Annotated in this window: 36 protein-coding genes; 7 read left to right on the forward strand and 29 right to left on the reverse strand. The window is 66.5% G+C overall.

Annotated features, from left to right (window positions below):
* The first annotated feature begins 164 nt into the window (after nucleotides 1–164).
* From H4O10_RS16055 to H4O10_RS16065, 3 genes are all read left to right on the forward strand, one after another.
* Nucleotides 165–794, forward strand: coding sequence for an OmpW family outer membrane protein (locus tag H4O10_RS16055; protein ID WP_005410839.1), 630 nt, complete (start codon nucleotides 165–167; stop codon nucleotides 792–794).
* A gap of 232 nt (nucleotides 795–1026) precedes the next feature.
* Nucleotides 1027–1845 (forward strand): S1/P1 nuclease, encoded by an 819-nt coding sequence (locus tag H4O10_RS16060; RefSeq protein WP_049453306.1) that lies wholly within the window; start codon nucleotides 1027–1029, stop codon nucleotides 1843–1845.
* A gap of 11 nt (nucleotides 1846–1856) precedes the next feature.
* Complete coding sequence (locus H4O10_RS16065) at nucleotides 1857–2657, forward strand: MBL fold metallo-hydrolase (protein WP_049453308.1); 801 nt, start codon at nucleotides 1857–1859, stop codon at nucleotides 2655–2657.
* A 55-nt stretch (nucleotides 2658–2712) separates the two neighbouring features.
* Here the strand turns inward: H4O10_RS16065 and H4O10_RS16070 are convergent, their stop codons facing one another.
* The 3 genes from H4O10_RS16070 to H4O10_RS16080 are packed head-to-tail and all read right to left on the reverse strand — an operon-like array spanning nucleotide 2713 to nucleotide 4830.
* A complete protein-coding gene (locus H4O10_RS16070; RefSeq protein WP_049453310.1) occupies nucleotides 2713–3276 on the reverse strand; it encodes a hypothetical protein in 564 nt (187 codons plus the stop codon).
* Entirely contained in the window at nucleotides 3273–4472 is a 1200-nt protein-coding gene (locus tag H4O10_RS16075; protein WP_049453312.1) for a TonB family protein, read from the reverse strand. Before H4O10_RS16075 ends, H4O10_RS16070 begins: the two co-directional genes overlap by 4 nt.
* Nucleotides 4465–4830 carry a BlaI/MecI/CopY family transcriptional regulator gene (locus H4O10_RS16080; protein WP_012481135.1) on the reverse strand — a complete coding sequence of 122 codons (366 nt, stop codon included), beginning with the start codon at nucleotides 4828–4830 and terminating at the stop codon, nucleotides 4465–4467. The genes H4O10_RS16075 and H4O10_RS16080 overlap by 8 nt, the downstream gene beginning before the upstream one ends.
* Nucleotides 4831–4948: 118 nt before the next feature.
* On the opposite strand from H4O10_RS16080, the gene H4O10_RS16085 reads away from it, so the two are divergent.
* Nucleotides 4949–5506: a flavin reductase family protein gene (locus H4O10_RS16085; RefSeq protein ID WP_033834929.1), complete on the forward strand. Its 558-nt coding sequence runs from the start codon at nucleotides 4949–4951 to the stop codon at nucleotides 5504–5506.
* Between the two features lie 34 nt (nucleotides 5507–5540).
* The gene (locus tag H4O10_RS16090) at nucleotides 5541–7493 is read left to right on the forward strand and encodes an acetyl-CoA hydrolase/transferase C-terminal domain-containing protein (protein WP_049453314.1); all 1953 of its coding nucleotides are present in this window, start codon (nucleotides 5541–5543) and stop codon (nucleotides 7491–7493) included.
* A 125-nt stretch (nucleotides 7494–7618) separates the two neighbouring features.
* Here H4O10_RS16090 and tkt read toward each other — a convergent pair whose 3' ends face one another.
* The 13 genes from tkt to H4O10_RS16155 form a co-directional block, all read right to left on the reverse strand.
* A complete protein-coding gene (gene tkt / locus H4O10_RS16095) occupies nucleotides 7619–9616 on the reverse strand; it encodes a transketolase (protein ID WP_005414341.1) in 1998 nt (665 codons plus the stop codon).
* A gap of 215 nt (nucleotides 9617–9831) precedes the next feature.
* Nucleotides 9832–11151, reverse strand: coding sequence for a dicarboxylate/amino acid:cation symporter (locus tag H4O10_RS16100; protein ID WP_005410848.1), 1320 nt, complete (start codon nucleotides 11149–11151; stop codon nucleotides 9832–9834).
* A gap of 57 nt (nucleotides 11152–11208) precedes the next feature.
* Entirely contained in the window at nucleotides 11209–12924 is a 1716-nt protein-coding gene (locus H4O10_RS16105; RefSeq protein ID WP_049453316.1) for a BatD family protein, read from the reverse strand.
* Nucleotides 12921–14765 carry a VWA domain-containing protein gene (locus H4O10_RS16110; RefSeq protein WP_049453318.1) on the reverse strand — a complete coding sequence of 615 codons (1845 nt, stop codon included), beginning with the start codon at nucleotides 14763–14765 and terminating at the stop codon, nucleotides 12921–12923. The genes H4O10_RS16105 and H4O10_RS16110 overlap by 4 nt, the downstream gene beginning before the upstream one ends.
* Nucleotides 14762–15766: a VWA domain-containing protein gene (locus tag H4O10_RS16115; RefSeq protein ID WP_049453320.1), complete on the reverse strand. Its 1005-nt coding sequence runs from the start codon at nucleotides 15764–15766 to the stop codon at nucleotides 14762–14764. Before H4O10_RS16115 ends, H4O10_RS16110 begins: the two co-directional genes overlap by 4 nt.
* Nucleotides 15763–16212, reverse strand: coding sequence for a DUF4381 family protein (locus tag H4O10_RS16120; protein WP_049453322.1), 450 nt, complete (start codon nucleotides 16210–16212; stop codon nucleotides 15763–15765). The genes H4O10_RS16115 and H4O10_RS16120 overlap by 4 nt, the downstream gene beginning before the upstream one ends.
* Entirely contained in the window at nucleotides 16209–17138 is a 930-nt protein-coding gene (locus H4O10_RS16125; RefSeq protein WP_049453324.1) for a DUF58 domain-containing protein, read from the reverse strand. The genes H4O10_RS16120 and H4O10_RS16125 overlap by 4 nt, the downstream gene beginning before the upstream one ends.
* Nucleotides 17139–17146: 8 nt before the next feature.
* A complete protein-coding gene (locus H4O10_RS16130) occupies nucleotides 17147–18172 on the reverse strand; it encodes a MoxR family ATPase (protein WP_049404036.1) in 1026 nt (341 codons plus the stop codon).
* A 198-nt stretch (nucleotides 18173–18370) separates the two neighbouring features.
* The gene (locus H4O10_RS16135) at nucleotides 18371–20338 is read right to left on the reverse strand and encodes a type IV pilus secretin PilQ (protein WP_005410855.1); all 1968 of its coding nucleotides are present in this window, start codon (nucleotides 20336–20338) and stop codon (nucleotides 18371–18373) included.
* 21 nt (nucleotides 20339–20359) lie between these two features.
* The gene (locus H4O10_RS16140; RefSeq protein WP_044571441.1) at nucleotides 20360–20863 is read right to left on the reverse strand and encodes a pilus assembly protein PilP; all 504 of its coding nucleotides are present in this window, start codon (nucleotides 20861–20863) and stop codon (nucleotides 20360–20362) included.
* A gap of 26 nt (nucleotides 20864–20889) precedes the next feature.
* Nucleotides 20890–21546, reverse strand: a complete 657-nt coding sequence (pilO, locus tag H4O10_RS16145) for a type 4a pilus biogenesis protein PilO (RefSeq protein ID WP_005410857.1) — start codon at nucleotides 21544–21546, stop codon at nucleotides 20890–20892.
* Complete coding sequence (locus H4O10_RS16150) at nucleotides 21543–22421, reverse strand: PilN domain-containing protein (RefSeq protein ID WP_049453328.1); 879 nt, start codon at nucleotides 22419–22421, stop codon at nucleotides 21543–21545. The genes pilO and H4O10_RS16150 overlap by 4 nt, the downstream gene beginning before the upstream one ends.
* Nucleotides 22421–23479: a pilus assembly protein PilM gene (locus H4O10_RS16155; protein WP_049453330.1), complete on the reverse strand. Its 1059-nt coding sequence runs from the start codon at nucleotides 23477–23479 to the stop codon at nucleotides 22421–22423. The genes H4O10_RS16150 and H4O10_RS16155 overlap by 1 nt, the downstream gene beginning before the upstream one ends.
* 219 nt (nucleotides 23480–23698) lie before the next feature.
* Between H4O10_RS16155 and H4O10_RS16160 the strand changes: the two genes are divergently transcribed.
* The gene (locus tag H4O10_RS16160; RefSeq protein WP_049453332.1) at nucleotides 23699–26122 is read left to right on the forward strand and encodes a penicillin-binding protein 1A; all 2424 of its coding nucleotides are present in this window, start codon (nucleotides 23699–23701) and stop codon (nucleotides 26120–26122) included.
* A 328-nt stretch (nucleotides 26123–26450) separates the two neighbouring features.
* On the forward strand, nucleotides 26451–27095 hold the full coding sequence (locus H4O10_RS16165; protein WP_006466035.1) for a hypothetical protein: 645 nt from the start codon (nucleotides 26451–26453) through the stop codon (nucleotides 27093–27095).
* A gap of 176 nt (nucleotides 27096–27271) precedes the next feature.
* On the opposite strand, the gene H4O10_RS16170 is transcribed toward H4O10_RS16165, so the two are convergent.
* The 13 genes from H4O10_RS16170 to H4O10_RS16230 form a co-directional block, all read right to left on the reverse strand.
* Entirely contained in the window at nucleotides 27272–28015 is a 744-nt protein-coding gene (locus tag H4O10_RS16170; protein ID WP_049453335.1) for a hypothetical protein, read from the reverse strand.
* A 69-nt stretch (nucleotides 28016–28084) separates the two neighbouring features.
* The gene (locus tag H4O10_RS16175; RefSeq protein ID WP_080353447.1) at nucleotides 28085–32812 is read right to left on the reverse strand and encodes an ESPR-type extended signal peptide-containing protein; all 4728 of its coding nucleotides are present in this window, start codon (nucleotides 32810–32812) and stop codon (nucleotides 28085–28087) included.
* Nucleotides 32813–32876: 64 nt separating this feature from the next.
* Entirely contained in the window at nucleotides 32877–33584 is a 708-nt protein-coding gene (locus tag H4O10_RS16180; RefSeq protein ID WP_049453337.1) for a pilus assembly protein, read from the reverse strand.
* A 17-nt stretch (nucleotides 33585–33601) separates the two neighbouring features.
* Entirely contained in the window at nucleotides 33602–34729 is a 1128-nt protein-coding gene (locus H4O10_RS22350) for a CfaE/CblD family pilus tip adhesin (RefSeq protein ID WP_262089240.1), read from the reverse strand.
* Nucleotides 34726–37449 carry a TcfC E-set like domain-containing protein gene (locus tag H4O10_RS16190; RefSeq protein WP_049453341.1) on the reverse strand — a complete coding sequence of 908 codons (2724 nt, stop codon included), beginning with the start codon at nucleotides 37447–37449 and terminating at the stop codon, nucleotides 34726–34728. Before H4O10_RS16190 ends, H4O10_RS22350 begins: the two co-directional genes overlap by 4 nt.
* 51 nt (nucleotides 37450–37500) lie before the next feature.
* The gene (locus H4O10_RS16195) at nucleotides 37501–38007 is read right to left on the reverse strand and encodes a CS1 type fimbrial major subunit (RefSeq protein ID WP_049432660.1); all 507 of its coding nucleotides are present in this window, start codon (nucleotides 38005–38007) and stop codon (nucleotides 37501–37503) included.
* A 340-nt stretch (nucleotides 38008–38347) separates the two neighbouring features.
* Nucleotides 38348–38713 (reverse strand): NirD/YgiW/YdeI family stress tolerance protein, encoded by a 366-nt coding sequence (locus H4O10_RS16200; protein WP_033834960.1) that lies wholly within the window; start codon nucleotides 38711–38713, stop codon nucleotides 38348–38350.
* 428 nt (nucleotides 38714–39141) lie between these two features.
* The gene (locus H4O10_RS16205; RefSeq protein ID WP_088470124.1) at nucleotides 39142–40212 is read right to left on the reverse strand and encodes a hypothetical protein; all 1071 of its coding nucleotides are present in this window, start codon (nucleotides 40210–40212) and stop codon (nucleotides 39142–39144) included.
* Between the two features lie 292 nt (nucleotides 40213–40504).
* Nucleotides 40505–41782, reverse strand: coding sequence for a citrate synthase (locus tag H4O10_RS16210; protein ID WP_049453347.1), 1278 nt, complete (start codon nucleotides 41780–41782; stop codon nucleotides 40505–40507).
* A 296-nt stretch (nucleotides 41783–42078) separates the two neighbouring features.
* Nucleotides 42079–42321: a type B 50S ribosomal protein L31 gene (locus H4O10_RS16215; protein ID WP_005410871.1), complete on the reverse strand. Its 243-nt coding sequence runs from the start codon at nucleotides 42319–42321 to the stop codon at nucleotides 42079–42081.
* An 88-nt stretch (nucleotides 42322–42409) separates the two neighbouring features.
* Entirely contained in the window at nucleotides 42410–43348 is a 939-nt protein-coding gene (locus H4O10_RS16220; protein ID WP_021203710.1) for a nucleoside hydrolase, read from the reverse strand.
* Between the two features lie 377 nt (nucleotides 43349–43725).
* Complete coding sequence (gene recG / locus H4O10_RS16225) at nucleotides 43726–45837, reverse strand: ATP-dependent DNA helicase RecG (RefSeq protein WP_033834946.1); 2112 nt, start codon at nucleotides 45835–45837, stop codon at nucleotides 43726–43728.
* 7 nt (nucleotides 45838–45844) lie between these two features.
* Nucleotides 45845–46231, reverse strand: a complete 387-nt coding sequence (locus tag H4O10_RS16230) for a RidA family protein (protein ID WP_005410875.1) — start codon at nucleotides 46229–46231, stop codon at nucleotides 45845–45847.
* Between the last annotated feature and the right edge of the window lie 194 nt (nucleotides 46232–46425).

The raw sequence follows: 46425 nt of genomic DNA on the forward strand, positions 1-46425 counted from the left end.
TGCGGCGGGATGGATAGGGCCCACAAGTCTAGCAAACCGGGGCTGGCCACCGTGGGCCAGCGCCCGGGCCAGAGGGTCGGCGGACAGGATTTGATCCGGATCAAAGCGTTAGCACGGCGTGAGGCCGAGACTGTCGCCATCCACCCAGCAACGAGATCACCCCCATGCGCAAGACCTCCCCCCTGATCCTGGCCGGCCTGGCCGCCGCCCTGTCCCTCGCCGCCGCCCCGGCCATGGCCCAGTCCAAGGGCGACTGGACCGTCTCGGCCGGCGTCCACCAGGTGGCGCCGAAGTCGAACAACGGCTGGCTGGCCGGCCACACGCTGAAGGTCGACGTCGACAACGACGTCAAGCCGACCATCACCGGCGAGTACTTCATTGCCGACAACCTGGGCATCGAAGTGCTGGCCGCGCTGCCGTTCAAGCACGACATCAACATCAATGGCCTCGGCCGCGTCGGCAGCACCAAGCAGTTGCCGCCGGTGGTGACCCTGCAGTACCACTTCAACAGCAAGGGCAAGGTCTCGCCGTTCGTCGGCGCGGGCGTGAACTACACGACCTTCTTCAGCGAAGACACCACCGGTGCGCTGGCCGGCAGCAAGCTGAAGCTGCAGGATTCGTGGGGCCTGGCCGCGCATGCGGGCATCGACTTCGCGATCGGCGAGAAGGGCGCCCTGCGTGTGGACATGCGCTGGATCGACATCGACAGCAAGGTGAAGTTGAACGGCGAGAAGATCGGCACCGTCAACATCGATCCGCTGGTCTACGGCGCTTCGTACGTCTTCAAGTTCTAAGCGGTGTGTTGGGCGCGGGGGCTTCGCCCCCGCTCCCCCGCCATACGCAAAACCCTCGCAGCATGTTGCCCCGGTGATTGCCGGGGCTTTTTTTGTGCCTGGGACTGAAGCGGTTCCGGAGCTGGGGCAAGGCGGGGAGCAGAGCCGGGACACGCCGCCCCTCCCGCTGCGCTCCCGCTTCGGAACAGGAACGCGCCGCTCTTCAATCCACCTACACCGCTAGAATGTGCGCATGAAAGCCCTGCATTCCCTGTTCCTCGCCGCCGCCCTGGCGCCGGTCCTGCTGTCCGCTTCCGCCCCCGCCCATGCCTGGGGCGCACAAGGCCACCGCCTTGTCGCCGAAGTCGCCGACGCCCGTCTCAACCCCGCTGCCCGCGCAGAAGTGGACCGCCTGCTGGCCACCGAACCGGACGCCACGCTGGCCAGCATCGCCCCGTGGGCCGACCAGCTGCGTGCCAAGGATCCGGGCCTGGGCCGTCGCTCGGCCGGCTGGCACTACGTCAACATCGCCGAAGACAATTGCCATTACGAAGCACCGAAGCACTGCAGGAACGGCAACTGCATCGTCGAGGCCCTGAAGGCACAGAGCACCATCCTCGGCGACCGCAGCCTGACCGATGGCGAGCGCCTGCAGGCGCTGAAGTTCGTCGTGCACCTGGTCGGCGACATCCATCAGCCGATGCACGCCGGTTACGCGCACGACAAGGGCGGCAACGATTTCCAGCTGCAGTTCGGCAACCGCGGTACCAACCTGCACTCGCTGTGGGACAGCGGCATGCTCAACACCCGCAAGCTGGACGACGCGGGTTACCTGCCGCTGCTGCAGAGCCAGCGCGCGCCGAAACTGGCCCGCCAGTCCAACCCGCAGCGCGACCCGCAGACGTGGGCAGAGGCCAGCTGCCGCATTTCCATGCAAGCTGGCGTTTATCCGGCCACGCGTAAAATCGGTGACGAATACACCGAGCGCTACCGGCCGCTGGCCGAAGCGCAGCTGCGACTAGCCGGTGAAAACCTGGCGCAGTTGCTGAACCGCGTGCTCGGCGCGCGCTGAGGAGGGTTCCAATGTCAGTCCAGGTGCAGTCGTTCTTCCACCGTGACAGCAATACCTTCAGCTACCTGGTCAGCGACCCGGCCAGTAGCGAGGCAGTGCTGATCGACCCGGTCCTGGACTACGACCCGGATACCGACGCCAGCAGTGAAGCGCCGCTGCATGCCGCATTGCAGGCCATCGAGCAACAAGGCCTGCAGCTGCGCTGGCTGCTGGAAACCCATGCCCACGCTGACCATGTGTCGGCCGGGCGCCGCCTGAAGCATCGTTTCCCGCAGGCCACCCTGGCCATCGGCGAAGGCATCCGCGCGGTACAGGCAACGTTTGCACCACGCTATGGCCTGCAGCTTCCTGCCGCAGATGAAATCTTCGATCACCTGTTCAGCGACGGCGAAACCTTCGCTCTGGGCGAACTGCGCTGCCAGGTGATCGCAGTGCCCGGCCATACCAGCGACAGCATCGCCTACCTGATCGATGATGCGCTGTTCACCGGCGACTCGCTGTTCATGCCCGATGGCGGCACCGCCCGCTGTGACTTCCCGGGTGGTGATGCCGCGCAGCTGTACCGCTCGATCCAGCGCCTGCTGGCCCTGCCCGATGCAACGCGCGTGTTCGTCTGCCACGACTACGGCCCGGGTGGACGCGGCTTTGCCAACGAAACCACCATCGGCGAACAGCGCGCGCACAACATCCACGTGCATGACGGCGTAGCCGAGGCGGAGTTCGTCAGCGTGCGACAGGCCCGTGATGCCATGCTGGAAGAACCGAAACTGATGCAGCCCGCAGTGAAGGCCAACATCCAGGGCGGGGCCTGATCGACGCCGCTGTACTGGCCGGGCATGGCCCGGCGCCACCCGGCATCACGCGCGATCATTTTCCCTGCGTGCGGACCGTCTGCCTGCCCTTCACGACCTCGAAGGTGAAGGCGTACTGCAGGGTGACGGCCACCGGTTCGACCCGCTCGGCACTGCGGCAGTCGCCGCGATCAGCCGGCACTTTGCCTGCCGCGAAGTGGCAGACTGCAGCGGACGAGTACTTCCACATCGCAACCGCCTCCTGCGCTGCCTGCAGCAAGGGCGCATTCTCCGGTGCCTCACCCGCACTGCATTCGCTGCGGTCGGTCAGCGGGATGCTGCGCTCAACGCTGCCCTGCGCATCCACCACCACCTGCAGGCAGACCGTAGTCGGCGGCAGCGAGGTGCGTGGATCACGCTCGCCCACTACCGGGTCCGGTGCCGTATGCAGTTGTGGCATGCGGTAGCCTTCGCTGGCGGCCAGTGCGTAGGGCCGGATCTGGCCGGTCCCTCCCCCCGCATCGGGTCGCAGGCGCTGGTGACCCACATTCTCGCTGCGGGTATCGGCGGTGGTCAGGCGATCCTGGGTTGCACATCCCGCCAGCAGCACCGCCATCATCAGCAGCGGCGCTCGCTTCACTTCGTGTCCTCGGTGTCATCCATGGCGTAGGTAATCGGGACGCGCACGGCACCGGCCACCGGCTTGCCGTTCTTCACTGCGGGCCGATAGGTCCAGCTGCGCGCCGCAGCAATCGAGACAGCATCGAACACCCCCGGATTGGTGGCGCTGAGCACCTGGACGTCGGTGGGATGGCCTTGGGCGTCCACTTCCACGCGCAGGTTCACCACGCCCACCTGGCGCTGCTCGACCGCAGATTTCGGATAGGACGGTGGCGGCATCTTGTCGACCTGGATCTCCCGGTCCATGACGGACCCTGCCGCGCCTCCCGCGCCTCCGCCCTGGCTGGCCCACGCCACCGCTCCCATTCCCAGGCACACCCCGACCACCAGTACCTGTCCCGACACCCACGGCAATGCCTTCCGCTTGGACTGCTTCAACATGGCGATGCGCTCCTTCAACACGGGTTGGCTGCGCCAATGGCAGACCGCGGGCGCAACCGGTTGGACCAGCTGCGCCTTCAGCAGCGTGCTGGCGTAGAGGCCGCGCAGCGCAGGCTGCGGGCCGATGGTGCGGGCATCGCAGGCCAGTTCCTGGTCGCGCAGGAAGCGGCGTGCGGCCCAAGGCAGCAACGGGTGGAACCAGAACACCGCGCGCACCAGCAGCAGCGCGCCGTTGGCCCAGTGGTCGCCATTGCGACGGTGGCTGCGTTCGTGCTGCAGGATCAGGTGCTGTTCCTGCGCGCTGAACTGCTGATCGAATTCCGGGCCAACCACGATGCGCGGCCGCCACAGGCCAACCAGGGCTGGCAGACCTGGGTCGCCGCTCGCCTGCCAGCTACCATCGGTGCGCGGCGTCAGTGGACCCATGCGCCGTTCGAAACGGCGCTGCGCACGCAGGTCGCGCAGCAGGCAGAGGCCCATGCCCACGGCCCAGAATGCCAGCAACAACCCGGCCCATGGCAAGGACTGGCCGGCCGCGCCATCAATGGCACCGGGCAGCACTTTCAGCGGCAGCGTGGGTACCTGCTGCAACAACGCAACCTGCGGCAACGGCAGCATCAGTGCCACCAGCAGCATCGGCAGCAGCCACCAGCTGCGGTATGCCAGACCAGCGCCCCCCAATCGCACCAGCAGCGGCCGCATCACCGCCAGCAGGACCGCGCCCACCGCCAACCACAGGCTGGCCTGCCACACTCCGTTGAGCAGCTCAGTCATGGTCCAGCTCCTGGATCAGTTTCTTCAGTTCGGCGATGTCCTGCGCACTCAACTGGCCGCGTTCGCTGAAGTGCGCGACCAACGGCGCAACGCGCCCTTCAAAGACACGGCCGATGAAGTCCTGGCTCTGCGCCTCCACCCACGCCTGGCGCTGCAGCAGCGGCCGGTACAGGTAGCGCCGGCCATCACGCTCGGCAGCAATCGCGCCCTTGGTCAGCAGACGATTGAGCAGGGTCTTGATGGTCGGTTCGGCCCAGTCGCGGTGGGCCAGTGCGGCGACCACTTCATCGGCGCTACGCGGTGCCTGCTGCCACAGCACCTCCATCACAACGGCTTCGGCTTCGCTGATCGGGGTCATGGTTTACATCCGTAATCGACGCAACGATTACGCGCGTAATCGAATCGTCTGTCAAGCCCCTCGACTCCAGGTTCATCCCGGCTGCGCCAGCATCGATGCCTCCCGCTCCAGGCCCCGGATGAAAGCGCTGCCCAAGAAGGATTTCCCGGTCGAGCAGGCCCGCCGCTTCCTCGAACCTGGCCCGATCGTGCTGGTCAGTACCGCCTGGCGTGGCCAGCGCAACCTGATGACGATGGGCTGGCACATGGTGATGGGCTTCTCGCCCTCGCTGGTCGCCACCTACCTGTGGGACGCGAACCACAGCCACGCGCTGGCCCGTGGCAGCGGCGAGTGCGTGATCAATGTGCCGGGCGTGGAACTGCTCGACACCGTGGTGGACATCGGCAACTGCAGCGGCCGCGAGGTCGACAAGTTCGCCCGTTTCGAGCTCGATGCGCTGCCCGCGCGCGAGGTCGGCGCGCCACTGGTCGGCCAATGTCATTCGAGCTTCGAATGCCGACTCTACGACGACAGCCAGGTGCAGTCGAGCAACCTGTTCATCTGGGAAATCGTGCGCGCCCACGTCGCGCCCCGGCCGAAACTGCCGCGCACGGTGCATTACCGGGGCGATGGCCAGTTCATGGTGTCCGGCACCGAAGTCTCGCGTCGACGGCGGTTCAAGCCCGACATGCTGTAATGCCAGCACTCCCCCACACGCAGGACCGCCGCGCATGACCGAACACCTCACCGACCTGGACGCCGCCGTCGACTGGTTGTTTGCGCGCGTGGACGGGCCGCTGCGGATCGGGGCACCGCTGGCACTGGGCAAGCCGCATCGGCTGCTCAATGCCCTTTATGCACGCGTCGAGCACGATCCATCGCGACCGCTGCAGCTGTATACCGCGCTGTCGCTGAACCCGCCGAAGGCGCGCGGCAACGGCCTGGAAGCGCGCTTCATGGCGCCGTTCGCGCAGCGCCATTTCGGCGACGATTTCCCGCGCCTGGCCTATGCCGATGCGATCGCGCGCGATGCGCTGCCGGCACATGTGCAGGTGGAAGAGTTCTACATGCAGTCCGGCGCCCTGCTCGGTTCGCGCCAGGCGCAATCCAGCTATACCAGCCTGAACTACACCCACGCCGCCGATGCGGTCGCGCAGCGCGCGCCGCAGGTGATCGTGCAGAAGGTGGCGATGCGGCCGAACGATCGCCGGCTTTCACTGTCGTGCAACAACGACATCACCCAGGACACGCTGGATGCGATGACCGCGCGCGGGCTGCCGCGACCGTTGCTGATCGCCGAGATCGATCCGCAGCTGCCTTACATGGGCGGCTCGGCCACGGTCGATGTGTCGTTCTTCGATCTGGTGATCACCCCGCCGCCGCCGTACCCGGCGCTGTTCGGGCTGCCGCGGCAGCCGGTGGGCGATGCCGACTACGCCATCGGCCTGTACGCCAGCACGCTGGTGCGCGACGGCGGCACCCTGCAGATCGGCATCGGCACGCTGGCCGACGCGCTCAGCCATGCGCTGGTGCTGCGCCACACCGACAACGCGCGCTACCGCCGCGTGCTGCATGCGCTGGATCCACAGCTTGCCAGCCACCCGCTGGTGCAGGAGATCGGCGGACTGGATCCGTTCGAGGTGGGCCTGTACGGCTGCAGCGAGATGCTCAACGAAGGCTTCCGCCGGCTGGTGCAGACCGGGGTGATCAAGCGCAAAGTGCACGACGACCTGGCGCTGATGCAGCGCATCGAGAACGGCAGCACGCTGTCCATCGACCACGCCACCCTGGCCGCCGAGGGCGAGTACCTGCACGGCGCGTTCTACCTGGGCTCGCCGGAGTTCTACGAGTGGCTGCGCACGCTGCCGGAAGACGAATGCCGTGCGATCGGCATGCGCCGCATCAGCGAAATCAACCAGCTGTATGGCGGCAACGAGACGCTGGAGCGCCTGCAACGCCGCCATGCGCGCTTCTTCAACTCCTGCATGATGGCCACTTCACTGGGCGCGGCCGTGTCGGATGCGCTGGACGACGGACGTGTGGTGTCCGGCGTGGGTGGCCAGTACAACTTCGTGGCGATGGCACATGCCCTGCCGGAAGCGCGCAGCGTCTTGATGTTCCGCGCGGCGCGCGATGACAAGGGCCAGCGCGAATCCAACGTGCGCTGGAACTACGGGCACACCACCATCCCCCGCCACCTGCGCGACATCTACCTCAACGAATACGGCATCGCCGATCTGCGCGGCCTGACCGACGAGGACTGCGTGCATGCGATGACGGCGATCACCGAAGCCCCGTTCCAGAGCGGCCTGCTGCAGCAGGCGCAGGCCTCGCGCAAGCTGCTGGCAGTCACGCAACCGGATCCGGAGCGCCAGCAGCGCAACACGCCACAGGCGCTGGCGGCGGCGCTGGCACCGTTCCGTGCCGATGGCAGCCTGCCCGACTATCCGCTCGGCAGCGATTTCAACGAGATCGAACAGGTGCTGGTCAAGGCGCTGGGTTGGCTGAAGGCCAACACGCAGACCCGCGGCGACAAGCTGCGCACGGTCTGGGCGGCTCTGCGGCAACCGGCCGGCGACGGCGATGCGGTGTACCTGCAGCGCATGGGTCTACAGGCCCCGAAGGATTTCGCCGAACGTCTGGACGCGCGACTGCTGCGGCTGGCGCTGGCGCGTACCGCCTGAGAAAAGGGGACGGAGGGGATTAAGTCGCATGTGCACAAACGACTTAATCCCCTCCGTCCCCTTTTTCCTGCGGCAAAGAAAAGGCCGGCGTGCGCCGGCCTTTCCTCATTACGTCGCGAAGCTGCTTACAGCGACTTGGCCGCTTCCACCACGTGGGCAGTGGTGATGCCGAAGTGCTTGTACAGCTGGTCGGCCGGGGCCGAGGCACCGAAGGTGTCGATACCGATCACGGCACCGTCCAGGCCGACGAACTGGCGCCAGAAACCGGTGACGCCGGCTTCCACCGCCACGCGCTTGCGCACGGCGTTCGGCAGCACCGATTCACGGTAGGCCGCATCCTGGCGCAGGAACACGTCGGTGGACGGCATCGAGACCACGCGGGTCTTGAGGCCGGCCGCGTCCAGCTGGGCCTTGGCTTCGGTGGCCAGCGAGACTTCCGAACCGGTGGCGATCAGGATCACGTCCGGGGTACCGTCGGCATCGGCCAGCACGTAGCCACCGCGCTCGATCTGGGCGATCTGCTCGGCGTTGCGCGGCTGGTGCGGCAGGTTCTGGCGGCTGAACACCAGGCAGCTCGGGCCGTCCTGGCGGGTGATCGCAGCCTTCCAGCTCACCGCCGACTCGACCGCATCGCACGGACGCCACACGTCGTTGTTCGGGATGTAGCGCAGCGAGGCCAGGTGCTCCACCGGCTGGTGGGTCGGACCGTCTTCGCCCAGGCCGATCGAGTCGTGGGTGTAGACGTGGATGGCGTGGGCCGGGATCAGCGCGCTCATGCGCACGCCGTTGCGGGCGTAGTCGCTGAACACCAGGAAGGTGGCGTCGAACGGAATGAAGCCACCGTGCAGGGCCAGGCCGTTGGCGATGGCGGTCATGCCGAACTCGCGCACGCCGTAGTACACGTAGTTGGCGTTGGCGTCGTCGCTGGCAACCGATTTGCTGCCCTTCCACAGGGTCAGGTTGGAGTGCGCCAGGTCGGCCGAGCCGCCGACGATTTCCGGCAGCAGCGGTGCGTAGGCTTCGATGGCCAGCTGCGAGGCCTTGCGCGAGGCGATCGTCGGGCCTTCAGCGGCCACCTGGGCGATGTAGGCATCGGCCTTGGCAACGAAGTCGGCCGGCAGTTCGCCATGCGAGCGGCGGGTCAGTTCGGCCGCTTCAGCCGGGTACTGGCTGGCGTACTTGTCGAACAGCTGTTCCCATTCGGCCTGACGCAGCGTGCCGGCGCCGTTGGCGCGCCAGCCGTCGTAGATCGCCTGCGGGATCTCGAACGGACCGTATTCCCAGCCCAGCTGCTTGCGGGTGGCTTCCAGTTCGTCCTTGCCCAGCGGTGCGCCGTGGCTGGATTCCTTGCCCGCCTTGTTCGGCGAACCAAAGCCAATGGTGGTGCGGCAGCAGATCAGGGTCGGCTTGTCGCTCTGCGACAGCGCGGCCTCGATGCCGGCCTTGATGCTCTCCGGGTCATGGCCATCGACATCGCGCACCACGTTCCAGCCATAGGCCTCGAAACGCTCCGGGGTGTTGTCGGTGAACCAGCCTTCGACGTTGCCGTCGATGGAGATGTGGTTGTTGTCCCAGAAGCAGACCAGCTTGTGCAGGCCCCAGGTACCGGCCAGCGAAGCGGCTTCATGCGACACGCCTTCCATCAGGCAGCCATCGCCCATGAACACCCAGGTGCGGTGGTCGACCACTTCCAGCTCCGGGCGGTTGAAGCGCTGTGCCAGCAGCTTCTCGGCCAGGGCGAAGCCCACGGCATTGGCGAAACCCTGGCCCAGCGGGCCGGTGGTGGTTTCCACGCCCGGGGTCTCGTGGCGCTCCGGGTGACCGGCGGTGTGGCTGCCCAGCTGGCGGAACAGCTTCAGCTGCTCGATCGGCAGGTCGTAACCACTCAGGTGCAGCAGCGCGTACTGCAGCATCGAACCGTGGCCGTTGGACAGCACGAAACGGTCGCGGTTGAACCAGTGCGGGTTGCTCGGGTTATGGCGGAGGTAGTCGTTCCAGAGGACTTCGGCGATGTCGGCCATGCCCATGGGCATGCCGGGGTGGCCGGACTTTGCGGTTTCAACCGCATCGGCGGCAAGGAAGCGGATGGCGTTGGCCAACTGGCGACGGGTAGGCTGCGTCATGGTTCTGTCGGAATCGGGAGGCGGCCGCGGACGTGCGGGCGGCCTATTGTCCCATAGTCGCCGGGCGGGGGGTCGGTTCACCTTGCCCGGTCGTGCCGGCCGCTGGCCGGCAACGTCGTCATCTCCCCCGGATTCCGCATGTGAAGCGGGGTCGGAGCCCTTTCCCTGCGGAAAGGAATCCGACCCCGATCAGGTCGCCAGCAGTGGCGTTGGACTCAGTCCTGCTGCGGGCCCAGCGCCGGGCCGTCGTGCGATTCGCCCTTGGCCACCAGGGTGGTCAGGGCCAGGTCGCCGGTCACGTTCAGCGCGGTACGGCACATGTCCAGGAAGTGGTTCACGCCCAGGATCAGGCCGATGCCCAGCGGGTTCACGCCCACCATCGCACAGATCATCGCCACCACCGGCAGCGAGCCCGACGGCACGCCGGCGGTGCCGATGCCACCGAGGATGCAGACCGCCATCACCATGATCTGCTGGCCGATGCTCAGGTCCACGCCGAAGAACTGGGCCAGGAAGATCACCGTCACGCCCTCGAACAGCGCGGTGCCGTTCTGGTTGGCGGTGGCGCCCACGGTCAGCACGAAGCGCGACACGCGCTGCGGCAGGCCCATCTGGTCGGCCACGCGCAGCGCGGTCGGCAGGGTGGCGTTGCTGGAGGCGGTGGAGAACGCCATCACCGTCGCTTCCTGGGTATCGCGGAAGAACGACAGCGGCGAACGGCCGGACAGCCACACGGCGGTACCGTAGGTCACGATCATGTGCAGGCCGAGTGCCAGCACCACCACGCCCACGTAGGCACCGAGGCGGATGATCAGCTCGAAGCCGAACAGCGCGGCCAGGTTGAACATGAAGCAGGCCACCGCATACGGAGCCAGGCGGATGACCAGGTTGATCAGGGTCATCGAGATTTCGAACACGCCCTCGATGGCGCGGCGCAGCGGGGCCACCTTCTCGTTGTCGGTCAGCACCATGCCGATGCCGAACATCAGTGCGAAGAACATCAGCGACAGGATCGCGCCGTTGTCGGACGCGGCCTGCAGCACGTTGCTCGGCACGATCGACAGCAGCATGTCCATGCCCTTCGGCGTGCCATGGATGCCAGCAACGATTTCCTTGCTGCGCTCGGCATTCTCCGAGAGCATCATCGCGGCGACCTGCGGATCGACGCCGGCACCCGGCTTGAGCAGGTTGACCAGCACCAGGCCGATGCCCACGGCAATGCCGGACAGCAGCACGGTATACGCCAGGGTCTTCCAGCCGATGCGGCCAAGGGCGCGGATGTCGCCCATCTCCGACACGCCCATGATCAGCGCCGAGAAGATCAGCGGCACGATCAGCATGAAGATCAGGTTGAGGAACAGGCCCGACGCCGGGGTGGTGATGTAGTCCATTACCCACTTGGCACCGGCCTGCAGACCATCGACGCTGCCGCCCAGGGCGTGCACGATCAGTCCCAGGATAAGGCCGATCGCAAAGCCGATGCCCATCTTCCAATGCAGGGGCAACTTCTTCTTGTCGGCAGCAGCTGCTGTCATGCGCGGGTTTCCTCGAAAAATGAATGCACTCTAACAAAGCGCGCAAGCGGCGCCGGTTCAGGTTCGCCGCGTTGGATACAGCGGCGCCAGGCCAGTGTCAGCGGCGCCGGTAGCCGCCGACCAGTGCGGTCCGTCACGGAAGACCTCGCGCAGACGCGCGCGCAGCGATGCCAGGTCGCCCCGCCCGCCCCAGCGTGCCTGCTGCAGGTCCTGCAGCACCTGGCGCTGGCCAGGGTCATCCAACCGCGCGATGACCTGCTCGATGCGCTCAACCCCGGCCATCGCGCACAGCTGCGCTTCCACCTGATCGAAGCCTTCGCCATCCAGCGTGCGGCGCAGTTCGGTCAGGCCGGCACGTCCGCGCGCCACAGTCGGCACAGAGCGCCTGCCGGCTGCAGGCGTCGCCGCACGCGGTCGGCGGCCTCGCTGCCAGCCCCACAACAGGGTCAGCAGCCACAGCAGCGCCAGTCCAATGGCCGCGCCCATCCACGGCCACGAGCGTTCGGCCAGGCCGCTGGCGCGCGGATCGGTCGCGGCGATGCGGCTGTCCTGGCCATCGCCACCCGGCAGCGCAGCATCGGTGTCGATCGGCGGCAGCGGCGCAGGTGAAGCACTGCCACCGCCACTGCCGGCTGCGACAGCCAGTGTCAGGTCCGGCAGCTTCGCTTCCTGCGCCTTGCCTGCGCGCACATCCCACCACGGCAGGCGCGGCCCCGGCACCACCAGCGAGCCTGGCTGGCGCGGCACGATCGAATAGCGGCGGGTGATCTTCAGCCGCGGGGTGCTGCCATTGAACGATTCTTCGTACTGCGCAGGTTCGGCGAATACCTGCGCACGGGTGCCCAGATCCGGCACCGGCAGGTCGGTGAACTGTGCGCGGGTTGCCCCTTCGGCAATCGCCTCGACCACCACAGTGGCGGCCTCACCGGTACGGGCGCTGGTCGGCGCACTGGTGTAGCGCAGCTGGAGGCTCTGCAGCGGAAGCCATGGCTGCGGCGCCTGTGCCGGTTGCGCCTGCACCTGCAGCGTGCGGTCGGCGCCGGTGGCATTCATGCGGCCGTCGCCGCCGCCGAAGAAGTCGTCGAAGAAGCCACCGGCACTGCGCCCACTGAAGCGCGCACCGGCCAGCCGAAGTGCACCGCTGCGCTCGGGGATCAGCAGGAAGCGGCGCTCGACCACGTTGTAGCGGCGGCCGTTGACCTGCCGCACATCGGTGCGGTCATCGCCTACCCGCTGCAGCGACGCACCCGCCGGGGTATCCAGCACCAGTTCGCCAGAGGCCAGCTGAGAGGCGAAGAACAGCCTCACCACCACGCCTACGCTCTGCTGCACGTACGGCGTTTCGTCATCGACAACGGTTTCGATGAATGCCACCGCATTGCTGTCGGGGCCGGCCACGGCAGCGGCATCCACCTGCAGGGTCAGCGGCGCGGTACGTGCACTGCCCACCTGCAGGCCCGGCACCACCAGTGCACCGCTGCGCCGTGGCGTCAGCGCCACGCCATACAGGTTGCGCTGCTGCATGCTGCCGTTGCTCCACTCCACCTGGCGGCTGCTGGTCTGCCCGCTGAGGTCGAAATCGGTGCGCAACGGTGTGAAGTCAGGGGCGCCCTGGTCGCTCTCGACATTGAGCGTGACCGTGTCGCCCATCGCGATGCGGTCGCGGTCAAGCCAAGCGCGCGGCTGCGCCCAGGCCAGCAGCGGCAGCCACAGCAGCAGCGCCGCCAGTACCTGTCGGGGCCAGTGCCCGTGCATGTTGATCGCCCGCGTCATCGCCCTTCCCTCTTCCTGCGTTCATTTTCCAGCTGGAACTTGGCCCGCAGCAATGCGCCCGGATCATCCGGCACGCGCCGCATCCACGCCTCGACCGCCTGTTGCTCCTCGCGTTGGCGCGGAGTAGTGCCGTCACTGCCCGGCACGGGTTTGCCATCCTGTTCGCCCTTGCCCTCACGTGCCTGCTGCATCGCCTGCTGCATGCGCAGGCGCTGCTGCTCATCAGCCTGGGCCTGCGCCTTGGCATCCTCCACCTGTGGTGGCGCCTGCTGTCCATCACGGCCACGCTCACCGGGCTGAGGCGCCGACTGCGCGTCGTCGTCACCCGCCTTGGGCTGCCCCTGCTGGCCCTGCTGAGATGGTGGCTGACCCTGTCCTGGATCCTTCTGGCCCTGCTGCGGTTGCTGGCCCTGCGGGTTCCGCTGGCCCTGTGAATTGTTCTGCTGCTTCTGCTGCCCGTTCTGCTGCGGTTTCTGCTGGTCCTGGCCCTGCCCCCCCGACTGCTTGCGCTTGCGTGCGGCATCAACCACGGCACGGTTGGCGGCCGCATCGGCCATGCCGGGATGCAGCGCCAGCGCGCGGTCGTAGGCGGCGATGGCTTCGTCGTAGCTGCCCTGGCGCGCCAGCGTGTTGGCCAGGTTGTACCAGCCCGCATCACTGTCGATGCCCTCGAACTGCTTGCGCGCAGTGGAGAAGTCGCCCGCGCGATAGGCCTGCACGCCGTCGGCCAGGCGCTGGTGCTGCAACTGATCGGCGCGCTTCCACAGCGTGCCCTGCGATGACGGCGAAGCGGGCGCTGAAGGTGCCTGCGCCTGCACATCCCCCATCCAAGGCAACAGGCCCACCGCCAGCACTGCGGCCAGCAGCGCGCGGCGTCGGAAGGCGAGCAGCGCCAACAGCATCACCGGTGGCAGCAGCCAGAATCCTTCATCGCGCCATTGCCTACCCTCGCCGGGCCGCTGCGCCGCAGTACCTTCGCGTGCATCAAGCACACCCAGTGCGCGCAGGTCACTGCCATCGGCGGTGATGCGCGCATAGCGACCGCCACCTGCCGTCGCCACCGCACGCAGGCGACCTTCGTCCAGCGCAGCCTGGCGGATCTGTCCGCTGTCGTCACGATACGCCGCACCCGCCGGTGTACCGAGCCCCAGCACCGACACCTGCAGGCCGAGACCACGTGCCTGCGCGGCCGCCAATGCAGCTTCACCATCAGCTTGATCGGTGACCAGCAGAATCTGTCCCTGCGGTGCAGCGATCTGCCGCATCAGCCGCGTGGCCCAGTCGATGCCACGGTCGGCACGCTGGCCATCGCGCGGCATCACATCCGGTGACAAGGCATCCAGATACAGCGCGACGTTGCTGCCGTCATCGGTCAGCGGCGCGACGGTGTAGGCATCTTCGGCGTACACCACCAGCCCCACCTGCCCACCCTTGCGCGCGCGCAGGAGCTCGCCGACCTTGGCCCGTGCCTGCAGCAGGCGCGACGGTGGCAGGTCGGTGGCAGCGATGCGGCTGGACAGATCCAGCACGATCAGCAGCGGTGCGCTGGGCTGGAACATCGGCTGTGACTGCTGCCGCCAGCTCGGCCCCGCCATCGCCAGTGCTGCCAGCGTCCACCCCAGCAGCACTGCCAATGGAAGCCGCACGCGACGGCGAGCACCGGCCACCAGCAGATGCGGCAACAGGTGCGCATCCACCGCCTGCCGCCACGCATCGCTGCGCCGCTGCCGGTAGAGTGCCACGGCGAGAATCACCGGCAAGGCCAGCAAGGCCCACAGCCATTCCGGGCGCAGGAAGTGCAGCGCATTCCAGTCGGGAAGATGGGATGCCAACGCGATCATCGACGGCGCTCCGGCCACATCCAGGCCAATGCCCCCAGCAGCAAGGCCAGGCCCAACGGCCATGCGTAGCGTTCCTCACGCGGGCGCAGGCTCGGTCCCTTCGCCGCGATCGGCTCCAGCCGGTCCAGTTCGCCGTAGATGCCGGCCAGCTGCGCGGTATCGCGTGCGCGGAAGAACTGGCCACCTGTCAGGCTGGCAATCTTCTTCAACGTGGCCTCGTCGACCGGGTCCTGGTCGGCGGAAATGGGGATACCAAACAGGCGCATGCTTCCATCGCCACCAAACGCAACGGTGTGGATGCGTACACCTTCGGCCTGCGCGACTTCGGCCGCACGCAGCGGTTCGAGCACGCCGGCATTGCTGACGCCGTCGGTCAGCAGGATCAGTACACGTTGCCCTTCCGGCTGACTGCGCAGGCGCTTCACCGCCAGGCCGATGGCATCACCGATGGCCGTCTCGCGCCCGGCCAGGCCGACCACGCTGTCGCGCAGCTGGTCGCGCACACTGGTCAGGTCCGCAGTGAGTGGGGTGAGCGTATAAGCGCGGTCGCCGAAGATCAGCAAGCCGATGCGATCGCCGGCACGACGATCCAGGAAATCAGCCAGCACGGCCTTGGCTGCGGTGAGGCGATCTACCGCCTGCCCACCCAGCACCATGTCGCCCTCGCCCATGCTGCCGGATACGTCCATCGCCAGCATCATCTGCCGGCCCTGCTGCGGTGGCGTGATCGCTTCGCCCAGCTGTTGCGGGCGAGCCAGTGCGACGCACAGCGCGCACCAGCCCAGCCACAACAGCAGCGTACGCAGCCACGACACATCGACGCGGCCGCCACCGGCCAGCGCTTCCAGTTCCGTCGCCGCATAGGGCACGCGCAGCGCAGCGCCGGGATCGGCACGACGCTTCCACCAGCGCATCAGCAGTGGCAGCGGCAACGCCAGCAGGGCCAGCGGCCACGCCAGCTGCAGGTCCGGCCATGGCCAGTAACTTGCCAGCAGGTTCATTGGCGGCGCTCCAGCAGCATCGCCAGGTAGCGCTCGCGCGCCCAGCTACGCACGGCCGCCACTTCGCTGGCGTCCACGCGGGGACGATAGGCACCTTCGGCCAGCAGGCTGCGGCGCGCATCCGGCAACGTGCCCTTCGGATCCACGCGCTGCCACCAGGCATCGTCACGCAAGGATTCACTGCCGGGCTGTGCCTGTCGCGCGGCGCGACGCAGCAGGCCGGCGATCGCCGCCAGTTCCGCGGTGGCATCGGCGGTGGTGGCCAGCTCCTGGTCGAACGCCTGCAACCAGCGTTGGCGACGACGGCGGCGTTTCCACCACAGCAGGGCCAGCGCCAGGATCACCAGCAACACCGCGCCACCGACCATCAGATAGCCGGGGGCCGGCGGCCACCACGACGGTGCCGGCGGCAACTGCACATCGCGCAGCGGAAGGTTGGCGCTCATGCCGGCACCTCGGTTACCGGTGGTGCCAACCAAGCGTCGCTGGGCGCATCGGTGGACAACACCTGCACGTCAACGCGGCGTGCGCCGAGCTGGCGGCGCAGCGCCTGCAGTGGTTCGACGAAGTGCGCCTGCCAGTGCGCCTGCACCTCGCTGCGACGCAGGTCGAGGCCAATGCGCTGCTGCGCGGCCTGGAACTGCAGGGCCGCCGAGGGCGGTTGCAGCTCGAGGGGATCGACCAGCAGCACCAGGCTGAGGTCATGGTGCTGGGCCAGCGCGCTCCAGCGCACGACGGGAATCCGCGCGGCCTGCTGCGGATCGGCCAGCACCAGCATGCGCGCCCCGGGGCGCAGCACGCGGGCGGCATGGTCCAGCGCGCGCTCCAGGCCGAGATCGTCGGCGGGCGGCTGTGTGTACCAGCGGGTGAGCGCGTCGAGCACGCGCAGTACACCACGCGGCCCACCCGCAGGTGCAATCGGCGCTTCGCGGTCACTCCCGCGCAGGGCACCCACGCGGTCACCGCGACGCTGTGCCGACCACGCGGCAACGGCGCCCGCGCGGGCCGCCTGCACCGACTTGAATCGCACGCGGGTGCCGAAATACAGCGCCGGCGACGTATCGGCCACGATCAGGCTGACCCGCTCGCGTTCGGCCTGGAAAAGCTTGGTATGGGCACGCCCGGTCCGCGCGGTCACGCGCCAGTCGATATGCCGGGCATCATCACCGGCCACGTACTCGCGTGACTCGGCGTACTCCATGCCACGCCCACGCAGCGGCGACGGCGCCTGCCCGGCATTACCGGCACGACCACGGCGCGGCGGCGGCGGCCGCTGTGCCAGCCGGCGCAGCGCCACCAGCTCGGACAGGTGCGGGCGCAATCCGTCGCCATCACTGACGGTGGATGCGGCTTCCAGGGATCGATCGGTCATGCGCGGGCTCAGGGTGCCGGCACCCGGGCCAGCAGCTCCTGCACCAGGCGTTCGCCATCCCAGCCTTCGGCGGTGGCTTCGTAGCTGGGCAGCACGCGATGGCGCAGCACGTCGGCGGCGACCGCACGCACATCGTCGGGGGTGACGAAGTCACGGCCGGCCAACCAGGCGCGTGCACGTGCGCAGCGTTCCAACGCAATGGAGCCACGCGGGCTTGCGCCCCAGGCGATGCGGCGCCCGAGGCCGGCGTCATAGCGCGACGGATCACGCGACGCCAGCACAAGTTCGACCAGATAGCGTTCCAATGCCGGTGCCATATGCAGGTCCAGCACTTCGCGGCGGGCATCGAACACATCCTGCATCGGCAGCTTCTCCGGTGCGGGTGCCGCTTCGCCCAGTGCGCCACGGGCACGCTCGCGGGCGAGCCGCAGGATCTCCGATTCGGCCGCCTGGTCCGGATAGCCGATGCGTACGTGCATCAGGAAACGGTCCAGCTGCGCTTCCGGCAGCGGGAAGGTACCTTCCTGCTCGATCGGATTCTGCGTGGCCATCACCAGGAACAGCGGCGGCAATGCATAGGTGTGGCGGCCAACGGTGACCTGGCGCTCGCCCATCGCTTCCAGCAAGGCCGACTGCACCTTGGCCGGCGCACGGTTGATTTCATCGGCCAGCAGGATCGGATGGAAGATCGGGCCGGGTACGAATTCGAAGCGCCCTTCCTGCGGGCGCCAGATCTCGGTGCCGGTCAGGTCGGCCGGCAGCAGGTCGGGGGTGAACTGCACGCGGGCGAAATCCGCCTCCAGGCGCGAGGCCAGCGCGCGGATGGCCGTGGTCTTGGCCAGGCCCGGCGCGCCCTCCACCAGCAGGTGGCCGTCGGCCAGCAATGCGATCAACAGGCGTTCGACCAGGGCCGCCTGGCCGACGATTTCGGCCGACAGCGCGTCGCGCAGCTGGTTGAAGGCGCCATGCAGGCGGGAGGTGGCCGGCGCGGGCGGCGGGGAGATGGTTTCGGGCATCGGCGGTGGCAGGTTCATGGGGGCCTTTGACCGGCGCGGGACGGCACGGGTTCCCGACATCATCGCAGGGTGCCTTGCGATTGGCATCAAGAACGGCTGAACGGGCAACTCATCCACGCATGGCGTGGATCTACCGGATCATCCGCGGATTACGTCCGGCATGAACGAAGAAGGGCCGCACATGGCGGCCCTTCTTCGTATCGCGGGTGCGCTGGCTCAGTTCTGCCTGGCCACGCGCAGCACCTTCGGGGTGACGAACACCAGCAGCTCGGCCTTGTCCTTGCTGCGGCCACGCTTCTTGAACAGGTTGCCCAGGAACGGCACATCGCCCAGGAACGGAACCTTGCTGATGCTGTTGCGATCGGTGAACTCGTACACACCACCGATGACCACGGTCTGCCCGTCCTCGACCAGCACCGCGGTGTTCACCTCGCGGCGGTTGATCGACGGCACGGTGCCATAGCCTTCCAGCTGGATCAGCCGGTCCACTTCATCCTTCTTCACCTGCATGTTGAGGAACACGCGGTTGTCGTTGGTGATGGTCGGGGTGACCTTCAGTTCCAGCACCACTTCCTTGAACTGCACGTTCGGCGTAGCGACACCGCCCGCACCGGCGCTGATGGTCACATAGCCGATTTCCTTACCCTGCTTGATCAGAGCCTCGCGCTGGTTGGTGGTGACCACGCGCGGGTTGGAGATCACTTCACCACGCGACTCTTCCTGCATGGCCGACAGCTCGACGTCCAGCAGGTAGCCGGCATTGAGGATCGACAGCGCAAGCGAGCCTGCCGGGTTGGTGGACGCCGCCGGCATGGCCCAGTTCAGGCCACGGGTGATTGCCGAGCCGACCGGCACCGGCGCCGGGCCCGTACTGCCACCGGCCAGCCAGTCGCGGTAGGCCTTGGCGTTGGTCGCATTGGCTTCGACCTGCGACTTGCGGGTTGCCTCGTTGGCTTCCAGATTGCCACTGAAGTAGGCGTTGTCGCGGCTGCCACTGATGCCGAACCGCGCACCCAGCTCACGCGCGAACGTATCGGTGGCGATCACGATGCGGCTTTCGATCAGCACCTGGTCGACCGGGCGGTCGATCACGTTGATCAGCTCACGCATGCGCGCGATCTTCTTCGGAATGTCGCTGATCATCAGCGTGTTGGTGCGCTCGTCGGCAACGATGCGGCCACGGCCGGACAGGAAGCCGCTTTCCTCCTGCGACGACCCACCGCCACCGCCACCTGCGCCACCACCGCCACCGCCGCCGATGCCCTTGGCTTCGGTCAGGGCTTTGAAGATCTGGGTGGCGCTGTGGTAGTTGATCTGGACGTAATCGGTCACCAGGTCTTCGCGGTTCTCGATGGCGATGCGCGCGTCTTCCTTCTCCTGCTCGAACTTGGCCAGCTCGGCCTGCGGGCCGACCCAGATCACGCTGCCATCGCGTCGCTTGTCCAGGCCCTTGGCACGCAGCACGATGTCCAGTGCCTGGTCCCACGGCACGTTGACCAGGCGCAGCGTCACATTGCCCTGCACCGAGTCGGAGGCCACCACGTTGAGGTTGGACTCTTCGGCGATCAACTGCAGCACGGTGCGCACCGGCACGTCCTGGAAGTTGAAGGTCACCGGCTTGCCGGTGAAGCCACGCTGGCCGACGGCCTTTGCGGCCTGGGTGACGCTGCCGGCGGTCACTGCACCGACGGCGGCCGGAGCCTGTCGCGCGCTGATCTCCACCACATATTCGTTGCCGCTCTGGTAGGCCAGCGACTCCACCGCACCGCCGGTGCTCAGCACCAGCTGGGTGCCGGCGCCGGACGGCTTGGCGTCGATGCGCTGCACCGGCGTGGCGAAGTCGACGACGTTCAACGGCTTCTGCAGGTTGGCCGGCAGGCGGGCATTGCCCACGTCGACCACCACGCTGTTGCCCTGCGTGCGCAGGTCCGGGATCGCGCCCTGGCCGTCAAACTGCACGATCAGGCGGCCCGCGCCATCATCGCCGCGCTTGAAATCGATCTTGGCCACCGACAGGCCGGCCGGTGCCGCGGCCGGTGCGACGGTGGTGCCCACCGGCTTCTCCGCCGGTGCGGCGGCCAGCGCCGGAGCGCAGGCCAGCATCAGCGCGACTCCCAACGCGCTGACACGGTTCAAGGTAGAGCGCCGGTTGGGACGCAGCCCCTTGGCTTGGTGAAAGGTCATCGTGCTATCCCCAGTAAACGATCATTGATCTTCAAGCGAGAGCGTTGCCGGCCGTTCCAGCCAGCCACCCGCGCCATCCGGCACCAGTTCGATCAGCTCCACACGGTCTTCGAAGACCGCAGTGACCCGCCCGTCGCTCTGCCCCAGGTAACCGCCCGGGCGCACCCGGTAGGTCACCTTGTCCGGCCCCATCACCAGTGCGACGGTGCCGCCGCCGGTGCCGATGGTACCGACCATGTCCAGTGCGTCCAGCGGGAAGCCCTCCAGGGGCTCCTTGCGCCGGTTCGGATCCGGCCGCAATCCGCCATTCCCCTGCGGATTGGTCCAGGCATCGGTGAACGGATCACGCAGGCCCTGCGCGGAGTATTCGAAGGTCTCGAACTGCTGCATCACAGGCAACGGTTCCAGCGGCTGCGCCGGCCGGGCACGTTCGCCTTCCACCCACTTCTCGAGATTCGGCGCATCGCCCGGCGTGCTGGTCACGCCACGGCCGCAGGCAGCCAGCAGCAATACGGCAGCGGCCATCCCGCAGCGTGCAAAGAAGGAACGGATCACTTGCTGCCCTCCTTGCCGGCTTCAGCCTTCTGCTGTTCCTGCACCTCGGTCTCGTCGAGATACCGGTAGGTCTTGACCGTGCCGGACAATTCCAGCGCACCGGCACGCGAACCACCGCCGGCCTTGTCCGCCGGCTTCAGGTTGATGTCGTGCATGGTCAGGATCACCACGCGCGGCAGCGAGGCCACGCCACTGACGAACGCACCGAACTGGTGGTAGCTGCCCACCATCTTCAGCTTGATCGGCTTCTCGGCGTAGAACTCCTTGACCTGCTCCTGTTCCGGTTCGAACAGCTGGCTGGTCAGGCCGCTGGACAGCGCAGTCTGCGAAATGTCGATGATCAGGTCCGGCATTTCGGTCTTGCTGGGCAGCTGCCGCAGCATCTGCTGCAGCACCTGCTCCATCTGCGCCAGCTGCTGCTTCAGCGGCCCCAGGTTCACCGCGCGTTCCTGCTGCTTGGAGAACTCGGTACGCAGATCGCTTTCCTTCGATTCCAGGCTGGCCAGTTCATCGCGCTTGCCACTGATCAGCAGCATCCACGCAACGAACATGATCACCAGCGCCAACAGCGAGCAGAAGACGATCTTGGCCTTCTGCGGCCAGTTGCCGATGTCGTTGAAATCCAGGTTCTTCAGATCGATTTTCTGGCTCATGCGCGATCCCCCTGCAGCGGGGCGTTGAAGGCCTGCGGCGGCTGCGCCAGGCGGCTGCCCTCGGGCTTCGGCGCAGGCTTGGCAGCCGGGGCTGCCGGCTGGTTCGGCGCGGCCGGGGTGGCAGCAGGTGCGTTGACCGGAGCGGCGGCGGGGGCGGGTGCAGCCGGAGCAGCAGCGGGCTGGCCTGCGGCCGGTGCAGCAGGCGCCGCTGCATCCGGGCCGGCGGCAAGCGGGGCCACTGCGGGCGGAGCCGGCGTTGCCACCGAACCATCGGCGTTCAAACCGGGGGTGCCGGTCTCTTCACTCTGCGCAGGCAGCTTCACCGTGACCTTGAACATGTACGGCAGCGCCTTGATGTCCGATACCGGGCCGGCTGCACTCTTGTCTCCGGCGCTGGCCTGGATGATCGACAGCTCCGGGTTGGTCATCCAGCCGGAGGTTTCCAGGTTGCGCATGTAAGCCGACACGCGGGCATTGGACTGGGTGCGTCCCTCGAGGGTGAGCATGTCCCCCTCCTGCTGCAGGGCGGTCAGCACCACGCCGTCGGGAATCGTGCGCACCAACGCGTCGAACAGGTGGACCATCTGCGAGCGCTTGGCCTGCAGTTCCTCGATCACCTTCTTGCGGGCCAGCAGGCGGTCCTTCTGCGCATCGAGGCGATCGATCTCCTTGTTCTGTTCCTTGACCTTCTCGATCTCGGCTTCCAGATAGGCATTGCGGTCCATCTGGCCGCTCACCTGCCGGTCGTAATAGAACCAGATCAGCAGCGACAGCAGCAGGCCACCGATTGCGGCCATGCCCAGCATTGCGTAGAACTCGCGCTGGCGTTGCTTGCGCCGCTCGGCGCGCCAGGGCAATAGATTGATGCGTGCCATCAGTCGAAGCTCCTCAGCGCCAGACCGGTGGCGATCATCAGCGCGGGGGCATCCTGGGCCAGCGCATGTGCGTTCACCTTCGGGCCCAGGGTCATCTGTGCCAGCGGATTGGCGACCACGGTCGGCACGCCCAGCTGTTCCTCGACCATCTCCGGCAGGCCACCCAGCACGGCGCAGCCGCCGGCCAGCACGATGTGATCAACGCGGTTGAACTCACTGCCTGCATAGAAGAACTGCAGCAGGCGGCTGATCTGCTGGACCGTAGCTTCCTTGAACGGCTCCAGCACTTCCATCTCGTAGCTTTCCGGCAGCCCGCCCTGGCGCTTGGCCAGGCCGGCCTCCTCGTAGCTCAGGCCGTAACGGCGCATGATCTCGTCGGTCAGCTGCTTGCCACCGAACACCTGTTCGCGGCTGTACAGGCTGCGGCCGCCGCGCAGGACGTTGAGGGTGGTCATGGTGGCGCCGATATCGACCAGCGCGACCACGCCCTCGATGGACACCGGCAGCTCGCTGGCCACCAGGGCATAGGCGTTCTCGACCGCGAACGCCTCCACGTCCATCACCTTGGCCTGCAGGCCCCCCAGCTCCAATGCCGACTGGCGCAGTTCCACGTTCTCCGAACGCGACGCGGCCAGCAGCACCTGGACCATCTCCGGGTTGTTCGGGATCGCCCCGATCACCTCGAAGTCCAGGTTCACTTCCTCGATCGGGTACGGAATGTAGTTGACCGCTTCCAGCTCGATCTGGGCTTCCATGTCGTTCTCGTCGAGCTCGGCCGGCATCGGGATCACCTTGGTGATCACCGCCGAACCGGCGACGGCGGCAGCGGCCAGCTTGGCCTTGCTCCCCGAGCGGTTCATCGCACGGCGGATGGCCTCACCCACGGCCTCCACTTCCACGATGTTCTTCTCCACCACCGCGTTCGGCGGAAGAGGTTCCACGGTGTAATGTTCCACACGAAAACGGTTGCCACTGCGGGACAGCTGCAAAAGCTTTACCGCAGTCGAACTGATGTCGACGCCTACAAGCGGCGACTGACTTTTTGGGATGAGCCCCACGGTTTCTCCCCTGCCGACGGGCACTTGGACGCAAGACCTGCGCCCGAGCATTAATAACGTATTCTTAGCAAATGGCAACGGCCCTGCTGTGAAGTCCCTCACGGATTCACCATGCAGCCCCTGACTGTTCCCCTTGCGCTCCCCGGTGCCGACCCCAGCCGCCACCTTGCGTAATCTATACTCTGCGACCACGAAATTCGCAATCGGAATCTGAACCCGATGACTCGACTCCGCCGCTGGCTGCGCTGGATCTTCCTGATTGTCCTGGTCCTGGCGCTGATCGGCGCGGCCGCCGTGGGCGGTCTGTACTACGCCGTGTCCTCCAAGCTTCCCGACGTGCAGACCCTGCGCGACGTGGAAATGCAGGAGCCGATGTACGTCTATGCCGCCGACGGCAAGCTGATGGCGGTGTTCGGCGAGACCCGGCGTACCCCGATCACCATGAAGGACGTGCCCGAGCGCCTGAAGCAGGCCTTCCTGGCCACCGAGGACGCCCGCTTCTACGAGCACGGCGGCGTGGACTACATGGGCATCGGCCGTGCGGTGTGGCTGCTGGCCACCACCAACGACAAGCGCGTGCCGGGTGGCTCCACCATCACCCAGCAGGTGGCCCGCCAGTTCTTCCTCAGCTCTGAGTACAGCTACACCCGCAAGCTGGCCGAGATCCTGCTGGCGCGGAAGATCGAGTCCGAGCTGAGCAAGGACGAGATCTTCGAGCTGTACCTGAACAAGAGTTTCTTCGGCAATCGTGCCTACGGCGTGGCCGCCGCCGCCGAGTTCTATTACGGCAAGAAGCTGAACGAGCTGGACCTGGACGAGATGGCCTCGCTGGCCGGCATCCCCAAGTTCCCGTCCTCGGGCAATCCGATCTCCAATCCGGAGCGCGCCCGCCAGCGCCGCGACAATTACGTGCTGCAGCGCATGGCCGACCTGAAGTTCGTCAGCCAGGCCGAAGCCGACGCGGCCAAGGCCGTGCCGATGCACGCCACCGCCCATGAGCCGCCGGTGCAGGTCGACGCGCCGTACGTGGCCGAACTGGTGCGCCAGGAAATGATCGCCCGCTTCGGCGGGGATGTGGTCAACAAGGGTTACCACGTCACCACCACCATCGACTCCACCCTGCAGACCGCCGCCAACCAGTCGGTGCGCGACGGCCTGCTGCTGTACGACCACCGCCACGGCTGGCACGGCGTGGAGAAGCAGGTGCAGGTGGGTGCCGGCGAAGACGCCGCCGCCCTGGCCGAGCACCTGCGCGGCATGTACGGCCAGGCCGGCCTGCTGCCGGCGATCGTCGCCAGCACCGGCTCCGATGGCAGCGCCACCGTGGTGCTGGCCAACCGCAGCGAGATCGTGCTGCCGGCCGGCGCCGCCAAGTGGACCAACAAGACCCCGGGCAAGCTGGTGCAGCGCGGCGACATCGTGCGCGTGCGTGCCGGTGCCAAGGAAGGTGAGTGGCTGCTGGACCAGATCCCGCGCGGCCAGTCCGCGCTGGTCTCGCTGGATGCCCACAGCGGTGCACTGAAGGCGCTGGTTGGCGGTTTCAGCTTCTCCGGCAACAAGTTCAACCGTGCCACCCAGGCCCGCCGCCAGCCGGGTTCGAGCTTCAAGCCCTTCATCTACGCCGCGGCCTTCGACAAGGGCTACAACCCGGCCTCGATCGTGCTCGACGCGCCCGTCGTGTTCCGCGATCGCCGCGGCAAGACCTGGGCCCCGCAGAACGACGGCGGCGGCTTCCGCGGCCCGATGCGCCTGCGTGAGGCGCTGGTGCAGTCGCGCAACCTGGTCTCGGTGCGCCTGCTCGACGGCATGGGCGTGGACTACGCGCGCAAGTACATCAGCGAATTTGGTTTCGCCGAATCCGAACTGCCGCCGAACCTGTCGATGTCACTGGGCACCGCCTCGCTGACCCCGCTGTCGGTGGCCCGTGGCTACGCCGTGTTCGCCAATGGCGGCTCGCGGGTGGATACCTGGTTGATCGACCAGGTGAACGACCGCGACGGCAACCTGGTGTTCAAGGAAAACCCCGCCCTGGCCTGCCGCGACTGTGCCGGCAGCAGCGACCAGCCGGTCAACCAGGTCGTGGACGGCTTCAACTTCGGCGCCCCGGCCCCGAAGGTGGACCCGGCGGCTGCGGCCAAGGCCGAAGCCAAGACCGAAACCCCGGCCACGCCGGCCAACCCCGATGCCCGCACCGCCCCGCGCGCGATCGACGCCCGCACCGCCTACCAGCTGGTGTCGATGATGCGCGACGTGGTCCAGCGCGGTACCGGCGTGCAGGCCAAGGTGCTCGGCCGCGAGGACGTGGGCGGCAAGACCGGCTCCACCAACGACCACCGCGACGCCTGGTTCTCCGGCTTCGGTGGCCCGTACGTGACCACCGTGTGGGTGGGCCGCGACGACTTCCGCTCGCTGGGCTACCGCGAGTACGGTGGCAAGGCGGCGCTGCCGATCTGGATCGACTACATGCGCACCGCGCTGAAGGACACCCCGATCGCGCAGAACGAGCCGCCCAGCGGCATGGTCCAGGCCACCCTCAACGGCGCGACCGAATGGGTGAAGGTGGAAGACATGGACCGCCTGACCGACTACGACCTGAACCTCAATACGCCGCAGGCCGACGCCGCCGCGTTTGACATCTTCTGAGGAAGGATCAGGTGGGTGCCAACCTTGGTTGGCACCGATGCGGCTCCGGTAGCTACCAACCTTGGTTGGCGCCTCGTGCCGACCAAGGTCGGCACCTACCAAAGCGTCGGTGGGTGCCAACCTTGGTTGGCACCAATGCATCCGCCGGGCACGGTCCCGCGCTGCTCTGGTAGCCGCCAACCTTGGTTGGCGCCCCGTGCCGACCAAGGTCGGCACCTACCAAAGCGTTGGTGGGTGCCAACCGTTGGTTGGCATCTCTGCGCCATACCCACGCAGATGTCACATCCCTGCGCTACTCTGTAGCCAGGTCGCAACAGGGAGTCATCGCATGCATCGCGCCCGTCAGCATGCTGCCAGCCAGACCCGCGAGCGTCGCCACCGCCTCGCCCACGAAGCCGCCCGCCTGATGGCCGAAGGCGGCATCCGCGACTACCACCAGGCCAAGTTGAAGGCCGCCAGCCGGCTCGGCATCCACGACGATGCCTCCCTGCCCCGCAACACCGAGATCGAAGACGCCCTGCGCGAGTACCAGCGGCTGTTCTCCGGCCCCCAACACGGCAACGAACTGCAGCGCCGCCGCGAGGCCGCCATGCGTGCGCTGGAGTTCCTGCACGGCTTCGCCCCTCGCCTGGCCGGCCCGGTGCTGGAGGGCACCGCCGACGCCAACAGCCCCGTGCAGCTGCACCTGCACAGCGACGACCCGGAAGCCGTGCACCGCTTCCTGGACGAACACGGCATTCCCGCCGAATCGCGGACGCGTCGCCTGCGCATGGATCGCGAGCGCAGCCTGGATGTGCCGGTGTGGGTGTTCAGTGCCGAGGAGCTGACCTTCGACCTGGCCGTGCTGCCCTACGATGCCCTGCGCCAGGCGCCGTTGTCGCCGGTGGACGAAAAGCCGATGCGGCGCGCGTCTGTCGCGCAGTTGCGGCAGGTGCTGGCCGAGGCCGAGATCACCGCGTACATCGGCGGATGACGGCAGCGCCGGCCCATGGCCGGCGAGCGCAGCAGTACCTGCCTTTGGTGGGTGCGGACCGTTGGTCCGCACCGTGCTTCAGGCAATCGGTTGCTGGCCGAAGAGCAGTCGAGCGCGGCTGGACTCTACAAAAGCTGCGCTACCTGCTCTGGCAGATGGCGCCCATCATGCTCCCGCTACCAGACGAAACGGGTATCGCGCAGCGGGTCGCTGAGCAACTGTGGCAACCAGGGCGCGGGGGCCCGCTGTGGATACTCCCGCATCATATGCGCATGCATGGCCTGCAGGTCCCGCAGCAAGCCGGCCTGAAAGTAGACGTCGTTGAACGTATCCGACCACCCACTCTTCACCCGCTCACGCTCGCCGCCCTTCAAGAGCGGCATCTGGTCCAGCGGCACGTCCAGGATCGTCGCCAGTGAGGCGTTGATCTGCGCATTCTCCACAGCGGCCTTGCGCACGGGGTCCAACCGATCCCGAATCTGCCGGCAGTCGTAGGGGAAGCACCCGCCTGTGACGTTGATGTAGTCAGCGATGTCCGCCAGCATGTCGGCCTTCAGACGCCACACCACCTCGCTGTCCATCACCTGCCGTACCCGCATCGTGCGCAGCGTACTCGCCCGCACGTCCTCCGGCGTGGTGAACTCGGCCCCCCGCGTGCTGCCAGCGTGACGCACCAGCACGATGCGATGGATCGCCTCGCGGGTGACGCCTTCGATGCGCAGCGCCGCGGCTTTCGGTTGCACGCGCGGCGGCGGTACGCCCAGCATCTGCCACAGGTACCACAGCACCAGCAGCAGACCGGCAATGCATAGCCCGCTCATCAGCGTCCACAGATCCAGGTTCCGGGTGTAGTAGCGAAAGCGCGCCCGCCAGATATAGAACGTGCGATAGCTGACGATTCCACTTACCCATCTGTACATTGCCTTCTCCTCGGCAAGGACCCCGGCGCGGCGGGGTTTGTTACGCGCACCACGCCGGGGCCGCATGGCTTACCAGCCGACGCCCACACCCACGCCCATGCTGCGTTCACCGCTGTTGGTGAACGCACCATTGAGGCTGAAGGTGGCTGAGCCCTTTTCGTTGAGTACGCGCTGGTAGCCCACCGCCATGGCCGATTCGCCTTCGGCATAGCCCACGCCCGCGCCGAGGCGGTTGTAGGTGGCCAGGCCGGCGGTGTTCATGGCCATGGCCGTCTGCGCACTGCTCATCGCCGCCATGCGGTTGAAGCGCTTGTCCATCTTGTCCAGGCGGCGTTCGAAGTTGCTGATGGCGCCATCGGTGTACTCGTTGGCGCGGGCCAGCATCTTCTCCAGTTCAGCGGTATCGACCTGTGGCGTGGGCGACGGCGTGTCGTCCTTCTTCGACTTCGGCTGCGGCGCGGGTGAGGCCCCCTCGCCTGCCGAAGCCACCTGCGGCGAATCGCTGGCTTCCGGCGTTGGCGTGGCCTGTTCGGTGGGCGCGGCCGAAGCCGTAGCCAGCGCACGCGACTGCGGCTGGCCATCCACGCGCTGCTCCAGGCCATCCATGCGGCCATTGAGCTGCTGCTGCACGGCATGCAGCTGGCCACCGTTGACGGCCTCTCGGCTGCCAGCGGCGATCAGGCCATTGGCCACGTTGGAGATGACCATGCCGTTGGCGCCGGCCAGGGTGAGCTGGGCGGTGCCGTCGCTGCGGGTGGAGGGCGTTTCCTGGAAGACCGAACGAAGCTGGGTTTCGACGCGGTCCATGCGGGAACCTGTGCTGACTACGGCGGAGTCCAAGGTGGTGAGTGCGTCGTTGACGGTGCTCTGGTGCTGACCCTGGATGTTGAAGCCGGGGGTGGTGACGTTGCCGTTGGCGTCGATGTTCCCGCCAAGGGTGGACAGGGCGCCGCGGAGCTGGCCGACGGTGGCTGCGTCGTTGGTGTTGCGGCCGTTGGCCACGTTGACAATTCGGCGTTTCAGGTAGTCATTGCCAACAGAAACTGTGGCCATCTGATCCGCGACAGACTCAGCCCCCAATGCAACACTCCCGTCAGCGCCGCCGAGGACTTGGCTAGCTGCACCAATAGCAACACCGAATCTCGCGTTGACACGGGATCCACTCCCCACGGCGAATCCATAGAAGCCACTCTCTGAAACCCAAGCCCCCCTGCCCAGCGCAATGGAGTTGGTTGCCTCCGCCGTGGCGTAGGTCCCTAGAGCTGTCGCTCCGGTTCCACCAGCAACTGCATCACCACCAAGAGCCACACCTAGCGCTCCAGCAATTGCCCCGCGTGATTGGTCGTCAGTGCCCACCGCAAGCCAGGCCGAATCAGCTTCAACTTTCGAGAGACGAAGATTCGTCTCATGCAGCTGACCTCCATTGACAAGATCGCTGCTCTCGCCATCAATGCGTCCCTTGGCGGCTCCAGTTAGACGAGAGCCCCCAAAGTCGACCACGCCATCAGGATCTGACGCCTCCATGAAACCACGCGACTTCAGTTCCTCCAGATGGATGCGGTTGCGCGCGATATCTTGCTTCGTCTCAAACAACTGGCTACCAGTCACCGCATCACGGCTGCCTGCCGCAATGCGTCCATCGGCCAGATTCGACAGAACCATGCCATGCGTACCTGCCAAGTTCAGCTGACCAACGCCATCCGCCCGGGTCGAGGGCGACTGTTGGAACGTCGCACGCAGCTGACCTTCGAGGCCATCTACGCGGCGGTCTGACCTGACCACCGCCCCATCGAGTGCAGCCAGGGCGTCTCCGACATTGTCCTGCTTGCCACCTTGCACGCTATAGGTAGGCCCAACAACGTTCCCGATAGCATCCAGGCCTGCACCGCCACCGAGTCCAGCAAGAGCTTCGTTGAGCTGCGCAACGGTGGTCGCATCGTGATCGGAAATGCCACGATCAAGGTTTACCAGGCGCCTTTTTACAGAGCCGTTCCCAACTGAAACAGTATTTGCTTCGGTTGCAATTGAATAGGAACCCAGTGCCACTGCGCCATCAGCGCCCGCTATGACACGGCTCAATGCACCAAAAGCGACGCCTTCTTTTGCATACACGTTGGAACCGACTCCCAACGCAAAGCCTCTTTCTGCGCCCTCTGCGACAACCGCACCTCTTCCTATCGCGACTGAGTTGAACGCACCTGCAACCGCAAAGCTTCCTATTGCCACTCCGCCCTCAGATCCCAGCGAGGCTTTTGCCGAATCGCCCAACGCAACCCCAAACAGACCGGCATCTGCATCAATACTCTCATCGTCATAGCCAACGCTCAGGAATCGCCCGTTTCGCTCGAGCTCACTAACTCGGACATTGGTCGCAAACAACTGCCCACCATTCACAGCATCCGTACTGGCCGCAGAACTGATATCCCCCGCTGCCACCCCCGATACGCGCGCACCTTCCATGTCCACCAGGTGACGATCAGCACTGAACTTGACCACGCCATCCAGATCCGGATCGAAGTTATCGAAGTCCGCACGCAGCGCATCCAGCTCGACCCGGTTGTCGGTGATACGCCCGTCCTGATCCGTCAGCTGCTGCGCGTGCCCAGCCAAAGCCTGTCGCTGTGTCTCCACCGTGGCATTGGTCGCAAACAGCTGTTGCCCGGTCACCGCGTCGGTGCTGCCTGCACTCAGCGTGCCGTTGGCGATGTTGTAGACGCGTCGCTTGGCTCCGGTCTTGTTGGCGACATCCACAATGGTGCCGGTGTTCTCTGCACCCAGGCGGACATTGCCACTGGCAGACACCTGCCCCACCAGTCCGCCCAAGGCATCAGCCTTCTGCACAGCGCCATCGGCCACGCCACGGGCGGCGTCGGCCGCCGTCTTCGCCGCGGTTGCCGCCGTGCGCACGCTGGTCACTTCGCTATTGGTGGCATTGAGCTGCTGCCCGGTCACTGCATCCGTGCTGGACGCACTGAGCACGCCATTGGCCAGGTTCTGCAGCTTGCGCTTGGCGCCGGCCTTGTTGGCCACGTCGATGACGGTGCCGGTGTTGTCTGCGCCCAGGCGCACGTTGCCACTTGCCGATGCCTGCCCCACCAGGCCATCCAGTACCGCCACGCGCGCCTGCGCTGCGTCTGCCGTGGACTTCACGGCGGCAACGTTGCCGTTGGTGGCATTCAACTGCTTGCCGGTCACGGCCTCCGTGCTTGATGTGCTCAGTGCCCCATCCTTCAGGCCGGTGATGCTGCGCACCGCATTGGACTTGTTGCGGGCATCCAGCACCGTGCCGGTGTTCTCTCCACCCAGGCGTACGTTGCCGCTGGCAGATACCTGACTCACCAGGCCACTGACCGTATTTGCCTTGGCCAGCGCTGTATTGGCGTTGGTGTTGGCCGTAGTGGCCGTGGTCTGCGCTGCCGTGGCCGTCGTCTTCGCGGCGTCGGCCGCCGTCTGAGCAGTCGTCACATTGGCGTTGGTTGCATTGAGCTGCTTACCGGTAACGGCCTCAGTGCTGGATGTAGAAAGCGCCGCATCCTTCAGGCCGGTGATGCTTCGAACAGCATTGGACTTGTTGCGGACATCCAGCACGGTGCCGGTGTTCTCGCCGCCCAGGCGCACGTTGCCACTGGCCGAGACCTGGCTGACCAGGCCGCTGACCGCATTGGCCTTGGCCAACGCTGTATTGGCATTGGTATTGGCCGTACTGGCCGTCGCCTTTGCAGCATCGGCTGCGGCCTGAGCACTGGCTACATTACCGTTGGTGGCATTGAGCTGCTTGCCCGTTACCGCATCGGTACTGGTTGTCGACAGTCGTGCGTCGGCCAGATTCACGATGCGCCGCTTGATCGAACCATTGCCAACAGAGATGGAATTGGCCTCGTTGGCCTGTGAATGAGCCCCCAGCGCGACGCTACTGGAGGCTGCTGCCTTCGCACCGTAACCAATTGAAACTCCGTCGTACTCCGAACTGGCAGAGCCACCAATAGCGATGGCTCCTGTATAGCCGCCTGTTCCGGCAAACGCTCCACCACCGATGGCAATTCGCGAGACGCCAGCGGAACTGTCCACGGTCCTCGCGCTTCGTCCAATTGCGATGGCGTCGTCGCCAATGGCCGTCGCGTGGTTGCCCACCGCGATTGAGTATGCGCCGAATGCCTTGGAGACGGCCCCCACCGCGGTCGCGTACTGTGAGGTTGCTTGACTGAGGTAGCCAAGCGCGTGTGCGGTCTCGGCTGAGGCAACTGCAGAACTTCCAAGTGCGACCGATGATCGTCCACTGGCGGCGGCCTGACCACCAATAGCAACTGCACTCATGGCGGATGCCTTTGAATCCCTGCCCATCGCTATGGCGAAGGACTCGGTCGCCTGAGCGTTGGCACCCGCGGCAACACTGTAGGATGCACCGGCAAGCGCCCTCCAGCCGAACGCAGCGGAGTAGAAGTTTTCGGACTTCGCTTCCGGACCCACGGCCGAACTGCCATAGCCATTGGCTTTTGCTTGATAGCCAAGTTCCAGCGCATTGATGCCCGCACGTGGCGTAGCTGAGAACAGCGAGTATGCGGAAGAGGATCCTGCGCGCCCCCCCGCGTTCAGGCAAAGCGCCTGCCAGATGGACTCATCGCACTCATCAGCCGCGATGATGTCGCTGGCTTCCGCAGAGGGAACCGCAAGAACAAGCCCAAGCAACACTGCGCCCGCAGCCGTTGACCGCGGCTTACCTGCGGTCGACGCCAGTTCGCTGGCGACAACCCAGCATTGGCGGGTTCGATTCCACACACGTCTGTAGATACGGTTCATTGCTTACTCCTTAACAGCCAGTTCAAGTGAAAGCCCGCCAGCACCCGCTGGCGGGGCTGGGGAATCAACCGGCGCTGGGCGCCAGGGTCTGTACGTGCTCGCGATAGCCATCGCGGGTCAGCCGGTAACGCATCTGCAACGTGTGTCCCGGCTGCACGGGGAACGGCAGCTCCAACGCACTGCCGGGGTACAGGCTTCGCGACACATCGTGCGCGGTGCAGCGCGCGCCATCGCAGTCGGCGATGCTGGTGATGCCTACGCGCACCGTGCCGGTGTTGCGCAGGCGATTGCCTTCCACCTGTACCGCCATGGCAGGCTGCGCGGGCAGCACATTGACCAGCGCCCCCCAGACCAGGCTGACGCCGATGTTGGCCTGTGCACGCTCGCCCTCGCCTGCGCGTTCGATCCCTTCAGGGCCACGCACGCCTTCGAAATACACGCGGTAGGCGGTTTCCTTCTCGACCGGCTGCAGCGGAATCACCCGGATCAGGCGATTGCCACCACCGGCCAGCGCGAACTTTCCGGGGGTGATGGCGATGGCCGCTTCGCCGGGCTCAACCTCAACCTCCTGTTCGTCTGCACCGGCAGGATTGACGATGCGCTTGATTGAAGCCTGCACGTACTGCGGCTGGGTGGACTGCGAATAGATGCGGATCTGCGCGCCCTTCTTCACGTCTACCGATGTGCGCATGGGGTGCACGGTGAGGTTGGCGTGGGCAGGCATCGCCATCAGCAGCGACAAGGGAAGCAGGCAGCGAATGAGAGGCTTCATCGGGGGCTCCATGGGAATCAGGGCGTGACAGTGGGAACGCGCAGTTCCACCTTGAGATCGCCGTCGTAATAGCCGGGGCGTTTGCTGCTGACCGGCACACGGGGGGTATCCAGCGTCAAAGGCGTGGGCACGCAGAACACCGGCTGCGTCATGCCGGGTAACAGCACCAGGCGCAGCTTTGCGGTATCGATGCCATGCAGCAGCTGCTCCACACCGTTGCGCATGGGCAAGGCGCTGCCGTTGTGATCGAGGGTGACGGTGTAGTCCACGCGTTGCGTAGCGTCACTGCCGCCGTCGGTATGCCAGACCGAATAGCCGGAAGGCCCCGGAGGACGCGGCCCGCTGTCGCGCACGGTGACGCCCAGGTACTGGCTTTGCGAGCCCAGACCGTCATACAGGCACATGTCGAGTTGGGTTCGGCCGCCGACGGTCTGTGCAATCGGGTCGTACTGCAGGTTCAGCCCGACGTGCGGGGTGACCTGATCGAAGAGCGGGAAGTAGATGGAGACCGCGTTGTAGTCGGTGATGGTGAAGTCGAACTTGAATGAGTAGGTCGCAAGCACTGGTCCGTTGACCGCTTCATGCAGGTCGAGGAAGGCAACTGCCTCCCAAGTTCCAGCCACAAGCCTTTCAATCTCGGAACCCGGCAATTCCAAATGGGCGCCTGTGCCTATCGGCCACTCCTGCCCACACTCAGCTGAAGAGGAAGACCATGGCGGAAGCTCTGCCTGGCCCCAGAAGTCACCTGAGCAAGCTCGCCCAGGCATTGCTCTCGCGAGAAAACCAAGAAGCTGTATTTCCTCAACCAATCCCGAACGCTTCTCGGTGGCACGAATCGTCACCGCGCCCCTTCCTGTATCGAGCGCATTGCCGATAGTAGGGCACCGCCCTTGAGCTGCGTCAGTTGACGATCGGCAAGTCAGATGCAGCGATCCGTAGCGCGTCGAACTTGTCTCATAGCCAAGCACAGTCCTCGGTGCCCACAACTCGATATCCCCGGGCATCGCAGCGCGATCCCAGCTCATCACGATGTCGCGATGCTCACTCGTCGGATGCGTTTCCGGCGGCCGCTGCGCCATCGCCCGCGGCGCCAGTACCACCAGCGCACACAACACCACCATCACCCACCACACCCGCCGGTTCACTGCGCACCTCCCGCTGCCGCGGTCTGCGGCGTGGCGGCAATCAATGCCTGCTCCTGCAGCAGTCGCGTCACCCGTGCCTGATGGCGGATGTTGGCAGGCAGCTGCGCCACGGCCAGCGGTTCGCACTGCACGGCACCCACCAGCATCACCACGCTGCGGCGCTCGCGCACCTGCAGCGGGCAGTGCAGCAGGCGGTCGTCCTGCAGCAGGTACAGGGTCTTCTCGCGTCGTGGGAAGTCGGCCACGAAGCCTCCGTTGTTGCCGGTGCCGGGCACCGGCGCATTGAGAATGCGGGCGCCGCGCAGCGGTGCGCCGGCGATGTCGTGGGCGTTGCCGATGAAGGTGTAGGTCACTTCAATCGGCACCGGCATGCGCACCAGCCGCCCGGGCGAGAGGAACAGCGGGCGCGCACCGCCCACACCGCTCACACGCACCGCGGCGATGCTGTCCAGTGCGCTGGCGTCCTGCACTTCGGCGCGGTGCGATTGGTAGGCGGACACCGGCAGCAGGCGGCGTTCGCCCAGCTTCAGCCGCTGCCGGCGCAGTCCACCCACCTGCAGTTCGGCGGCAACGCCGGTCAGGTCCAGGTCGTCGGTGCCATCCACCTGCACCGCCAGCCCGGCATCGGCGCCCACGCCTGCGCCCCAGTACAGCCCGCGCGAGCCGATGGCCAGGCCGGAACTGTGCGTAGCGCTGTACGCCACCTCGTTGCCGCCCTGGTGTTGGTAGCGCGATACCGTGGCGCCGGTCTGGCCGATGCGGTTCTGCAGCTGCCCGCTGAGCGTGGCGCTGTAGCGTTCGTTGTTGTTGCCGCGCAGTTCGCCCGACACTTCGCGGTACTGGTCTTCGTATTCCTGGCGCAGGGTCTGACCGGCGCTGTAGTTGACGTCCGGCCGTGCATGCTGCGGCTGGCGCACATCCAGGCCGTAGCGGCGCTGTGAGCTACCGCGATCACCGCGCTGCAGGCGGTTGAGGCTGACGTTGAAATAGATGCCGCGGTCGCGGCCATCGCGCAGGCCGCCGCCACTGGTCTGCTGCCACACGCCGATGCGGCTGGAGACACTGAACTCGCCCCAGCGCTGGCTGCGGCTGTAGCTGGCCTGCCAGGTGCGGCTGAGCTGCGGCACGCGCGTGGGCTGTGGCACCCACGGCGGCAACAGCGGGTCGAGCCCGGCCAGCGGGTCATCCCCCAGCCCCGGCTGCAGCGTGCCTGCGCGCCAGGTCTGACGGCGGGTGTAGGCCACGTAGGCGTTGCCGCCCGCCACCGGCAGCGCCATCGAGGCGCTGAGCGAATCAGCACAACCGAGCCGGTCGCGTGCGTCGTCCTCGAACTGGCAGGCACGGCCGCGCATGCGCTGGTGGTACACATTCCACGAGGCGCGGCGACGATACGAAAGCTGATGCTGCTGGCCACGGCTGCCATCGCTGCCGTGCATGCCGCTGAAGGTGCCGCGAATCTCCTGGGTGGCGAACACATGGCGCAGGTCCAGCCGCAGTTCGCCATAGCTGAAGCCGCCGAGGTCGGCGATGCCGGCCGTCACTGCCACGTTGCGCGATACCGGCACGCGCAGGCCGGCCATCGCTGCCAGCTCGTCGTTGAAACGGTCGCTGCGGCGCTCGTTACGGCGGCCGCCCTGCATGAACCACTGCACGCTGCTGTCGGTCCAGTCACCGCCCTTGTCGAATGGCGCGTCCTCGCTGCGCACCAGTACGCCGTCTTCGTAGATGCGCAGGGTGACGGTGTAGTTGCCCAGCGGAAACCGGCGCGTATCGAGCTGGTTGATACCGGCCTGCAGGTAGAAGGTCTGCAGCAGGCGCTCGCCATCGAACGCATCCACCCGTGCATCGCGTGCCAGCAGCACGGTGAGCGGCGTGGCTTGTACGGCGGCCGCCGAATCCACGTAGGCCTGCGTGGTGCCCAGGCGCAGGCCCTGGAAGCGGTCCATCGGCAGCATGCTGAAGCTGAAGGTGCCGCCCTGCGGACTGCTCAGGTTGCGGCGGTCCATGCGCCCGGCCTGCAGGTAGTGCTGCTGCCCCAGGTCATGGCGGTAATAGGCGTTGTCCAGCTGGAAGTCGCGGTTGGCGCGGCCGCCGCGATAGTGCTGCTGGCTGAAGGTCCAATCGGCAGACAGGTGCCCGCGCTGCAACACGCCCAGCGCGCCCATGCCCTGCGCGGCCAGCGACTGGTAGCCGCGGCCGCCGCTGACGTTGAGCGTGTGCTGGTGCAGGAAGGCATTTTCGGCATTGGCGCTGACCTGGTGGTAGCGCTCGGCGGCCGGTTCGCCGGGAATCCATTGGCGGGCGACGAACAGGCGCACGGCGCCCTCGCCTTCGTCATACAGCGCGCGCACGGCGGTGGGCTCTTCGGGGGGATCGATGTAACCGCAACCGGCGCTGGCGCCACCGTAACGGCAGGCCAGATGGCTGTTGCGCGGTAGCGGCTGCGACAGCGCTGGCAACAACGCGGCCTGTGCCTCGGCGGGCAGCTGCAATGCCTGCAGCGCATCGGCCGGGGCTTCCAGCTGCACGTGTTCCAGAGTCACGCGCACCGGCACCAGCCCGGTCGAGCGACCGAACAGGCGCACCTCAAGTTGTTCGGTCTGGCCTTCGACCAGATCCTCGAAACCGGCGGGAACGCCTCGCGCCGCGACCAGGGGCGTGGCCAACGACAGGGCGAGCGCGACCGCCAGCCGGGTGACGGCGGGTGCGGGAAATTTCATGGGGGTGTTACCGGAAGCGGCCGGCCCGGGATGCGGGCCGGCGCGGGCGCCTTACGGGCTGGCGGTCTTCTGCTGCATGGCGATGGTGACGATGCCTTCGTAGGTACCGCCCTTGGCGATCGGCGCCTGGGTGGTCTGCGCAATGCGCAGCGGCATCGGGATCGATGCGCCCGGCAGCGCGCCGTCGAACAGGTCGGAGGCGGTGAAGTCCTGTGCGGCCACGGTGAGCGCCTTGCCGTTGAGGCTGACGGTCAGTGGTACCGGGGCGCCGCTGCCATCGGTATTGAGCAGCTGCGGGGCGCTGCCGACGCGCACTTCGATGTCCTTGTCTTCGTCGTTGGAGTAGATGCGCACCTGCTGGGTCCAGGGCACCAGGCCGCTGACCGGGTTGTGGACCAGGTTCACGACGGAGTCCAGCGCGGTGCCATCGGCCTTCAGCAGGGCCAGGGTCGGGTCGACGTTGGCCCAGACCTTGATGTCGGCGTCGAAGGCATGGGCGGACAGCGAAACGGTGGCCAGCGCTGCAGCGAGCGTGGCCTTCTTCAGAATGGCGTGCATGTGTGTCTCTCTCGGACAGGGGGAATTTGAAAGCCCCCCTCCCCAAGGAGAAAGGGAGGGAGGCGCCGCCCGTGGAGGTGGTCACGGGCGACGAGAGAATGGTAGGTAGGCCTACCGCACGCAGGCCATGCAACGATTCCTAAATAGCTGGACGTTAAGAAGAATTCTTGAGGGCTTTCAATGTTTGAGGATTATGCAAATTTCCTCACGACTTGAATGCAAGAAACCTCATTGCGTTGCATTTGTGGCGTCGAGCGATACTCGACTGTCGCTTGAGGCGCACCGTGTGCGCATGAGTCGAGCACGGCTCGACGCTACGTGTAGAAATCGCGAACGACCTTCAATGCGCAGGCACCACGGCGACGTACTCCACATCAATGTCGATGGGCTTGAAGCGGTGCGTATCCACCTCACCGTGCAGCTCCACCACGGTGGTCGCGCTGACGGCCTGGTGGCTGGGCAGATCCTTGTCGTCGATTTCCACATCGATCTCACCGGTGGCGTCCTTGAAGCGGTAGCGCTCGTGGCCGATCCTGGCCACCAGCGTGCCCCGCAGCACCACCGGCTGATCGTCACGCTGGGCGCGCGCCTCGGCAACCGTGGTGACGGCATGGGTGGCGCCCGGGCCGGTGTACTGGGCAAAGGCCCCAGCGCTGAGCAGGCTCAACGTGGTGGCGATGAGCGCAAGGGTGAGTCGTCGGTTCATGGTGTTGTCCATGCAGGGATAGGTGCCCACAGCTTCCTTCGTCTCGACTGTGGCGCCCACGCAATAACTCCGAAAAGATGTGAAAACGACATCCAATGTCAGAAACCATTCATCGTGGACCCGACACGTCTTTCAGGAATGATTCCGAGCGCATTTTCTGCGGCCTTCCGGCGTGCGCTGGGGTGTTCGCCGAGCCGGTATGCGGAGTCGTAGTTCAGCTGCCGCGTCTTGCTTTTGTAGCGTCGAGCAGGACTCGACGCTGCAGACACATGCTCACGCACGACGGGATGGCATCAGGCCGCCGTGCGGCGGCCTGACGGGTCCCACTCAACGATGCAATCTCAGAAGAAGATTGCGTACAGGATCAGCAGCGGAATCGGCACGCCCAACAGCCAGAGCAGAATCATTTTCATGGCAGGTCTCCTCGTTCAAAGGTCGCGGCGGCGGCCGCCCCAGGTGGCGCTGAGGCTGGCGAAGAACGCGCCGATCAGCAGGGTGATGAACAGCCACAGCGCGGCATACGCTGCGGCCTTGCGGGCATCGTCGGCCGCCTGCTTGGCGGTGGTCTTTGCCTTCTCCAGCGCGGCACGCATGCGCGTCTGCACATCGGTCACACGGGCCTGCGCTTCGGCCGGGCTCATGCCGGTCTCGCGCGCGATCAGCTGCGAGAGGTACTGGCTGTCGGCCGGGTCCAGGCCCTCGCCCTGCAGGCTGTTGACGATGATGCGGTTCACTTCGGCGCGGACTTCGCGGCGGTCGCCAACCGGGCCGTTGCCCGGCATCGGGCGTGGCGGCGGACCCATGCGCGCGTCGCGCGGGCCGACACTAGCGGCCGGCGGCGGCGGCGAGGGAGCATTCGGATCCATCGGCGCACCCGGCGGCGGCGCTGTCGGATCAGACGGCCCTGCGCTGGTCGCGCTGCGGAACAGTGAATCGACCCAGTAGTTGAGGTCGCCTTCCGGAGCCGCGCCGGCAGCGCTACCGGCACCTGCGGCGGCAACGCCGGCCGTGGATGCGGCAGCGCCTGCAGTGGCACCCGCCACCTTTGCACCGGCGCCCAGCACGCCGCCGATGGCCGAGGTCAGCAGGCCCGCAGTCAGCAGCGTGGCCACGGCCCACGACACGAAGCCGTGCGCGGTATCTCGGAAATAGGTTTCATCGCCATGGATCTGCGTCCATTTGGTGCGCAGGCGGCCAGCCAGGTAGCCGCCCAGGCCGGAGGCGGCCAGTGCGGTGAAGGTGAGCCAGGTGATGCTGGACCAGCCGAAGGTCTCTTTGCTGACGCCTTCGAACGACCATGGCGACACCGACGACAGGCCGAGGCCGACACCGAGGATCAGCAGGATGAGGGAGAGTGCAGCGGCAGCGGTGGCGCCAGCGAAGATCGCGCCCCAGGAAACGGCGCTTTCGCTGGGAGGGGCGACGATCGGGGCGGTGACGACGGCGGCGACGTCAGGGCCGAGCGGTCCGCGCTCGGGTGGGTCGAATCGGGTATTCATCGGGATGGACGCTCCATTTCAGGTGCTGCGGATGCAGCTGGCGTCCTGAGGCTGCGCGAGCGCTTGTGAAGCTGGTGAGACCCTTGAATCACGCGGTCTTGGCGCGATGAAGCGCGTGCCAACCAAGGTTGGCACCTACCGAAGGCGGTTGCGGTGGTAGATCCACGCCGTGCGTGGATGATTTTTCGCGGGCGCCGAAATCGTGCGGACCAACGGTCCGCACCTACCAGGTCCGCCCCAAAAAAACGCCCCGCGGATGCGGGGCGTTCTTCTCACAACTCACGCGGGGCGATCAGCCCTGGTAGTCGCGCACGTCGCTGCCGGTGTAGACCTGGCGCGGACGGCCGATCTTCATTTCCGGATCAACCTGCTGTTCCAGCCAATGCGAGACCCAGCCGGAGGTACGGCCCAGGGCGAACATGACGGTGAACATTTCGGTCGGGATCTGCAGCGCCTTGTAGATGATGCCGCTGTAGAAATCGACGTTCGGGTACAGCTTGCGGGCGACGAAGTACTCGTCCTGCAGGGCGGCCTGTTCCAGCTTCACGGCCACGTCCAGCAGCGGATCCTGCACGCCCAGCTGCTTGAGCACCTTGCTGGTCATCTCGCCGATGACCTTGGCGCGCGGGTCGAAGTTCTTGTAGACGCGGTGGCCGAAGCCCATCAGGCGGAAGCCGGAGGTCTTGTCCTTGGCCTTGACCACGGCGGACTCGACGTTGTCGGCAGTGCCGATCTCTTCCAGCATCTTCAGCACGGCTTCGTTGGCACCGCCGTGGGCCGGACCCCACAGCGCGGTGACGCCAGCGGCGACCGACGCGTACGGGTTGGCACCGGTCGAACCGACCAGGCGCACGGTCGAGGTCGAGGCGTTCTGCTCGTGGTCGGCGTGCAGGATGAACAGCAGGTCCAGCGCCTTCACCACGTCCGGGTTCAGGTCGTACTGGCCGTCAGCCGACTCGAAGGTCTGCTTCAGGAAGCGGCTGACGTAGTCCAGCGAGGTGTCCGGCTTGTTGGCCGGCAGGCCCTTGCCGTGGCGGTAGATCAGCGCCGACAGGGTCGGCACCTTGGCGATCAGGCGCACGGCGGCCTGGCGGCGCTGTTCGGCGTCGGACAGGTCCAGCGAGTCGTGGTAGATGGCCGACAGCTGCGCGATTGCAGCGGCCAGGATCGCCATCGGATGGGCATCCTTGGCGAAGCTGCCGATCAGGGTGTTGATCGACTCATCGACGTTGGCTTCGGCGGTCAGCTCATCGGTGAAGGCCTTCAGCTGCTCGGCGCTCGGGCGCTCGCCGTTGATCAGCAGGTAGGCCACTTCGACGTAGCTCGACTTTTCCGACAGCTGTTCGATCGGGTAGCCGCGGTACAGCAGCACGCCCTTGTCGCCGTCGATGTAGGTGATGGCGGACTTGCAGCTGGCCGTCGCGGTGAAGCCGGAATCGTAGGTGAAATACCCCGTTTCCTTGGTCAGCTTCGCGATGTCGACGCAGTCGTTGCCAAGGGTGGGTTTGATGACGGGCAGAACGACCGACTTGTCGCCGGCGTTGAGCGTGACCTGATCAAGATCGGACACTGTGTGCGCTCCTTCATGGGAAGGCGCCTGCCCAAGCGCATTGGTCAGGCACGTGAATGACGTCCTCGGCCTGTGCCGGGGATCAGGTCATTATCGCACAGCAGCATTTGCCCGGCGCTAGACAGAAGTCGTATACGACAGGCAGCCAGACACCGGCCGTTGAGCGGCCCGGATCGGCAAAAGCGTTGTCACACGAACGCAGTGTTCCGTCCATCCAAACGCCCGTTGGGTTGGCGTTGGGGAAAAACAAACGGCCGCGCAGAGCGCGGCCGTTGGTTCGAAGCTGGATCGACAGATCAGCGCGCGTAGCGCTTCTGGAACTTGTCGATACGGCCCGAGGTGTCGATGACCTTGTGCTTGCCCGTGTAGAACGGGTGCGAAGCCGAGGAAATTTCAACCTTGACCAGCGGGTATTCGTTGCCGTCTTCCCACTGGATGGTTTCCTTCGTCGCCATGGTCGAGCGGGTCAGGATCTTGAAATCGGAGGTGACGTCATGGAAGACGACGTCGCGGTAGTTCGGATGGATATCGGCCTTCATGGGCTCACACCGTAAATGGGCTGGTGGTCAAGAGCGGCATTATAAGCACCGGTTGCCGCCCGGGGCAACCGGTGCCGGTCAATCGACGTCAGTCCGCACCCAGGGCCTGGCGCACCAGGGCCTCGAAACGCTGCTGGTCGTAGGCCATCAGCAGATCGCAGTTGTCCGGCTGGCCGGTCTGGCGGTTCCAGTCGACGATGGTGGCGCCGCGGCTGAACGTGCCGTTCAGCTCCACGTTCAGCGGGCGCGACTCGACCCGCAGCTGCCCTTCCGGGTTCAGCGCCCAGGCCATGGCCACCGCATCGGCGGTGTACCAGCGCCCGCCCTTGCTGTCTTCGGACAGGCCACGGGTCTTGCGCGAGATCAGTTCGTAGAAGCGGGCGCGATCGGAATCGGCCTGCAGCCACTTCTCGGCGTCCTGCAGCGGCAGGCCATGGGCGACAGTGGCCTCCCAGTCCGACACCAGCAGGTGCTTGAACGAGGTGAACACCACGTGCGCCGCTTCCGGGTCGAACGCAATGTTGAATTCGGCCGCCGGGGTGATGTTGCCGTGGCAGGTGACCGCGCCGCCCATCACCACGATGCGCTTGATGCGCTCGGGCAGGGTCGGGTCCAGCTTCAGTGCCAGGGCAAGGTTGGTCAGCGGGCCCAGCATCACCAGCATCAGTTCGCCGGCGTGCTCGTGCGACAGGCGCAGGATGGCCAGTGCGGCGTGTTCGGCTTCAGCCTGGCGGCTCGGCGGCGGCAGGTCCACGTCGCCGTAGCCGTCACGGCCATGCACGTGGGCAGCGTCAACGGAGGGATGCAGCAGCGGATCCGGGCTGCCGGCAAACACCGGCACGTCGGCGCGGCCGACGATGTCGCAGAGCTTGAGGGCGTTGCGGACGGTGTATTCGAGGCCGACATTGCCGGCGGCGATGGTCAGGGCGACCACGTCGTGCCGTTCATCGGCGAAGGCCATCAGCAGGGCCAGGGCGTCGTCCACACCGGGGTCGGTGTCGATCAACAGCGGGATCTTGTGGGTCATCGTTGCCGTCTTCAGATCGGCAACGAAGTGTGGACCGGGATGATGACCATTGCAAGTACGGGGGGTGGGGTTCGGCAGGGCTGCGCCCTGCACCCGCCGAATCAACGACAAACGCCAGAGCAACGGCAAAAGCGGGTTTCCTGGGGGATGGCGGGGTGGGTCCGGTTGCGGGGGACGCCGTAAACCCATCCTTGGGGGCTTGGCCGCGGCATCCATGCCGCGGACACCCCCGCAACCGGACCCACCCCGCCTTCGACAGATCGCTACCGCTGTTGGTAGGTGTCGACCTTGGTCGACACATCCATGCAATGCGTGGATGAGCATCCCGGGAATGGGGTCAGAGCCCTTTGCTGTGCAAAGGGCTCTGACCCCGCCACTTACGCCGAGGCGTAACGCACGGCGGTGCCGATCCAGCGCTGCACCACGCGGTCGGCCAGCGTGGGTTGCTGGGCCAGCAGGCGCTCGGCCAGGTCGTGCACGCCGGGCAGCAGGCCGGCATCGCGGGCCAGGTCGGCGATGCGGAAACCGGCCAGGCCGGTCTGGCGGGTGCCGAGCAGTTCGCCGGGGCCGCGCAGTTCCAGATCCTTTTCGGCAATGACGAAACCATCGTTGGTTTCGCGCATGGTCTGCAGGCGCTCGCGTGCCATCTGCGAGAGCGGTGCCTGGTACAGCAGCACGCAGCGCGACACCGCCGAACCGCGGCCAACACGGCCGCGCAGCTGGTGCAGCTGGGCCAGGCCGAGGCGTTCGGCGTTCTCGATCACCATCAACGAGGCGTTCGGTACGTCCACGCCCACTTCGATGACGGTGGTCGCCACCAGCAGGTCGATCTGCCCGGCCTTGAACGCCACCATCGTGGCCAGCTTTTCCGCAGCTTTCAGGCGGCCATGCACCAGCCCCACGCGTACGCCGGGCAGCAGCGCCTGCAGCGATTCGTAGGTGGCCTGCGCGGGCGTAGCGTCCAGCTCTTCGCTTTCCTCGATGAGCGTGCACACCCAGTACACCTGCCGCCCTTCCTGGCAGGCCAGGGCGATGCGCTCGATCAGCTCCGGGCGACGATCGTTGTTCAATGCGACGGTCTGCACCGGGGTGCGGCCCGGCGGCAGTTCGTCGATGGCCGAGACATCCAGGTCGGCGTATTCGGACATCGCCAGCGTGCGCGGAATCGGTGTTGCGGTCATCACCAGCTGGTGCGGCACGCTGTTGCCGCCTGCGCCCTTGTCGCGCAGCGCCAGCCGCTGGTGCACGCCGAAGCGATGCTGCTCGTCGACGATGGCCAGGGCGAGATCCTGGAACACCACCGCCTCCTGCATCAGCGCGTGGGTACCCACCACCACCTGCGCTTCGCCGCTGGCGACCTGCTCCATCACCTTGGCGCGCGCCTTGCCGGTGACCTTGCCGGCCAGCCAGGCGATGCGCACGCCGAGCGGTTCCAGCCAGCCGCGCAGGTTGTTGAGATGCTGTTCGGCCAGCAGTTCGGTGGGCGCAGCCAATGCAACCTGCTTGCCCTGCTCCACCGCCAGCATCGCCGCCAGCGCGGCGACCACGGTCTTGCCGGAACCGACGTCGCCCTGCACCAGCCGCAGCATCGGGCTGGGCCGCGCGAGGTCCTCGCGGATCTGCTTGAACACGCGCGCCTGTGCGCCGGTCAGGGCGAACGGCAGCTGCTTCAGCAGCGCCTTGGCCAGTTTGCCGGGGCCGGCCAGCGGCGGCGCATGGTGCGCCTGCAACGCGATGCGCTGGCGACGCAGGCTGAGGTGGTGGGCCAGCAGCTCTTCCATCGCCAGGCGGCGCTGCGCCGGGTGGGTGCCGGCGGCCAGCGCGGCTAGATCGGCATCTGGTGGCGGCCGGTGCACGGTCAGCAGCGCGCTGCGCAGTGACGGCAGGCCGAGGCCATCGAGCCAGCCGCTGGGCAGCAGTTCCAGCGCGCTTTCCTCGGGCAGGCGGTCCAGCGCCTGGCCGATCAGCTTGCGCATGGTCATCGGACCGACGCCTTCGACGGTGGGATACACCGGGTCGAGGCGGTCGCCGAGTTCGGGATCGTCGTTACGGCCCAGCACCTGGTAGCTGGGGTGGACGATTTCCAGGCCGAGCTGGCCCGGTTTGGGCGTGCCGAAGCAGCGCAGCCGGTTGCCGACCGCGAACTGGCCGACCTGCTGCTGGCGGAAGTGGAAGAAGCGCAGCACCAAAGTGCCCCGCCCTTCGTCTTCCACCGCCACTTTCAGCATCGGCCGGTAGCGCATGCCGCGCTCGACCGCGACCACCCGCCCTTCCACCTGCGCCGGTACGCCGTTGCGCAGGTCTTCAATGCGGGTCAGCCGGGTCCGGTCTTCATAGCGCAGCGGCAGATGAAGCCAGAGATCCTGCAGGGTAGCCAGGCCACGCGCCTGCAGTTTGGCGGCCACGGCCGGACCGACGCCCGCGAGCATCGCCAGGGATGCTTCGCCGGACGGTGACAGGACCGGGGTGACCGCCGCCTTGCGTGCCACGTGGCGGTCAGTCGATGACCATCACCGCGTCGACCTCGAAGTTGGCGCCCTTCGGCAGGCCGGAGACTTCGATGGTGGAACGGGCCGGGTACGGGGCCTGGAAGTAGTCCTGCATGACCGCGTTGACCTTGGCGAACTCGCCCAGATCGGTCAGGTACAGGCCCAGACGCACGACCTTGTCCAGCGAGCCACCAGCGGCTTCGGCCACGGCCTTGAGGTTGTCGAAGGCGCGGCGGGCCTGTGCTTCGACGTCACCCGCGCCGACGATGTCGCCGGTGGCCGGGTCGAGCGGGATCTGGCCGGAGAAGTACACGGTGTTGCCGGCGCGCACGGCCTGCGAGTACGGGCCGATGGCGGCGGGGGCCTTTTCGGTGTTGATGATCTGGCGGGACATGGGTCGCTCCGGTGCTTGGGGGAAAACAGAGCGGTGATTGTACCGGGTGGGGGTGCATCCACGCATGGCGTGGATCTACCGCACCGCTCCGGTAGTGCCGGCCGCTGGCCGGCAATCGCGACGCCGTCGAGGATCCATCAGCAGAGCGCGAAGTTCGGGAGGAGCGTTGGTCGCGTCGGCGGAACGGGCCCAGT

Origin of the sequence: Stenotrophomonas sp. I18B00994 (assembly GCF_014145825.1) — a bacterium.
Taxonomy (GTDB): Bacteria; Pseudomonadota; Gammaproteobacteria; order Xanthomonadales; family Xanthomonadaceae; genus Stenotrophomonas; species Stenotrophomonas maltophilia.

What these genes read in the sequence shown, in the direction of transcription:
- H4O10_RS16055 (WP_005410839.1), top strand. Translation starts at nt 165, where the DNA reads ATGCGCAAGACCTCCCCCCTGATCCTGGCCGGCCTGGCCGCCGCCCTG.
- H4O10_RS16060 (WP_049453306.1), top strand. Translation starts at nt 1,027, where the DNA reads ATGAAAGCCCTGCATTCCCTGTTCCTCGCCGCCGCCCTGGCGCCGGTC.
- H4O10_RS16065 (WP_049453308.1), top strand. Translation starts at nt 1,857, where the DNA reads ATGTCAGTCCAGGTGCAGTCGTTCTTCCACCGTGACAGCAATACCTTC.
- H4O10_RS16075 (WP_049453312.1), bottom strand. Translation starts at nt 4,472, where the DNA reads ATGACTGAGCTGCTCAACGGAGTGTGGCAGGCCAGCCTGTGGTTGGCG.
- H4O10_RS16080 (WP_012481135.1), bottom strand. Translation starts at nt 4,830, where the DNA reads ATGACCCCGATCAGCGAAGCCGAAGCCGTTGTGATGGAGGTGCTGTGG.
- H4O10_RS16085 (WP_033834929.1), top strand. Translation starts at nt 4,949, where the DNA reads ATGAAAGCGCTGCCCAAGAAGGATTTCCCGGTCGAGCAGGCCCGCCGC.
- H4O10_RS16090 (WP_049453314.1), top strand. Translation starts at nt 5,541, where the DNA reads ATGACCGAACACCTCACCGACCTGGACGCCGCCGTCGACTGGTTGTTT.
- tkt (WP_005414341.1), bottom strand. Translation starts at nt 9,616, where the DNA reads ATGACGCAGCCTACCCGTCGCCAGTTGGCCAACGCCATCCGCTTCCTT.
- H4O10_RS16100 (WP_005410848.1), bottom strand. Translation starts at nt 11,151, where the DNA reads ATGACAGCAGCTGCTGCCGACAAGAAGAAGTTGCCCCTGCATTGGAAG.
- H4O10_RS16105 (WP_049453316.1), bottom strand. Translation starts at nt 12,924, where the DNA reads ATGACGCGGGCGATCAACATGCACGGGCACTGGCCCCGACAGGTACTG.
- H4O10_RS16110 (WP_049453318.1), bottom strand. Translation starts at nt 14,765, where the DNA reads ATGATCGCGTTGGCATCCCATCTTCCCGACTGGAATGCGCTGCACTTC.
- H4O10_RS16115 (WP_049453320.1), bottom strand. Translation starts at nt 15,766, where the DNA reads ATGAACCTGCTGGCAAGTTACTGGCCATGGCCGGACCTGCAGCTGGCG.
- H4O10_RS16120 (WP_049453322.1), bottom strand. Translation starts at nt 16,212, where the DNA reads ATGAGCGCCAACCTTCCGCTGCGCGATGTGCAGTTGCCGCCGGCACCG.
- H4O10_RS16125 (WP_049453324.1), bottom strand. Translation starts at nt 17,138, where the DNA reads ATGACCGATCGATCCCTGGAAGCCGCATCCACCGTCAGTGATGGCGAC.
- H4O10_RS16130 (WP_049404036.1), bottom strand. Translation starts at nt 18,172, where the DNA reads ATGAACCTGCCACCGCCGATGCCCGAAACCATCTCCCCGCCGCCCGCG.
- H4O10_RS16135 (WP_005410855.1), bottom strand. Translation starts at nt 20,338, where the DNA reads ATGACCTTTCACCAAGCCAAGGGGCTGCGTCCCAACCGGCGCTCTACC.
- H4O10_RS16140 (WP_044571441.1), bottom strand. Translation starts at nt 20,863, where the DNA reads ATGGCCGCTGCCGTATTGCTGCTGGCTGCCTGCGGCCGTGGCGTGACC.
- pilO (WP_005410857.1), bottom strand. Translation starts at nt 21,546, where the DNA reads ATGAGCCAGAAAATCGATCTGAAGAACCTGGATTTCAACGACATCGGC.
- H4O10_RS16150 (WP_049453328.1), bottom strand. Translation starts at nt 22,421, where the DNA reads ATGGCACGCATCAATCTATTGCCCTGGCGCGCCGAGCGGCGCAAGCAA.
- H4O10_RS16160 (WP_049453332.1), top strand. Translation starts at nt 23,699, where the DNA reads ATGACTCGACTCCGCCGCTGGCTGCGCTGGATCTTCCTGATTGTCCTG.
- H4O10_RS16165 (WP_006466035.1), top strand. Translation starts at nt 26,451, where the DNA reads ATGCATCGCGCCCGTCAGCATGCTGCCAGCCAGACCCGCGAGCGTCGC.
- H4O10_RS16170 (WP_049453335.1), bottom strand. Translation starts at nt 28,015, where the DNA reads ATGTACAGATGGGTAAGTGGAATCGTCAGCTATCGCACGTTCTATATC.
- H4O10_RS16175 (WP_080353447.1), bottom strand. Translation starts at nt 32,812, where the DNA reads ATGAACCGTATCTACAGACGTGTGTGGAATCGAACCCGCCAATGCTGG.
- H4O10_RS16180 (WP_049453337.1), bottom strand. Translation starts at nt 33,584, where the DNA reads ATGAAGCCTCTCATTCGCTGCCTGCTTCCCTTGTCGCTGCTGATGGCG.
- H4O10_RS16190 (WP_049453341.1), bottom strand. Translation starts at nt 37,449, where the DNA reads ATGAAATTTCCCGCACCCGCCGTCACCCGGCTGGCGGTCGCGCTCGCC.
- H4O10_RS16195 (WP_049432660.1), bottom strand. Translation starts at nt 38,007, where the DNA reads ATGCACGCCATTCTGAAGAAGGCCACGCTCGCTGCAGCGCTGGCCACC.
- H4O10_RS16200 (WP_033834960.1), bottom strand. Translation starts at nt 38,713, where the DNA reads ATGAACCGACGACTCACCCTTGCGCTCATCGCCACCACGTTGAGCCTG.
- H4O10_RS16205 (WP_088470124.1), bottom strand. Translation starts at nt 40,212, where the DNA reads ATGAATACCCGATTCGACCCACCCGAGCGCGGACCGCTCGGCCCTGAC.
- H4O10_RS16215 (WP_005410871.1), bottom strand. Translation starts at nt 42,321, where the DNA reads ATGAAGGCCGATATCCATCCGAACTACCGCGACGTCGTCTTCCATGAC.
- H4O10_RS16220 (WP_021203710.1), bottom strand. Translation starts at nt 43,348, where the DNA reads ATGACCCACAAGATCCCGCTGTTGATCGACACCGACCCCGGTGTGGAC.
- H4O10_RS16230 (WP_005410875.1), bottom strand. Translation starts at nt 46,231, where the DNA reads ATGTCCCGCCAGATCATCAACACCGAAAAGGCCCCCGCCGCCATCGGC.